Annotated in this window: 43 protein-coding genes, 1 tRNA gene and 2 pseudogenes; 28 read left to right on the plus strand and 18 right to left on the minus strand. The window is 63.9% G+C overall.

Translation table 11 applies throughout. The features are described 5' to 3' along the window. Nucleotides 1-13: 13 nt before the first annotated feature. A pseudogene (locus NN5_RS14790) lies at nt 14-383 on the plus strand (transposase); the annotation flags it as partial. Here NN5_RS14790 and NN5_RS14795 read toward each other — a convergent pair. Further along, nucleotides 371-768, minus strand: a pseudogene (locus NN5_RS14795) (transposase); the annotation flags it as partial. The pseudogenes NN5_RS14790 and NN5_RS14795 sit on opposite strands and share 13 nt — an antisense overlap. Here NN5_RS14795 and NN5_RS14800 point away from each other — a divergent pair. The 4 genes from NN5_RS14800 to NN5_RS14815 are packed head-to-tail and all read left to right on the plus strand — an operon-like array spanning nt 732 to nt 4,180. Continuing rightward, nucleotides 732-1,739: an oxidoreductase gene (locus tag NN5_RS14800; protein ID WP_084384957.1), complete on the plus strand. Its 1,008-nt coding sequence runs from the start codon at nt 732-734 to the stop codon at nt 1,737-1,739. The pseudogene NN5_RS14795 and the gene NN5_RS14800 sit on opposite strands and share 37 nt — an antisense overlap. A gap of 33 nt (nt 1,740-1,772) precedes the next feature. Further along, entirely contained in the window at nt 1,773-2,564 is a 792-nt protein-coding gene (locus NN5_RS14805; RefSeq protein WP_067734870.1) for an SDR family NAD(P)-dependent oxidoreductase, read from the plus strand. 10 nt (nt 2,565-2,574) lie between these two features. Continuing rightward, nucleotides 2,575-3,372 carry an SDR family NAD(P)-dependent oxidoreductase gene (locus NN5_RS14810; RefSeq protein WP_067734871.1) on the plus strand — a complete coding sequence of 266 codons (798 nt, stop codon included), beginning with the start codon at nt 2,575-2,577 and terminating at the stop codon, nt 3,370-3,372. Continuing rightward, nucleotides 3,350-4,180: an SDR family NAD(P)-dependent oxidoreductase gene (locus tag NN5_RS14815; protein WP_245656510.1), complete on the plus strand. Its 831-nt coding sequence runs from the start codon at nt 3,350-3,352 to the stop codon at nt 4,178-4,180. The genes NN5_RS14810 and NN5_RS14815 overlap by 23 nt, the downstream gene beginning before the upstream one ends. 25 nt (nt 4,181-4,205) lie before the next feature. Here NN5_RS14815 and NN5_RS14820 read toward each other — a convergent pair whose 3' ends face one another. Together NN5_RS14820 and NN5_RS14825 are read right to left on the minus strand one after the other, a co-directional pair. Further along, a complete protein-coding gene (locus tag NN5_RS14820) occupies nt 4,206-4,952 on the minus strand; it encodes an anti-sigma factor (RefSeq protein WP_067734873.1) in 747 nt (248 codons plus the stop codon). Continuing rightward, a complete protein-coding gene (locus NN5_RS14825; protein ID WP_067734874.1) occupies nt 4,949-5,440 on the minus strand; it encodes a sigma-70 family RNA polymerase sigma factor in 492 nt (163 codons plus the stop codon). The genes NN5_RS14820 and NN5_RS14825 overlap by 4 nt, the downstream gene beginning before the upstream one ends. 90 nt (nt 5,441-5,530) lie before the next feature. Between NN5_RS14825 and NN5_RS14830 the strand changes: the two genes are divergently transcribed. Both NN5_RS14830 and NN5_RS14835 read left to right on the plus strand, forming a co-directional pair. Beyond that, the gene (locus NN5_RS14830) at nt 5,531-6,778 is read left to right on the plus strand and encodes a S8 family serine peptidase (protein WP_067734875.1); all 1,248 of its coding nucleotides are present in this window, start codon (nt 5,531-5,533) and stop codon (nt 6,776-6,778) included. Nucleotides 6,779-6,888: 110 nt separating this feature from the next. After that, the gene (locus NN5_RS14835; protein ID WP_067734876.1) at nt 6,889-7,611 is read left to right on the plus strand and encodes a hypothetical protein; all 723 of its coding nucleotides are present in this window, start codon (nt 6,889-6,891) and stop codon (nt 7,609-7,611) included. 609 nt (nt 7,612-8,220) lie between these two features. Here NN5_RS14835 and NN5_RS14840 read toward each other — a convergent pair. The 3 genes from NN5_RS14840 to NN5_RS14850 all read right to left on the minus strand — a co-directional run bounded on the left by NN5_RS14840 (nt 8,221) and on the right by NN5_RS14850 (nt 10,504). Beyond that, a tRNA-Gln gene (locus tag NN5_RS14840) sits at nt 8,221-8,295 on the minus strand. 110 nt (nt 8,296-8,405) lie between these two features. Further along, nucleotides 8,406-9,254: a glutathione-dependent disulfide-bond oxidoreductase gene (gene yghU, locus NN5_RS14845; protein WP_067734877.1), complete on the minus strand. Its 849-nt coding sequence runs from the start codon at nt 9,252-9,254 to the stop codon at nt 8,406-8,408. A gap of 149 nt (nt 9,255-9,403) precedes the next feature. Next, on the minus strand, nt 9,404-10,504 hold the full coding sequence (locus NN5_RS14850) for a branched-chain amino acid aminotransferase (RefSeq protein WP_067734878.1): 1,101 nt from the start codon (nt 10,502-10,504) through the stop codon (nt 9,404-9,406). A 241-nt stretch (nt 10,505-10,745) separates the two neighbouring features. Here NN5_RS14850 and NN5_RS14855 point away from each other — a divergent pair, with 241 nt between their 5' ends. Continuing rightward, complete coding sequence (locus tag NN5_RS14855) at nt 10,746-10,946, plus strand: hypothetical protein (protein WP_084384960.1); 201 nt, start codon at nt 10,746-10,748, stop codon at nt 10,944-10,946. Between the two features lie 476 nt (nt 10,947-11,422). Here NN5_RS14855 and NN5_RS14860 read toward each other — a convergent pair whose 3' ends face one another. Continuing rightward, a complete protein-coding gene (locus tag NN5_RS14860; RefSeq protein WP_067734879.1) occupies nt 11,423-11,971 on the minus strand; it encodes a hypothetical protein in 549 nt (182 codons plus the stop codon). A 49-nt stretch (nt 11,972-12,020) separates the two neighbouring features. On the opposite strand from NN5_RS14860, the gene NN5_RS14865 reads away from it, so the two are divergent. The 3 genes from NN5_RS14865 to NN5_RS14875 all read left to right on the plus strand — a co-directional run bounded on the left by NN5_RS14865 (nt 12,021) and on the right by NN5_RS14875 (nt 13,746). Continuing rightward, the gene (locus NN5_RS14865; protein ID WP_067734880.1) at nt 12,021-12,803 is read left to right on the plus strand and encodes a TlyA family RNA methyltransferase; all 783 of its coding nucleotides are present in this window, start codon (nt 12,021-12,023) and stop codon (nt 12,801-12,803) included. 91 nt (nt 12,804-12,894) lie between these two features. Next, a complete protein-coding gene (locus NN5_RS14870) occupies nt 12,895-13,449 on the plus strand; it encodes a TspO/MBR family protein (protein WP_067734881.1) in 555 nt (184 codons plus the stop codon). A 42-nt stretch (nt 13,450-13,491) separates the two neighbouring features. Further along, the gene (locus NN5_RS14875) at nt 13,492-13,746 is read left to right on the plus strand and encodes an accessory factor UbiK family protein (RefSeq protein ID WP_067734882.1); all 255 of its coding nucleotides are present in this window, start codon (nt 13,492-13,494) and stop codon (nt 13,744-13,746) included. A 24-nt stretch (nt 13,747-13,770) separates the two neighbouring features. Here the strand turns inward: NN5_RS14875 and NN5_RS14880 are convergent, their stop codons facing one another. Further along, nucleotides 13,771-14,664, minus strand: coding sequence for a hypothetical protein (locus NN5_RS14880; RefSeq protein WP_067734883.1), 894 nt, complete (start codon nt 14,662-14,664; stop codon nt 13,771-13,773). 175 nt (nt 14,665-14,839) lie between these two features. On the opposite strand from NN5_RS14880, the gene recO reads away from it, so the two are divergent. The 4 genes from recO (at nt 14,840) to NN5_RS14900 (ending at nt 18,332) form a co-directional block, all read left to right on the plus strand. Then, nucleotides 14,840-15,445, plus strand: coding sequence for a DNA repair protein RecO (gene recO, locus NN5_RS14885; protein ID WP_067734884.1), 606 nt, complete (start codon nt 14,840-14,842; stop codon nt 15,443-15,445). A gap of 20 nt (nt 15,446-15,465) precedes the next feature. Next, nucleotides 15,466-16,509: a 3-isopropylmalate dehydrogenase gene (leuB, locus tag NN5_RS14890; protein ID WP_067734909.1), complete on the plus strand. Its 1,044-nt coding sequence runs from the start codon at nt 15,466-15,468 to the stop codon at nt 16,507-16,509. A 39-nt stretch (nt 16,510-16,548) separates the two neighbouring features. Continuing rightward, nucleotides 16,549-17,739, plus strand: coding sequence for a glycosyltransferase (locus NN5_RS14895; protein WP_067734885.1), 1,191 nt, complete (start codon nt 16,549-16,551; stop codon nt 17,737-17,739). Between the two features lie 107 nt (nt 17,740-17,846). Next, nucleotides 17,847-18,332 carry a hypothetical protein gene (locus tag NN5_RS14900; RefSeq protein ID WP_067734886.1) on the plus strand — a complete coding sequence of 162 codons (486 nt, stop codon included), beginning with the start codon at nt 17,847-17,849 and terminating at the stop codon, nt 18,330-18,332. A 187-nt stretch (nt 18,333-18,519) separates the two neighbouring features. Here NN5_RS14900 and NN5_RS14905 read toward each other — a convergent pair whose 3' ends face one another. Continuing rightward, nucleotides 18,520-19,803, minus strand: coding sequence for a dolichyl-phosphate-mannose--protein mannosyltransferase (locus NN5_RS14905; protein ID WP_067734887.1), 1,284 nt, complete (start codon nt 19,801-19,803; stop codon nt 18,520-18,522). 107 nt (nt 19,804-19,910) lie between these two features. Between NN5_RS14905 and NN5_RS14910 the strand changes: the two genes are divergently transcribed. The 3 genes from NN5_RS14910 (at nt 19,911) to apaG (ending at nt 22,949) form a co-directional block, all read left to right on the plus strand. Further along, nucleotides 19,911-21,119 (plus strand): trans-sulfuration enzyme family protein, encoded by a 1,209-nt coding sequence (locus tag NN5_RS14910; protein WP_067734888.1) that lies wholly within the window; start codon nt 19,911-19,913, stop codon nt 21,117-21,119. A gap of 32 nt (nt 21,120-21,151) precedes the next feature. Next, nucleotides 21,152-22,471, plus strand: a complete 1,320-nt coding sequence (locus NN5_RS14915; RefSeq protein ID WP_281190434.1) for a PAS domain-containing HWE histidine kinase family protein — start codon at nt 21,152-21,154, stop codon at nt 22,469-22,471. A gap of 79 nt (nt 22,472-22,550) precedes the next feature. Beyond that, nucleotides 22,551-22,949: a Co2+/Mg2+ efflux facilitator ApaG/CorD gene (apaG, locus tag NN5_RS14920; RefSeq protein WP_067734890.1), complete on the plus strand. Its 399-nt coding sequence runs from the start codon at nt 22,551-22,553 to the stop codon at nt 22,947-22,949. A gap of 6 nt (nt 22,950-22,955) precedes the next feature. On the opposite strand, the gene NN5_RS14925 is transcribed toward apaG, so the two are convergent. Further along, nucleotides 22,956-24,458, minus strand: coding sequence for a globin-coupled sensor protein (locus tag NN5_RS14925; RefSeq protein WP_067734891.1), 1,503 nt, complete (start codon nt 24,456-24,458; stop codon nt 22,956-22,958). Between the two features lie 188 nt (nt 24,459-24,646). Here NN5_RS14925 and NN5_RS14930 point away from each other — a divergent pair, with 188 nt between their 5' ends. Continuing rightward, nucleotides 24,647-25,462 carry a LysR family transcriptional regulator gene (locus NN5_RS14930; protein WP_067734892.1) on the plus strand — a complete coding sequence of 272 codons (816 nt, stop codon included), beginning with the start codon at nt 24,647-24,649 and terminating at the stop codon, nt 25,460-25,462. Between the two features lie 12 nt (nt 25,463-25,474). Here NN5_RS14930 and NN5_RS14935 read toward each other — a convergent pair whose 3' ends face one another. Both NN5_RS14935 and htpX read right to left on the minus strand, forming a co-directional pair. Beyond that, entirely contained in the window at nt 25,475-25,861 is a 387-nt protein-coding gene (locus NN5_RS14935; RefSeq protein ID WP_067734893.1) for a VOC family protein, read from the minus strand. A gap of 130 nt (nt 25,862-25,991) precedes the next feature. Beyond that, nucleotides 25,992-26,903: a zinc metalloprotease HtpX gene (gene htpX, locus NN5_RS14940; RefSeq protein WP_174523903.1), complete on the minus strand. Its 912-nt coding sequence runs from the start codon at nt 26,901-26,903 to the stop codon at nt 25,992-25,994. A 184-nt stretch (nt 26,904-27,087) separates the two neighbouring features. On the opposite strand from htpX, the gene NN5_RS14945 reads away from it, so the two are divergent. Next, nucleotides 27,088-28,068, plus strand: a complete 981-nt coding sequence (locus tag NN5_RS14945) for an NAD(P)H-dependent flavin oxidoreductase (RefSeq protein ID WP_067734894.1) — start codon at nt 27,088-27,090, stop codon at nt 28,066-28,068. Between the two features lie 278 nt (nt 28,069-28,346). Beyond that, nucleotides 28,347-29,129 carry an enoyl-CoA hydratase-related protein gene (locus tag NN5_RS14950; RefSeq protein ID WP_067734895.1) on the plus strand — a complete coding sequence of 261 codons (783 nt, stop codon included), beginning with the start codon at nt 28,347-28,349 and terminating at the stop codon, nt 29,127-29,129. Nucleotides 29,130-29,197: 68 nt separating this feature from the next. On the opposite strand, the gene NN5_RS14955 is transcribed toward NN5_RS14950, so the two are convergent. Then, nucleotides 29,198-29,404 (minus strand): cold-shock protein, encoded by a 207-nt coding sequence (locus NN5_RS14955; protein ID WP_067734896.1) that lies wholly within the window; start codon nt 29,402-29,404, stop codon nt 29,198-29,200. Between the two features lie 544 nt (nt 29,405-29,948). On the opposite strand from NN5_RS14955, the gene NN5_RS14960 reads away from it, so the two are divergent. Beyond that, the gene (locus tag NN5_RS14960) at nt 29,949-30,623 is read left to right on the plus strand and encodes a spermine/spermidine synthase domain-containing protein (protein WP_067734897.1); all 675 of its coding nucleotides are present in this window, start codon (nt 29,949-29,951) and stop codon (nt 30,621-30,623) included. A 13-nt stretch (nt 30,624-30,636) separates the two neighbouring features. Here the strand turns inward: NN5_RS14960 and NN5_RS14965 are convergent, their stop codons facing one another. Then, nucleotides 30,637-31,680 (minus strand): LacI family DNA-binding transcriptional regulator, encoded by a 1,044-nt coding sequence (locus tag NN5_RS14965; protein WP_245656512.1) that lies wholly within the window; start codon nt 31,678-31,680, stop codon nt 30,637-30,639. A 300-nt stretch (nt 31,681-31,980) separates the two neighbouring features. On the opposite strand from NN5_RS14965, the gene NN5_RS14970 reads away from it, so the two are divergent. Beyond that, nucleotides 31,981-33,168, plus strand: a complete 1,188-nt coding sequence (locus NN5_RS14970) for an acyltransferase family protein (protein WP_067734898.1) — start codon at nt 31,981-31,983, stop codon at nt 33,166-33,168. 68 nt (nt 33,169-33,236) lie between these two features. On the opposite strand, the gene NN5_RS14975 is transcribed toward NN5_RS14970, so the two are convergent. From NN5_RS14975 to NN5_RS14990, 4 genes are all read right to left on the minus strand, one after another. Continuing rightward, nucleotides 33,237-33,434 (minus strand): hypothetical protein, encoded by a 198-nt coding sequence (locus NN5_RS14975; RefSeq protein ID WP_157081156.1) that lies wholly within the window; start codon nt 33,432-33,434, stop codon nt 33,237-33,239. Nucleotides 33,435-33,651: 217 nt separating this feature from the next. Further along, nucleotides 33,652-34,440 (minus strand): alpha/beta fold hydrolase, encoded by a 789-nt coding sequence (locus tag NN5_RS14980; protein WP_067734900.1) that lies wholly within the window; start codon nt 34,438-34,440, stop codon nt 33,652-33,654. A gap of 39 nt (nt 34,441-34,479) precedes the next feature. Continuing rightward, nucleotides 34,480-34,971: a flavin reductase family protein gene (locus tag NN5_RS14985; protein WP_067734901.1), complete on the minus strand. Its 492-nt coding sequence runs from the start codon at nt 34,969-34,971 to the stop codon at nt 34,480-34,482. A 37-nt stretch (nt 34,972-35,008) separates the two neighbouring features. Next, nucleotides 35,009-35,908 carry a LysR family transcriptional regulator gene (locus NN5_RS14990; RefSeq protein ID WP_067734902.1) on the minus strand — a complete coding sequence of 300 codons (900 nt, stop codon included), beginning with the start codon at nt 35,906-35,908 and terminating at the stop codon, nt 35,009-35,011. Between the two features lie 121 nt (nt 35,909-36,029). Here NN5_RS14990 and NN5_RS14995 point away from each other — a divergent pair, with 121 nt between their 5' ends. From NN5_RS14995 to mmsB, 5 genes are all read left to right on the plus strand, one after another. Then, nucleotides 36,030-37,526 (plus strand): CoA-acylating methylmalonate-semialdehyde dehydrogenase, encoded by a 1,497-nt coding sequence (locus NN5_RS14995; protein ID WP_067734903.1) that lies wholly within the window; start codon nt 36,030-36,032, stop codon nt 37,524-37,526. Nucleotides 37,527-37,608: 82 nt separating this feature from the next. Further along, nucleotides 37,609-38,751: an acyl-CoA dehydrogenase family protein gene (locus NN5_RS15000; protein WP_067734904.1), complete on the plus strand. Its 1,143-nt coding sequence runs from the start codon at nt 37,609-37,611 to the stop codon at nt 38,749-38,751. After that, nucleotides 38,751-39,794: an enoyl-CoA hydratase/isomerase family protein gene (locus NN5_RS15005; protein WP_067734905.1), complete on the plus strand. Its 1,044-nt coding sequence runs from the start codon at nt 38,751-38,753 to the stop codon at nt 39,792-39,794. Before NN5_RS15000 ends, NN5_RS15005 begins: the two co-directional genes overlap by 1 nt. Further along, nucleotides 39,791-40,573 (plus strand): enoyl-CoA hydratase-related protein, encoded by a 783-nt coding sequence (locus tag NN5_RS15010; RefSeq protein WP_067734906.1) that lies wholly within the window; start codon nt 39,791-39,793, stop codon nt 40,571-40,573. Before NN5_RS15005 ends, NN5_RS15010 begins: the two co-directional genes overlap by 4 nt. A gap of 168 nt (nt 40,574-40,741) precedes the next feature. After that, nucleotides 40,742-41,611 (plus strand): 3-hydroxyisobutyrate dehydrogenase, encoded by an 870-nt coding sequence (mmsB, locus tag NN5_RS15015; protein WP_067734907.1) that lies wholly within the window; start codon nt 40,742-40,744, stop codon nt 41,609-41,611. Nucleotides 41,612-41,632: the final 21 nt, after the last annotated feature.

Raw genomic sequence — 41,632 nt, forward strand, 5'->3', positions numbered from 1 at the left:
GCCCAAACCCTCCTTGAGAAAATCATCGGCGAAGGCGCCTGCGGAGCAGGTGGTGAAGGATATCCGGCGGCAGACCCGGCGGCACTTCTCGGCCGAGGACAAAATCCGCATCGTGCTCGAAGGTCTTCGCGGCGATGACAGCATTGCCGAGCTGTGCCGCAAGGAAGGGATCGCCCAGAGCCTATACTACACCTGGTCGAAAGAGTTCATGGAAGCGGGCAAGCGCCGCCTGGCCGGGGACACTGCCCGTGCTGCGACCACCGGTGAGGTGCAGGACCTGCGCCGCGAGGCCCGCGCCCTGAAGGAATGCCTGGCCGACCTGACGCTCGAAAACCGCTTGCTGAAAAAAGCATGATCGCGGATGGGGGCGACGACGAATGAGGTAGACGCTGCCCCGACTGATCCCCAGTTCCCGTGCCTGTCGCGTCACAGGCAAGTCGTGCGAACGATCGATCATCGCTTTGCGCTCGGCAACAGACCGGCCTTCCCGAGCGCGCCGGCCAAAAAATCGTTCGCCAGCGTCAATTCCCCGATCTTGGCGTGCAGCGTCTTCACGTCCACCGCCGGTTCGGCCGCTTCCGCCGCGCTGTCGGCGCCGAAAACTCCGGCCGCCCCCTCCAGCAACTGCGTGCGCCACGTCGTGATCTGGTTGGGATGCACATCGAACAGCTGTGCCAGCTCGGCCAGCGTCTTCTCGCCCTTCACGGCAGCCAGCGCCACCTTCGCCTTGAATGCCGGGCTGTGGTTCCGGCGAGGTCGTCTGCTCATCTCTACTCCTGTCAGGCTGCCTTCATGGCCGCCGCAAGGCAGAAAATCCACTTATCCCACTGCCCAGATTCTTCAGGCCACCTCTCGGGAAGGGGTATTGGCGGACGCCTGGCATCCATAGCGAGGAACAGGTTGAAGGCTGGCGCGCGATAGCCGGTGCCGTGCACGGCCAAGGCGGCAAGATCGTAATGCAGCTCATGCATGTCGGCCGCGCCGCCGTCCAAGCCAACAAGGACGCGGACGCCGAGACGGTTGCGCCGTCGGCCATTCGCTGCCCGGATCCGATTTTCGGGCCGGACGGTGAGCCGATGCAAACAGTCATGCCGCGGGCATTGGCAACGGATGAGATTACCAGCGTGACCGACGAATATGTCCGCGCTGCCAAAAACGCGGTCCGTGCCGGGATGGATGGGGTCGAACTGCACTGTGCCAGCGGCTATCTGCCGATGCAGTTCCTGTCCTCCAACACCAACCAGCGCACCGACCGCTATGGCGGTTCGGTAGAAAACCGGGTGCGCTTCGTGGCCGAGACGCTGGAAGCTCTGGCAGCGGCCGTCGGGCCCGGCCGGGTAGGCTTTCGCATTTGCCCAGGGGTCGCGTTCAATGGCATGGCCGACGCGGATCCTGCCGGAACTTACGAGGCCTTGCTGAAGGCGGTGGATGGGCTCGGCCTTGCCTATGTCCACCTGATCCACATCCCCAATTCCGGCTTTGACGCGCTCGATCTCGTTCGTGCCAACTGGAGCGGGCCGGTCATCGAAAATAACGGGCTGACGCAGGAAAAGGCGCAGGCGCTGCTGGCCGAAGGCAAGGCCGATGCGGTCTCGTTCGGCTATCCCTTCATCGCCAACCCGGATCTGGTGGAGCGTTTTCGCAGTGGAGCTGCGCTGGCCCGCGCCCACAACGAGACTTTCTACACCGGCCAGGGCGATGATGCCCGCGGTTATACCGATTACCCGGCGCTGGGCTGAAACGACAATAACAGGATCGAGAGGAGGATATAGATGAGCAGGACACTCGAAGGGCGGGTCGCGCTTGTCACGGGCGGCGGCCAGGGGGTGGGGCAGGGCATCGCCCGGGCGCTCGCCGCAGCCGGATCGCATGTCGTGATCGCGCAGCGCAAAGCCGGGCAGGGTGAGGGCGAGGCCGCTCATCTGCGCGATACCTACGGTGTCGAAAGCTTCTTCATCCAGACCGATGTCACTCGCCGCGAGCAGGTGGATGCCATGGTTCAGGCCGTGCTCGACCGCTTCGGCAAGCTGGAAGTTCTGGTCAACAATGCCGGCGCCAGTTTTCCCAAGAAGCTGGAAAACCACACCGACGAGGACATGGAAGACGCGTTTGCGCTCAACTACTTTTCGGTGTTCTGGGCGATGCGGGCCGCCTTCCCGGCGATGAAGGCGCAGGGCTTCGGGCGGATCATCAATCTTGGTCCGCTCAATGGCGTCAACGCGCACCTCTTCACTGCGGCATACAATGCCAGCAAGGAAGCGGTGCGCACATTGACCCGGACAGCCGCTGCGGAATGGGGCGGATACGGCATTACGGCCAATACCATTTGCCCTGCAGCGCTCAGCCCGCAGGCGCGCGAATATTTCGATGCCAATCCGGAGATGACCAAGGCGCTGTTGCAGAACATCCCGGCGGGCCGTTTCGGCGATGCGCAGGCGGATATCGGGCCTCTGGCCGTGTTCCTCGCCAGCGACGGCAGTGCCTATTACACCGGCAACACGATGTTCGCCGATGGCGGCGGGCACATCAATGGCGTTCCCTGGCGTCCCCAGGTCGAGGATTGAGGAGAGGAACATGGAACGCTTGAAGGGAAAACGCGCCGTGGTCACCGGGGGCGCGCAGGGCATCGGGGCTGCCATAGCGCGGCGTCTTGCCGAGGAAGGCGCACGCGTCGCCATCCTCGATCTCAATGCCGGCGCGGCTTCGGCTGTCTTGCCCGCTCCGCATATCGGGATCGGTTGCGATGTCGCCGACAGCGCATCGGTCGATAGCGCCTTTGCGCAGGTGAAGGCGCAATTCGGCGGTGTCGATGTCTTGGTGAACAATGCCGGTATCGGCAGCACCGAAGGCGACGGCATGGACAAGTTCTATGCCGCTCAGGCCGAACGGGCGGCCGGATCACAGGTATTTGCCGACCAGACGATTTACTGCGCGGACGATGCCTGGGCGCGTGTGCTTGCGATTTCATTGAATGGCGCATTCTGGTGCAGCAGGGCTGCCGTCCGCCTTATGGCGGAAGAAGGCATCGGCGGGTCGATCGTTAACATCGGGTCCACTGCGGCGGTGAAGGGCAATGGGCCGATACCGTACTGCGTGGCCAAGGCCGGGATCATCGGGATGACACGGTCCATGGCCCGTGAACTGGCCGACCGGGGGATCCGCGTCAACGCAGTGAACCCCGGCGCGACCCGGACACCCCTCTATGCCAATATTCCCGAGGAAACCCGCCAGGCCATAGCGGATGATTGCCTGATGAAGCGCCTTGCCGATCCGGCGGAAGTTGCCGGTGCGGTCGCCTTCCTCGCCGGAGCTGACGGCAGTTACGCAACCGGCAGTGTCGTAACGGTCAATGGCCGTGCGTGGTTCGACTGACGGGCAATCGTCAATTCGCAGACCCAAATTCAAAAATGAGGAAAAGAGGCATTCGGCGATGGAATTGAACGGAAAAGTGGCAATCATCACCGGCGCGGCCCGCGGCGTGGCGAAAGGGGTCGCGGCCGCTTTCGTCAAGGCGGGGGCAAATGTCGTGATCGTTGATCGGGATCAGGAACTGGGCCAAAAAGCCGAGGCGCAATTGGGCGAACATGGCAATGTGGCGTTCGTCGCGATGGATCTGTGCCGCCATGAAGAGCTGCCAGCGATAATCGACCTGGCGATCGGCCGTTTCGGCAAGCTGGATGTGCTTGTAAATGCAGCCCAGGCCTCGCGTCAGCTTCGCCTTGACGAGACAAGCGTCGAGGATGCGAGGATTGCCTTCGATACCGGATTCTGGCCAACCTTCATTCTCATGAAGGCGGCTTATCCGTATCTGGTGAAAACCAGAGGATCCGTCATCAATTTCGGCAGCGGCGTCGGTTTTACAGGTGCCCCCACGCAGGCATCCTATGCCGCCGCGAAAGAGGCGATCCGGGCCATTTCGAAAGTCGCAACCAATGAGTGGGGGCCGGACGGAGTGCGTGTGAACGTGATCTGTCCCTTTGCCAACTCGGAAGGCGTGCAGGCGTGGGCCGAATATGATCCGCAGGGCTATGCCAGGCAGATCGATAACGTTGCCCTGCGCCGCATTGGGGACTGCGAGACGGATATCGGTGCCGCCGCCGTGTTTCTCGCAAGTGACGCGGCGTCATATATCACCGGCCAGACGTTGATGGTGGATGGCGGACAGACGAAAACCAATTAGGCCGATTTCGCATTCGCCGACTATCTTACTTTCCCCAAGCCTTTGACCGAACCGCCTTTTCCGCTGCCGCATCGAGCGGATCGCCTGCGGCCATGTCTTGCGCGGCTGCCAGAAGCGCGCTTTCGGGCGAGCCTGCCTGGCGATATTCGCCAGTCTGGCGCTGACCGCTCGCGATCACGCGTTCGAGCATCCAGTCCCCATCTTCCTTGCACGCGATGCCGGCCGCCGTGCCGTTCTCGAACACGCGGCAGTAATCGCCACCCTTGCGCTGGAAGCTGACAAGGATGCGGAGCGGGCCGTTTCCGCCCTGTGCCGATGCGAGCTGGTTTTCGAGGCCCTTGGCCAGCCTTCCCGAAGCGACCAGCGCGCCGTTCTTTTCCGCGACCGGGCCACCCGGCTGCAACTGCGTGCCCAGCATCAGGCCCAGCACCAGTGAGGCGGCAATGGCCATGCCGCTGCCCCAGCGTTGCATGAATGGACGCTTGCCGGACTCTGTGCCGCTTTCGCGCTCTGCGCGCGCTGCGGCCAGACTGACGACTTTGCGTTCGTCTTCCTGTACGGCGGCAGCGATCATGGCTGCGAGAGCATCGGGCACGGGCTCTTCGGCGACCGGATTCAGATGACCTTGCAGGGCTTCGCGCAGGCGCCGTTCGGCGGCCAGCCGTTGGGCCAGCGCGGGATCGGCCGCAATCGCCGCTGCCACGCGCGCAGCGTCTGCCGCAGGCAATTCACCGTCTGCATAGGCCATCAGCTCTTCGGGCGTTACGCTCATGCCGCTTCTCCCAATTCCTTGAGCAGCGCTTCGCGCCCGCGTCCCAGCCGGGACGTCAATGTGCCCTGTGGTACTCCGATGATCTCGGCCGCTTCCTTGTAGGCAAAGCCTTCCACCAGCACGAGCACAACCGCCTCGCGCTGCTCTTCCGGCAGGCGGGCAAGGGCACGGCCGACATTCCCCAGCTCCACCAGATTCTCGGCTTCGTGGTGCGCGGCATTACCTACGTTCATGCCTTCGTCCTCATGGACGAATGTCTGTGAACGCCGTTTTCTCGCCCTTGTCTCGTCAATCCACTGATTGCGCATGATCCTGTATACCCAAGCATCGAGCCGCGTGCCTTCCTGCCACTGCTGACGGGATTTCAGGGCGCGCTCTATGGTTTGCTGGCACAGATCGTCGGCATCCGCCGCATCGTGGGTCAGGCCGCGGGCGAAGCGCCGCAGGCGCGGCAGCAACGCAGTCAGATCCTCACAGAAGCGGTTCATATCCACCAACTTATCTTGCCTTGGGGATGAAACGGATGAAGGCGTCCGTTTCATCCCTGAGTGCTACGAATTTTGGTATGGGACAAGGCCATGGGCAAAGAGACAACAACGCACTGGGTGATTGCGGCGGCACTGCTGGCCCTTGCTGCGCCCCCCGTGCGGGCTCAGCTTGGCGGCATCCTGCCGGTCGATCCGCTGGGCACGGTCGATCAGGTTCGCGAGACAGTACGCGATCTGACTGACACCACGCTCGCGCCGGCCGAGGCTGCCGTGGGTGATGCACGCCAGCTTGCGCAGAACCGCCTGAAACGCCTGACCCGATTTGTCTCGAACAACCGGGACGCGGTCGAATGGGACGACCGGCACCAGGCCGCCGTGCGCGGCGAAGTGCTGCTGCTCGATCCCGATCCGGAAGCGATCGGAGTGGCTCGCAGGGCCGGATATGCCGTACTGGAGCAAGGCCGCGTTGAAGGGCTCGATGTGCCTTACGCGCGCTTGCGCGTGCCTGATGGCAAGCCGCTTGCCCGTGCGCTCAAGGATTTGCGCAAGGCACTGCCGGGGCGAGACATATGCGCCGACCAGATCCATTTTCAGGCGGGCAAGGCATTGGATGTCTCTCATGCAAAGGGCTCATCCGGAGCCCTGCCGCGCGGCGGTACGGTGGGGGTGATCGATGGTGGCATCGGCGAGTCCGAGCGGCTTGCTGCACAGCGCGGCTTCGCAAACGGGGCACCCAGGACCAGCGAACATGCCTCGGCCATCGCCTCACTTCTGACCGGGGCCGGTACGGCGCACATTTATGGCGCGGACGTATACGGCACCGATCCGGCGGGCGGTAATGCACTGGCCATCGCAAGAGCGCTTGGCTGGATGCAGCAACAGGGCGTGCCGGTAGTTTCGATCAGCCTCGTCGGCCCCGCTAATCCGCTGCTGGCGCGGGCGATAGACGCGGCCCGCAGGAAGGGCATGGTGGTGGTTGCTGCCGTCGGGAATGACGGCGCGGCTGCACCTCCGGCCTATCCGGCCTCCTATCCCGGGGTGATCGCAGTGACCGGGGTTGATGGCGCCGGCCGTGTACTGATCGAGGCCGGGCGCGCCGCACATCTCGATTATGCCGCACCGGGCGCGGACATGTCTGCGTTAGTGCCCGGCAAGGGCAGGATGGATTTGCGTGGAACCTCCTTTGCAGCCCCTCTGGCAGCCTCCCGCATAGCTGCCCGGCGGATGGAGCCCGGCAGCGTTACCGTGGCGTTGAAAGCCGTGGATTCGGAGGCAGTCGCAGCGTCGCGCAGGACCGGGCGCGGGATCGTCTGCAACATCTGCCGCTCGGGTCTCTGAAATTTTTTCCTCCTTTTACGGATGAAAGTGAAAGGGCCGCTCGTTCCTTCCCACAGACCGCCCGGGGGCAAGCCTCCAGGCCAGAAACAGAAGAGGAATGGAGCGAGATCATGAACAAGTTTGCTTTCACAACCGCGATCGCCACGCTCACCCTGGCAACGATGCCGGGCACAGCCAATGCCCAGTTGCTGGGTGGTGGCGGCCTGGGGGGCATGGTGGGCGGTACTCTCGGCGGAACGCTGGGCGGCGGCATCGGCAGCATGGGCGGTGTCGGCGGAACTGCCGGCAGCACCATGAGCGGTGCCAGCGACGTCGGCGTTTCACGCAAGGCCCAATCGGTCAGTTCGGCGCTTAACGGCAGCGGTGCGGCCAGTGCCAGCAAGACCGTTACTGCGCCCGATGCCTCCGCTGTGACTGGTGCCGTTGCCAATGCGGGTTCGGCCGCAAGCGGGCTTGCCGGCTCTGTCACGGGCAGCGCGATGGCGGCGGGTACTGGCACCGCGCCCAGCTCGGCCACCAGCTCTGACGCGAGCGGAACGGCTGCCGGTTCGGGGACCGGAAACCTGACCGGAGCTTCGACTCTGCCGATCAATCCGGTTGGTTCGGCATCGCAGCTTGCCGATACCGCATCCGGCGCGGCCGGCACGGCCAAGGGGGCTGCTGGTAATCTTGCCAGCAGCGCAGCAAGCGCGAATGCCGGCGGATCGGGCAACGGTTCGGGCAGTGCCAGCCTTGGCGGCAAGAACACCAGCGCGAACGGTTCTGCCTCGGGCGCGGCGTCCGGCAGCGGTGCCAGCGGCTCGGTCAGTCTTGGCGCCAGCGCCGGGACCTGAATTTAACCCCCCCCCCGCAGCCGCTGCGATCACCCCCACCGAGAATGCAGCGGTGGCGCGTCCCCGGAGGGTCCACGCTCTTCGGGGACGTTTCGTATTGGACGTCTTCTCACTGTCCGCGATTTCCTGTTCCCATTTGAGGAACGAGGCTCGCTTCTCCTCTTCGATGCCATAGAGGTCGTAGGTTCGTTCGAGCCCTTTCTTTGCGTGGTTGAGCATGGCTTCGGCCGTTTCAAAATCGACCTTTCGCCGCTTGGTGTTCAAGCGCGCGGTCCTTCTGAAATCATGGGGTGTAAAGCGAGCGATGGGATGTCCTGCCAAGGGCTCCATGCGGGCGAGCGAACCCTGTCCCGGGCCTTGTATCAGACCGAATTGTTCCGGGGGGGGGGGCACCAGCGATCCCTTCGTCAATGCGTCCCGGAGGCGGTGGTGAGTGTGTTTGCGACGTTTCTTGTCATAACCGATGCTCCGGTTGGCTCTCGTCGCAGCAAAAATCGTGACACAATTGATGTCTAACCGGGGCTAGCCGAGGCTAACCCAGTCCAACGGATTGTGCGCAGATCTGTCTCGTAAATCACTGTGAAGAGGCCGAATCTTGAGAGACTCGGTTGGCTGGGGCGGCAGGATTCGAACCTGCGAATGCCGGTACCAAAAACCGGTGCCTTACCACTTGGCGACGCCCCACCGGGAGGGCCGCCTTGCGCGGCCTCCGAGAGAGGAGCCGCGCTTAGCGGCTAAACCCGGTGCTGAAAAGGCCCTTTGCGGAGATTTTCGCCATCGGGTTTCCGGCTGGCTCAGGCGGGCAGGACCGCGTCGATATCGGCGGCGCTGTGGTGTTCCGCCACAAAGCCTTCGCCGGTGCGGTTGACCCGCACGCCGCGCTGCACTGCCTTGCGCTGGCCGATCTGGTCTGCCCAGCGGGCAAGGTTGCGGTAACGCGCCATGTCGAGGAAGGTCGCGGCATCGCCATAGGCGTCGCCCGTGGCCAGCCGCGCGAGCCAGGGCCAGGCGGCGATGTCGGCAATCGTGTAGTCCTCGCCTGCTAGATAGGGGGTTTCGGCCAGGCGCCGGTCGGCGACGTCGATGATGCGCTTGGCTTCCATCGCATAGCGGTTGATCGGATATTCGTATTTCTCGGGCGCGTAGAAATAGAAGTGTCCGAAGCCGCCGCCGATCACCGGTGCGGTCGACATCTGCCACATCAGCCACGAGAGGCATTCGGCACGCGCACCCGGCTCGGTGGGCAGGAACAGGCCGAACTTCTCGGCCAGGTGCATCAGGATCGCGCCGGATTCGAAGACACGGATGGGCGTGGGACCGGAGCAGTCGAGCAGGGCGGGGATCTTCGAGTTCGGATTGATCGACACGAAACCGGAGGAGAACTGGTCGCCATCGCCGATCGAGATCAGCCAGGCGTCGTACTCGGCACCGGTCTTGCCGGCCGCGAGCAGCTCTTCCAGCATGATCGTCACTTTCTGCCCGTTGGGCGTGCCCAGCGAATAGAGCTGGAGCGGGTGCGCGCCGCGGGGCAGGTCCTTGTCATGCGTGGCGCCAGCGACAGGGCGGTTGATCTTGGCCCATGCCCCACCGCTTTCCGCGTCCCAGGTCCAGACTTTCGGCGGGGTATAGGTGGGATCGGACATGTCGGAAGGCTCCTGTATCGGGGGATGCCTTCAGGTAGGTGCGGCGCCAGCGTACAACAACCATCCGCGCCGGATATACAGGTTTGTCCTGCATACCCGGCGCGGGGATCTTCTGTGTATTTGCGGAAGCGGCGTTGCCCGCTTCGGCCTCAGCCGATCTTGCGGATCCAGCCGTGGGTGTCCGCAGCCTCGCCGCGCTGGATGGCCACCAGCCGGTTCTTGAGCTTCTGCGTCAGCTGGCCCGGGTCGCCCGAACCGATGGTGAATTCTCCGTCGCGGCCGGTGACTTTGCCGACCGGCGTGACCACGGCGGCCGTGCCGCAAGCGAAAGCTTCGATCAGCTTGCCCGAGGCGGCATCCTCGCGCCACTGGTCGAGGCTGTAGCGGCCTTCCACCACATTCAGGCCTTCCTCGCGCGCCAGTGTCAGCAGGCTGTCGCGGGTGATGCCGGGCAGGATCGTGCCGGTCAGCGCCGGGGTCAGCAGAGTGCCGTCCTCGAACGAGAAGTAGAGGTTCATGCCGCCCAGTTCCTCGATCCACTTGTGCTCGGCGGCATCGAGGAAGACGACCTGGTCGTGCCCGCGGGCCATGGCTTCGCTCTGGGGAACGAGGCTGGCGGCATAGTTGCCGCCGCACTTGGCCGCACCGGTGCCGCCGGGCGCGGCGCGGGTGTAGTCCGAGACCCAGATCGAGACGGCCGGGGCGCCAGACTTGAAGTAGTTGCCCGCCGGGCTGGCGATGACGATGAACTTGTACTGCTTGGCCGGGCGCACGCCGAGGAAGGCCTCGGTCGCGATCATGAACGGGCGCAGGTAGAGCGAGGCGCCTTCGGCCTCGGGAATCCAGGCGCGGTCGATCTGGACCAGCCGCTCGACCGCCTCGACGAAGAGTTCTTCGGGCAGGGCGGGCATGGCAAGGCGTTCGGCCGAGGCGTTGAAGCGCGCGGCATTGGCTTCGGGGCGGAACAGGGCGATCGAGCCGTCGGCCTGCTTGTAGGCCTTGAGGCCTTCGAAGATTTCCTGCGCATAGTGCAGCACGGCGGCGGCCGGATCGAGCGCGATCGGCTGGCGCGGGCCGATGACGGCATCATGCCAGCCTTGGCTTTCGTTCCATTCGATCACTACCATGTGGTCGGTGAAGTTCGTGCCGAAGCCGGGATTGGCCAGCACGGCTTCGCGTGCTTCGTCACTGGCAGGGGCGGGGTGGGGCAGGGTGGTGAACTTCAGGCCGGCATCGGCGAGACTCGCCATGGTAATGGGGATCCTTGCAATGGAGTGACTGCGCGCCGTTGAACGAAAATTACGCCTAACGCAATAGAAAAGTAATTTTCCGTCTCGGCTGATTTGTCATAGCACGGTGGTGAAAGCGCGCAAATGGGATGCGGTCAATGCTGTTGCCCATGCAACTGCCATTGCCGCTGATTGTCCAAGCGTGGAAAACCGCAAGCCGGTGCATGGACGCCGGGAGGAGCTGCCCCTAGCGGGCGGCGCCATGAGCATTATCGCGACCATCATGAATTCGGCCACCGGCCAGCCGATCCAGAAGATGACCTTCGGGCGTATGCCCAAGCCCTGGATCAGCTTCAACCTTGCCACCGGGGAACTCGTCACGGCCGACCGGGTGCATGTCGGCAAGCCCGCTCCGGGAAAGTTCGTGGCGCCGGTGGAAGTCTGGGTGACGCCCAAGGGGTGAAATGAGAAGGGCCGCACCGGAGATCCGGTACGGCCCTTCGCATGGTCAGCGGCCGGAAGTGCCGCCAGCGAGTACCTTTATCGCGTAATCAAAAATCAGCGATAATGCCTCGCGACGGAAATTGCCGACCTCTCTGCTGAACCATGAGACATCGGATCACCTCCTTTCGCGCTGTTGAGCCAAGTACGCCGCATGATGCGGCTGGGATTTTGGAGTGTCCCGGGCGCGTTTCCCGGGTCCCGCTATCCTGTTCAAATGTGTGTCCGATTCCGCATCGCACAACAAGTCTTGCAATCATTTTTTTTGCCGTCATTATCTCGGCTTCCGGCCAGTTTTCCCCAACTGTGCGGTGATTTTCAGGCACGGTTCGGGGCGCCGGAAAGTGCGGCCTGAAGCAGCGAAAAACTCAGCGAAAATATTGCAGCATTTTGCCCGGGCAGGCGGTTCGAGTCGGCGGTCTCGGCTGCTCTGCCGTTTTAGCGGCAATCCTCGATGACTCGCGATACTTCGGTCCAGCTCGGGATGTAGAGCGGGGCGGTGCCGGCTGCTTCCACGGCAAAACGGCCCCGGCTGAAAGCCATGGCATCGAGCAGCGGATCGCGCGCGGAGAGCGTCACGCCCACGCCGCCCGCGACAGGGACGGCTGGCAGCGAACGGGCGGTTTCGCTGGTGCGGATCGTCATCGGCACTTGTCCGCTTGCCGTGCTTGCGGCGCGCAGCAGTGTGATGGTGTGCTGCGCCGGGTTGCAATGCATGATGAATTGTCCATCCGCGAAGACCGCGTCCGATCCGGTAGCCGAGCGCGACCAGCGCCAGTTGCCCGGCGTCGCGGGCCAGTCGCGCCAGTCCGGGGAAGGCGGCACCGGCGCCGGCTGCGGGGCCGGGCGCGCCGTGGTCGTGGGGGCGGGCGTTGGGGCCGGCTTGGGCGGTTGCGGGACGCAGCCGCCGAGCAGGGGCACGGCGCCCAGTGCCGTCAGGGCGAGGATACGGAGAGCGGTGGCGCGGCTGCGCGGATTTGCCTTCATGCCTCCGGTATGGAATGACACGCGCCCCACCTCAAGTATGCAAGCTCAGATGACCGACCCGTCCGCCTCTCGTCCTGTCGAAAAATCCCGCGCGCCCGCCAAAGTCCGTGTCGATCAACTGCTGGTCGACCGCGGTCTTGCTGAAAGCCGCACCCGTGCGCAGGCGCTGGTACTGGCCGGGCTGGTGTTTTCAGGCGAGACCAAGATCGCCAAGTCCGGCCAGAGCCTGAAGGCCGACGCGCCGCTGGAAGTGCGCGGACGCGATCACCCGTGGGTGTCGCGCGGCGGCATCAAGCTGGCTCATGCGATCGAGCATTTTGATCTCGATCCCGCCGGGGCCGTCGCCATGGATATCGGCAGTTCGACCGGCGGCTTTACCGACGTGTTGCTGACCAAGGGCGCGAAGCATGTCTTCGCGGTGGACTCGGGCACCAACCAGCTTGCCTGGAAACTGCGGCAGGATCCGCGCGTGACCGTGCTCGAACAGACCAGCGCCCGCATCCTGACGCCGGACCAGATCGATGCGCCGTGCAACTGGGTGGTCTGCGATGCCAGTTTCATTGGCCTTGCCAAGGTCCTGGAGGTGCCGCTGCGCCTCGCCGCGCCGTCGTGCCGCCTCGTCGCGCTGATCAAGCCGCAGTTCGAAGTCGGTCGTAACGAGGTGGGCAAGGGTGGTGTGGTGCGCGATCCCGTGCTGCACCAGCGGGTTTGCGATGAAGTGCGGGCATGGCTGGAAGGTGAGGGGTGGGATATTCAAGGCATTGTCGAAAGCCCGATAAAGGGGCCGGAAGGCAATGTTGAGTTTCTCGTTTCGGCACGGCGGGGCAATTGACTGTTAGCAGACGATTGCACCTTTGGCTTCGCGCCTGCACAAAACGCGCCATCTTCGTGGCCGCCAAGTGATTCGGGAGTCGTTAAGCGAAATGAACCTGCTCGCCTCTTCGGGCCAGTTGCGTGCGAGTTTCATCCGTTGGGCTCTCGTTTGCGTTCCGGTGATCGTCCTTCTCGGTTTCCTGTCCGGCACCGCCGCGCAGAGCGGACCGCAGAACCCCTGGTTTGCAGCGCTCGTCAAGCCTGAGGCTTATCCGCCCCCGCAAGTGTTCGGGATCGTGTGGACCTTGCTCTACGTCCTGATGGGGCTGGCGCTGGCGATGGTGCTTTCCGCGCGCGGCGCGCGGGGGCGCGGCCTGGCGGTGATCGTTTTTGCGGTGCAGTTCGCGCTCAATCTGGCGTGGTCGCCCGTGTTCTTCGGCGCACACCAGCTTACCGGCGGGCTGATCCTCATCGCGATTCTCGATGCCGCCGCGCTGGTGACGGTGTTCCTGTTTGGCAAAGTGCGGCCGGTCGCGGCCATGCTGCTGGTGCCTTATCTGCTCTGGCTGCTCTTCGCGACGTACCTCAACTTCGCGTTCCTTCAGGCCAATCCCAGGATGGACGGCGTTGAGGGGAATGGCGCCGTGGTGCGTTACGAGATCTGATCGCCTCTTGCGCTCCGGCGCGGAGCGTTCCATTTAGGTGCCATGCAAAGCGAAAACCCCTTCATCGCCGATTTCGCCAAGATGATGAACAGCGCCGCCGGCACGCTGGCCGGCATGGGGCGCGAAGCCCGCGACAATGCGCGCGAGCGGTTCAAGGAATTCATGGGCGACATGGACTTCGTCAGCCGCGAGGAATTCGAGGCCGTCAAGGAAATGGCCGCGACCGCGCGGGCCGAGGCCGATGCGCTCAAGGCGCGGGTGGACGCGCTCGAAGCGAAGCTGAACGCAGGCGGCTGAATGAATGCCCGGGATTCGGGCTGATTAGGGCGAAGCGGTTTCTTCAAATGTTGCGCGTTTAGTCGCTGTTTGACGCCATGCCGTGGCAGGATAAACGATGCCCGCGAAGTAGAGCGGCATCAAGGTGAGTGCCCAATAGAAATTCTGTTCCCGCGCGAACAGCATTTCCAATGCGGCAAATCCTGAAAACCAAAGCAAGGCAGTGCTGTCTCTGTACCAGCCTGCAAGCGGCAGCAGGGCCACAGGAACGGCGAGCCAGAATGGCAGCAGTTGAAGTGCGCTGACTTGGTTTAGGTCGCTGGCAAGTCCGGCAGGGCCGCGCATGCCGTGCCATCCTTGCGAGTGGAGGTCGCCCGGTTGCCAGGTCTGCATGACAGCGGCGGCGTGCAGCGCCATGATTGTGGCGAAGCCGGCGGCTACAATTGCGGCGGCAGTGACTGTGCGCCAGTCACGTTTCCAGGCGGCTGTTGCCGCGGTTGCGGCGACAAACAGGATCGCAAATTCCCGGAAAACAAGGGCCGCTGCAGCGCAGGCAAGGCGCTTGCGCCCCTCCAGGCCGAGGGCAAGCCCAATCAGTAACCCGCACCAGAGTTCACCGAAAAAGATTGAAGTGACACTGATCGAGGGGACCGCTGATATGCCGACGATCAACAGGAATGCGATTCTGATGCCCAGCGGTGCTGTCCTTAAGCGATGTAACCACACGGCGAGTACCGCGGCGAACAGGCTGTAGGCCAGCAGCAGCATGAATGTTTGGCCTAAGGTCGCGTAAAGCCAGGCAATCGTCGGCAGGCGTACCGTGAAAAAGGGATGGGTTGGATATCCGTTTTCCAGTTGAAGGCGTGTTGCGGCGGCATAGTAGTTTTCGCCACTGGCTGTGGATTGTGCGATTGATCTGTATAAGTCGATATCGTGCATGAGGATGACCGGCTCTTGCAGTCTTTCAGAAGCTGCATTTTGTCGTGAACGTCTTTTTGAATTTTGAATGTATATGCCAGAATGGTCGGAAATTCTTTAAAGTTCAAGGCAATGAGTACTCGTTGAGGATTAGAACATAGTTGCAGGCTGACCGGCAACCGTTCAAACACGCCCCATGCATTTTCGCGCGCCCGCTCTTGTTTGCGCCACGCACCCGCACGGCGAGACGGCCGTCATTGCGCGGCTGCTGACGGCCGGGCACGGGCTTGTCGCGGCCTATGTCGCCGGGGGCAGGGGGCGGCAGCTGCGTCCGGTGCTGATTCCCGGCAACGTGGTCGAGGTGGAAGTGCGCTCGAAAACGGAAAGTCAGCTTCCTTTCGCTCGCGTCGAATTGCTGCAGAGCCGAGGTCCTTGGCTGACCGAACCCTTGCCTGCCGCAGCCATTGCCTGGGTGACGGCGCTTACCGCGTCTGCCTTGCCCGAACGGCATCCCTATCCAGCCCTGCACGAGGCCCTGTCCGCCCTGATCGAGGCGGTGTGCGTGGCGCCCTCGGCGCGCGGCTGGGCCATGGCGCTGCTGTCCTATGAAGTGCTGCTGCTGCGCGAACTGGGGTATGGAGTTCCGGTCCGGCGTCCGGAGCAGGCGGACTGGGGGGCGATTCTCGATGCTTTCGATCGCATCGGGCGCGAATTGGCGCGCTACCCGCTTGCCGATCGCCGCAGAGACGTTATGGCGGCGCGCGACTTGCTGCGCGAGCGGCTGAAGCGGATCGAAGGCTGACACTCATGACGAAGAACTCCCTGCGCATCGCGGTTTTTGCCGGTGACGGAATCGGCCCCGAAGTGACCGAGCAGGCCGTGCGCGTGCTCGAAAAGCTCGGCCTGGAAGGTCTTGAGCTGGTCGAGGGCGATGTTGGCGGCATGGCCTATTACAAGCACGGCCACCCGCTTCCGCCGCAGACGCTGGAAATTGCCCGCTCGGCCGATGCGATCCTGTTCGGTGCGGTCGGCGATTTCTCGTGCGATCACCTTGAGCGCCATCTGCGCCCCGAACAGGCGATCTTGGGGTTGCGCAAGGCGCTGGGCCTCTTCGCCAACTTGCGCCCGGCGCGCGTGTTCCCCGGCCTTGAGGACCTCACCACGCTGCGCCCCGAAGTGGCCCGCAAGATCGACCTGCTGATCGTGCGCGAGCTCAACGGCGATGTCTATTTCGGCGAAAAGGGTATGCGCACGCTGCCCGACGGCCGCCGTCAGGGCTGGGATGTGATGTCCTACGCCGAAGACGAAGTGCGCCGCATCGCGCACACCGGCTTCACTGCCGCGATGGGGCGCTCGAAGAAGCTGTGCTCGGTGGACAAGGCCAATGTGCTCGAAACCTCGCAACTCTGGCGCGACGTGATGATCGAGGTGTCGAAGGAATACCCCGAAGTCGAACTCAGCCACATGTACGTCGACAATGCGGCGATGCAGCTGGTGAAGAACCCGGGCCAGTTCGACGTGGTCGTCACCGGCAATCTCTTCGGCGATATCCTGAGTGATCAGGCCAGCATGTGCGTCGGTTCCATCGGCCTGCTCGCTTCGGCCAGCCTCGCCGAGGGGACTTATGGCCTCTACGAGCCGATCCACGGCTCCGCGCCCGACATCGCGGGCAAGGGCCTTGCCAATCCCATGGCGGCGATCCTGTCCGCCGCAATGCTGCTGCGCCACTCGCTGGGGCTTGAGGAGCAGGCCGTGCGTATCGAGAATGCCGTTGCAGGAGCACTGGCAGCAGGCGTAAAGGGCGGCGACCTGGGTGGTTCGGCCGGAACGCTGGAAATCGGTGACGCGGTGGTCGAACGGCTCTAATAAGGCTTTTTTGATCTTTACCGCCTAAATACGGGACGCATGAACATTACCAGTTCCGAACTCGCCCAGGCGGCGAATGCTGCCGCAGACGCTGCCGACCGCCCGCTGGAGCTGGCGGTCGTGCTGCCGACGTATAATGAGCGCAAGAACATCGCGACCATGGTCGCGCGTCTCGACAAGGCGCTCAAGGGTATCGCCTGGGAAGCCATCTTCGTTGACGACAACAGCCCGGACGGGACGTCGGACGAGGCGCGCCACCTGTCGCTGACCGATCCGCGCGTGCGCTGCATCCAGCGCATCGGCCGCCGTGGGCTGGCCAGCGCGGCGATCGAAGGCATGTGTTCCACTGCGGCGCCGGTCGTGGCGGTGATGGACGCAGACCACCAGCACGATCCGGAACTGCTGCCGCAGATGCTGAAGGCCGTGACCTCGGGCGAATACGATCTGGCTTATGCCTCGCGCTTTGCCGAAGGGGCCAGTACCGAGGCCTGGGGGCGCCCGGACCGGGTGAAGGCCTCCGGACTTGCCAACAAGATCGCCAACAAAGTGACCGGGGTCGAACTCACCGATCCGATGAGCGGCTATTTCATGCTGCGCACGGAAACCTTGCGCAATGACGCGCACCGCCTGTCCGGCGTGGGTTTCAAGATCCTGCTCGACATCCTCGCCACGGTCGAGAGGCCGCTGCGCGTCAAGGAATTCCCTCTCAACTTCGCCGCCCGTGCGGAAGGCGAAAGCAAGCTGGACCAGACCGTCGTGTTCGAATTCCTCGTAGGCCTTTACGACAAGTGGCTTGGCCGCATCATCCCGACCCGCTTCGCGCTGTTCGGCACGGTCGGCGCAATGGGCGTGGCGGTGCAGTTCGCCGCGCTGTGGCTGGTGCTCAGCGTGTTTCTGGGCGAGCGTTTCGTCTATGGTCACTGGGAGACGGGCCGCACGACCTTCATCGTCGCCAATACTGTGGCCGCGGCCGTAGCGATGACGTTCAACTTCGTGCTGAACAACGAACTGACCTATTCCGACAAGCGCCTGCGCGGCTTCGGCCCGCTGATGCGCGGTTGGGCGCAGTTCGGCGTCACCTGCTCGCTGGGCTTGCTCACCAATGTCGGTGCGGCGGCGGTGCTCAAGAGCGTCGGTATCCATGATATTCTGGCGGTGGTGACGGGCATTGTTCTGGGTGCTGTGTGGAACTTCGCGCTTTCGTCCAAGTTCGTCTGGGGCAAGTACTGAGCACCATGTGCCATTTGTCGGTTCCGGTAGGCTGTCTGCCGGAATCGTTTTGAGTATTTTCAAGTAATCGTCTCTTCGCCCGCCACCACATAAGCGGGAGAAGTTTGATGATCTTTCACCTTTCCATTGATGCGCGCGATCCGCAGCGTGTCGCAACGGTTCTGGCCGAGTTGCTGGGCGGCAAGGCCACGCCGTTTCCGCCAGTCGCTCAGGGTAGCTGGGTTGCCCATGCCGGGGACGACCGCAACACGCTGGTCGAAGTCTATCCGCGCGGCACCGAACTGGTCGAGGCGCCGGGCGATGCCGACGCCGTCGGCGTACCGGGATACGACCGCCTGAGCGCAACGCACTTCGCGATGGCGACCCGGCTCGATCAGGCCGCTGTCTTCGCGATCGCCATGCGCGAGGGTTGGCCGGCCAAGTATCGCAAGCGCGGCGGCGCTTTCGGTGTCATCGAGATGTGGATCGAGAGCGATCGTATGCTCGAAGTCCTGACGGACGAGATGCAGGCGGAATATCTCTCGACGATGACTCTGGCCAACTGGGAAGACATGCTTGTCCATGGCGATGAAAGGCATCGTATCCCGGCATAGCGGCCATTCCCCTTCCTCTTTAGAGGAGGGGAGCGAGACTTGGGCCTGCGCAGCAGGTCTTAGTCGCAGCAGGTCTTAGTCGCAGCGGGGTGGTGCAGCGGCGAGGCGCGACACTTGCGTATCGTCACCACCCCCAACCCCCTTCTCTGAAGAGGAGGGGGCTTTCAACCACCGTCCAGCGGGCTCCCTAACGCCAGGTCGGCAGCCACATCCACAAGTTGTAGGCATCCTTGTACGGCAACGGCGCGCCCGAGATGATCGGGTAGAATACCGCGAACATCAGCAGCGAGAGCACCATCGATCCGGTCGCCACCATGCGCCAGCGGTCGCGGCGCTGCCACAGCGCGTCGAGCCACAGACCCATCAGTCCCATCAGGAATGCGCCGGACAGCAGGTAGTGATAGTAGAACTGCACCGGCTTGCCGTTGAGCGCCCACATGGCAAGGCACACGGCATAGAGCACGATCAGCGCCAGCGCATCATAGCGATGGCGGAACAGCATGGCCCACAGGCCCCACAGCAGTGCTGCCAGCCCGGCGAGCATCGAGAACGGATTGCCGATCATAACGATCCCGCGCTGGGCGCCGTCGATGTCCTTGAACAAGTACCAGATCACCCGCCAGTTCACGACCCACTGATACCACAGGCTCTGGTAGGGGTGCGGCTTCCTGACGCTGTCTTGCAGCTTGATCATGTATTTGTGGTGGCCGATGAAATCGAGCGGGTTCACCGGACGGTCGGCGTAGAACATCGCGGGCAGGAACGTCAGCCAGTACACCGCGAGCGGGAACAGCCCCAGCCACAGAGTGGCTTCGGCCAGCGAAATGCCCTTGATCGGCCCGGCGCCCTTGCGGCCGATGAGGAAGATTCCGCGCTCGCGGATGCGCAGGATCAGGAAGGCGAGGCCCGGCATCATCAGCGCCGGGGCACTGCTCCACTTGGCGCCGAGCGAGAGGCCAAGCGCGATGCCGCTCAGCACCAGGTGCATTCGTGCGATTCCGGTCGAACGGGCGCGCAGCGCCGCGGCGAATTGCCACAGGCCGGCCATGCACATCCCCGCTTCCATCATGTCGAGCATGGCGATGCGGCTCTGGATGAACCACATGCAGTTTGTAGCCAGCAGGGCCGTGGCCGCCACTGTCGCCGCGCGGCGACGGGAGAGGTGCCAGATCAGCCGCGAGAAGCCGAACAGGCCCAGCGTGCCGAACAGCACCGGGCCGAGGCGCCAGGCCAGCGGGCGGTCCCCCAGGAAATGGATGCAGGCCGCAATCACTTCCTTGCCGAACATCGGGTGTTCGCGGTTGGCGGGGATCAGGTCCAGCAGCTTGAGCGCAGCCGGGACGTAATGCACTTCATCGAAATAGTAGGCAGACGGGATTTCCACCCGCCACAGCGCCAGCATGAGGAAGAGCGCGGTGATGCCCAGGCACCAGCCGATCGGGTCTCGGGCTTTTCGGGGGGATAGCGGCATTGGTCGTGCGGGATAGCACGAACGCGGCTCTCCGCAAGAGCGCTTGAAGAGCGTCTGGCGCGGCTACCGCTTGCCTTGCATCCCGCGCGCTCCTAGAGGCCGGAACCATGAAACGCACGACCGGACAGGACCGCACCCAGACCCGCAACTGGCGCCCCGCCACCCGCGCAATCCGCGGGGGGACCTGGCGTTCGGAAATGGGCGAGACGAGCGAAGCGCTCTTCCTCACCTCGGGCTATTGCTACGACGATGCCGCCACGGTCGCGGCACGTTTCTCTGGCGAGCAGGACGGCATGACCTACTCGCGCCTGCAGAACCCGACCGTGGCGATGCTGGAAGAGCGGATCGCGCTGCTCGAAGGCGCCGAGGCGTGCCGCACGCAGGCTTCGGGCATGGCGGCGATGACGGCGGCGCTGCTGTGTCAGCTTTCGGCGGGCGATCACATGGTTTCGGCCCGCGCCGCGTTCGGATCGTGCCGCTGGCTGGGCGACAGCCTGCTGCCGCGCTTCGGCATCGATGTGACGGTGGTCGATGCGCGCGACACCGCTGCGTGGGAAGCGGCGATCCGCCCCAACACTAAGGTCTTCTTCTTCGAGACCCCGGCCAACCCGACGATGGACGTGGCCGATCTCGAAGCCATTGCGCAAATCGCGAAAGCCCACGGCATCACCACCGTGGTCGACAATGCCTTCTGCTCGCCCGCGCTGCAGCGGCCGATGGAATTCGGCATCGATGTCGTCGCCTATTCGGCTACCAAGCTGATGGACGGGCAGGGCCGCGTGCTGGCCGGCGCCGTGTGCGGCAGCGAGGAATTCATCAACGACAAGCTGCTGCCGTTCCAGCGCAACACGGGTCCGAACCTCTCGCCGTTCAACGCCTGGGTCGTGCTCAAGGGGCTGGAGACGCTCGACCTGCGCGCCAAGAAGCAGAGCGAGAATGCTCTCAAGGTCGGTCAGTTCCTCGAAGGCCGCGTGCCGGTGATCCTGCATCCCTGGCTCGCCAGCCACCCGCAGCAGACGCTGGCGCAAAAGCAGATGGATGCCTGCGGTCCGATTTTCAGCTTCGTGCTCGACGGTGGTCGCGCGCAGGCCCATGCCTTGCTCGATGCGCTTCAACTCATCGATATTTCGAACAACATCGGCGACTCGCGTTCGCTGATGTGCCATCCTGCCTCCACGACGCACCACAACATGGGGCCGGAGGGCCGCGAAGCGATGGGAATCGGGGAAGGCATGCTGCGCATCAACGTCGGTCTCGAAGATGCCGATGATCTGATCGAGGATCTTGATCAGGCCCTGACCAAGGCGGGCCTCTGAACGCGGCCGATCCCGGCGCAGATCCCGCGGCGCTGCTCGCCGCAATCGTCGAATCGAGCGACGATGCGATTGTCGGCAAGACGCTCGACGGCCGCATCCTGAGCTGGAACGCAGCGGCCGAACGTATCTTCGGCTGGCCTGCCGGCGAAATCATCGGCCGCAATGTGCGCACGCTGATCCCGGCGGACCGCCAGGACGAGGAAGATGCTATCATCGCCAGCATCAGCCGCGGCGAGCGCATGCCCTCGTTCGAGACGGTCCGCCAGCGCAAGGACGGCAGTCTGGTCAATGTCGCGGTCACCGTCTCGCCGGTGCGCGATGCCGAGGGCAGGGTGGTCGCCGCAAGCAAGATCGCGCGCGACATGTCCGAGAGCATCAGCATCCAGAACCGGCTTGCGCTCAGCGAGGAGCGTTTCCGCCTGCTGGCCGACAACATGAGCCAGCTTGCCTGGATTGCCGACAAGGACGGCTGGATCTTCTGGTACAACCAGCGCTGGTTCGACTACACCGGCACGACGCTGGATCAGATGGAAGGCTGGGGCTGGCGGGCGGTCCACCATCCCGACCATGCCGACCGGGTGGTCGAAAAGATCAGCCAGCATTTTGCGTCGGGTGAAGACTGGGAAGATACTTTCCCGCTACGCAGTGCCGAGGGAGAATGGCGCTGGTTTCTCTCGCGCGCGAAGCCGATCCGCGACGATAAGGGGGGCGTGATCTGCTGGTTCGGCACCAATACCGACGTGACCGAAATGCGCGAGGCGGAGGCGCAGATCGAGCTGCTGCTGCAGGAAGTGAACCATCGCAGCAAGAACATGCTGGCAGTGGTGCAATCGCTGGCGCGCCGTTCCGACGTGGACCGGCCCGATTTCATCGAACGGCTCGAACAGCGCATACGCGGGCTCGCCGCGAATCAGGACGTGCTGGTCCGCCGCGCGTGGTCGCGCATTCCCGTGCGGGAGATGGTGGAGGCGCAGTTGCGCTCGCTGGGCGAGGCGCAGGCGCAGATCACGTGCGAGGGCCCCGAGGTGAAGCTTTCCCCCAGTGCGGCGGAAGCTCTGGCCATGGCGTTCCACGAGATGGGGACCAATGCCGTCAAGTACGGTGCGCTTTCGGTGCCAGAAGGGCTGGTCGCGATACGCTGGCGGCTGGAAGGAGAGGGCAAGGAGACCCGCTTCCGCATCGAATGGGTGGAAAGCGGCGGTCCGCCGGTCCGCGAGCCGGAGCGCAAGGGCTTCGGTTCGCGCATCATCGTCGATGTGCCGCGGGTCAAGCTCGATGCCGAAATCGTGATCGAATACGCACCCGAAGGATTTCGCTGGGTGCTGGAATGTGCCGGGCCTTCGGTCCTGTGAGGCTGCCGTGGCGACGCCTGCGATACAAGGGCGCAAAGCGGTTGTAGGTGCGCGGATTCGCCGTTAGTCTGGCCTCACCATGAAGGAACTGTTCCAGCATACCGCACTCACAGACGGCGTTACGGTCCGTGTCGCTGTCAATTTCCTGCCCGAGCAATCGCGTATCGAGGCGGGCAAGTGGTTCTGGGTCTATCACATCCGTATCGAGAACGACACGCCGCACACGATGCAGCTAATTTCCCGCCACTGGCGCATTACCGATGGGCATGGCGAAGTCAGCGTGGTCGATGGCGAAGGCGTGGTGGGCGAACAGCCGGTGCTGCGCCCCGGTGCCAGCCACGACTATGTCTCGGGTTGCCCCCTCTCGACGCCGCAGGGATCGATGGAAGGGTATTATACTTTCCGCCGCACGGATGGCGTCGAGTTCAAGGCGCTGATCCCGTTCTTCCCGCTCGCGGCCCCTGCCACTGCGGGCTGAGGGCGTTCAGGTCCCCCATTTCCGCATCGGTTCGTTGCCATAGGCCTCATCGCCGCTGGCCGCGTTCTCGATCGTCTCGCGATCATTGCGCTGGCGCATCCGGTTGCGCCGCTCCAGTTTGAACTGGCCGACAACCTCGCGCATGCTGGAGGCCTGTTCCGAAAGGCCGCGGGCGGCGGCGTTCGACTCTTCGACCATCGCGGCATTTTGCTGGGTGTTGAAATCGATCTGCTGCAGTTCGCCGCTGAGCGATTCCATGTTGCCGGATTGCTGCTGCGAATAGGTCGCGATTTCCGCCGCCTTGGTGGTCGTGTTTTGAAGTCCGTCGATGATCTGGTCCAGCGCGCCCCGCATCTGCTGGACGAGGCTGGCGCCTTCCTCGACGTCTGCATTCGAGCCGGTGATCAGGTTCTTGATGTTCTGGGCAGACTCGGCCGTGCGCTGGGCCAGCGCACGGACTTCGCCGGCGACGACGGCGAAGCCCTTGCCGGCGTCGCCCGCCCTTGCCGCTTCCACACCGGCGTTGAGGGCCAGGAGATTGGTCTGGAAGGCGATGCCGTCGATGACTTCGACGATCTGTGCGATCTCGGTCGCCGAACGCTGGATCTTCGACATGGCCGTCACCGTGGCATCCATGATCTTTCCGCCGTTGACCGTGTGGTCCGATACTTCGTGGACCGAACGGTCGACTTCCCTGGCGCTGGAAGCCGTCGTCGCGATGGCTGACGTCACGTCGCGCATGACCTCGGTGATGCGGGCAACCGTTGCAGCCTGTGTTTCGGTGCGCAGGGCAAGGTCGTTTGCGGCCTCGCTGATTTCCTGCGCGCCGACATTCACGTTGTCGGCGACATTGGTCATCTTGCTGACGAGGTGGCTGATCTGGTGCCGCATGTTGTGGAAGTCCACGGCCAGTTGCTGGTATGCAGGCGGGACGTCCTTGATCCCGGCGCGCAAATCGCCGTTGGCCACTTCATTGAGCGCCTTGCCCATCGATTCCAGAAGAACGCTGCGCTGCTCGCTTTCGGCCTCGAAATAACACGCGAGGGCGGCGTCCATGTCGAGCAGGGCTGCTTTCACCAGCGTTGATACGCTTTTCGCCCGCGAACGCGCACCCCATGGTGTGAAGGTCGGCGTCTTGAGCATCGACTCTATTAGGTTTTCCAGAACCAAGGCATAGCCGCTGATGTACAGGTCGGGCCCCAGGCCGACGCGTGCGTGGACTGCACCGATATTGCGTGACCTTTCGACCGCCTGGCTGTCGAAAGGTCCTGAGAACAAGGCCTGCCAGTGCTTCAACTGCGCATTGGCGGCGCCGGAGCGCTGCTCTTCCGTCGGCAGCAGTTTTGAAGTTTCAGGATTGGCGGCAATCTGCGTGTAGAGCTTGGCCAATGCGCGCGGCGCTAGCTTGGCGATGGCTCGCTTTATTCTGGGAAAGCTTTCATAATTTTCCGCGTCGAGAGGTGCCAGCGTATTCCTTTTTGAAGATTTGATTTGAATCAAATTTCGCATAAATTCCTCGCGACGTTTCCTGTACTATGCAGGACCGCAGGATATTTAGGCGAACACGGATAACTCTTGGTTAAACACGGGTAAGGGCGTGCCCTGTAAAAAGTGGCTGTCGTCCGACACGACCCGCGTTTCCCCCCTGCAACAGGAACTTCGTTGCCCTGCGCGTCCGTGCGGCATAGGGAAGCGGCATGAAGCGCACGCATTTGCCTCTCAACGCCCTGCGCGTGTTCGACGCGGCCGCGCGGCATCTTTCGTTCACGCGTGCGGCGGACGAACTGGCGGTGACGCCGGCCGCCGTCGGCCAGCAGATTCGCGCGCTGGAGGACCTGCTCGGCGTCGTCCTGTTCCGCCGCACCAGCAAGGGGCTGGAACTCACCGACGAGGCGGGCTCCGGCCTTGCCGCGCTGCGCACCGGATTCCTTCATTTCGAGGATGCGGTGCAGGCCATGCAGGCGGGTCAGTCCAGCCATGTCTATACCATCGCGGCCCCGCGCGAATTCTTCGCCGCTTGGCTGGCGCCGCGCCTTGCCGCGTTCCGCGCGGACAATCCGCAAGTCCGCTTCGTGCTGCTCGACGGCGAGATGACCGATTTCACCGAAGCCAATCTCGACATCGCGGTGCGCTGGACCGATGGTCCGGGCGATCTGGAAGGCGTGCCGCTGGGCGATCCGGACTGGGTCATGGTGGGCGAGGGCGGCTGGATCGGCTGGCCGGGTGACCCGGCGCCGGAAAGCGGCGAGGGCGCGCCTTCCGAAGACAGTGACGGGGAAGACGGCAAGCCGCCGGTCATGGTCGCCGATGCCGGGCAGGCGATTGCGGCGGCGCTGGCGGGGCTCGGGCAGGCACGCGTGCCGGCCCTCCTGACCACCGGGATGGCAGGTACGGAGGCCGTGAAGGCGATCGATGCGCCCTGCCGCCGGGGGTACTGGCTGGTCGCTCCGCTGCCGCAGTGGCGGCAGAAAAAGGTCAAGGCACTCGTCGCCGCGCTCACGGCCGGGACGTAACGCGGCCGGGCATCACTCCGGCTTGTGGCACACCGCTTCGATGTTGAGGCCATCCGGATCGAACACGAAGGCACCATAGTACGAGGGGTGATAGTGCGGGCGCAGGCCGGGGCCTCCGTTATCGCGCCCGCCCGCGTGCATGGCCGCTGCGTAGAAGGCATCGACTTCGGCCCGGCTTCCGGCGGTAAAGGCGATATGCACACCGGGGCCGCGCGGACCGTCGTTGCCGAGCCAGAAGAAGGGTTTGCCGTCCTTGCCGTATCCGATCCCGGCATAGCCGCCGGTCTCTTGCGCCGTGAGTTCCATGATGCGCGTCACGCCGAGCGGGGCCAGGGCCGCGTCGTAGAACCGGCAGGAAGCTGCGAAATCACTCGCGCCGATACCGATGTGATCCAACATGGGCGAATCTCCTTGCTGTCTATGGCCTCTACTATGCGCCCGATTTGACAGCTTGAGGCCCTCGGAAAGGACAGTCTCGCAAGGCGTGTTTTCGGGACCTTTTCCTGCGGCAAGCCGCAAGGCGGCGCCGTCAGGGCAAGCGGTTGGGATCGAGCGCAGAGCGTCTCGGCGCGGCCGCCGTGCGGGGCACGGAAACCACAGAAGGGGCTGTCGCCGCCGCGCCGCCGTCCATCGCCATCAGCGCGGCAATCCGCTTTTCCGTGGCGGGGTGGGTGGAGAACAGGTCCGAGACGTGAGAGGGCACGATGTAGAGCTGCGCCGTTGCCGGATTGCGCTCGACCGCCGGGTTGCGCAAGTGTGCTGCCGGGCCAGCGATCTTGGCCAGGGCCGAGGCCAGCGCGCGGGGATTGCCGCTGATTTCCGCCCCGGCCTTGTCCGCGCCGAATTCGCGGGTGCGGCTGATCGCCATCTGCACGATCATCGCTGCGAAGGGTGCCATGAACACGGCCGCGATGGCCGCCAGCGGGTTGGGGCGGTTGTCGCCATGGCCGCCGAAGAACAGGCCGAAGTTGGCGATCATCGAGATGGCGCCCGCGATCGTGGCCACCATTGTCATGATCAGCGTGTCGCGGTTGCGCACATGGCCCAGTTCATGCGCCATGACTCCGGCCACTTCCTCGCGGCTGAGCATGGAAAGCAGGCCTGTCGTGGCGGCAACCGCAGCATTTTCGGGATTGCGTCCGGTGGCGAAGGCATTGGGGGCCTGCGTGTCGATCAGATAGACGCGCGGCATCGACAGCCCGGCCTTGCGGGCAAGGCCTTCGACGATGCCATAGAATTCGGGGGCGCTGCGAGCATCGACTTCGCGCGCATTGTGCATACGCAGGACGATGCTGTCGGCGTTCCAGTAGGTGAACAGGTTCATGCCTGCCGCCACGATCAGCGCAATGCCCGCGCCGCCGGTGCCGCCGAACATATAGCCGAGCCCCATGAACAGCGCTGTCAGCGCCGCCAGCAGCATGGCTGTCTTGATACCGTTCACTTGCTTCTGTGCTCCATCTGTCCGTTTCGGAATAGTCTTGGGAATCTAGGATGGCGCGGCCGCGTTTCAACGGCCGTGCAGGGAGCATTGGCGTGCTTGGCAGGGGCGCGCGCAGCCGATAGACGCAGGCGGGCGCAATTCCGGCCCAGGGCCGTTTGCACGAGAATTCAGGGAGTAAAGAGGAATGGCATTCAAGACTCGCGTTACCGAGATGCTCGGCATCGAGCATCCGATCGTGCAGGGCGGTATGCAGGGCGTGGGCGTGGCCGAGTTGGCCAGTGCAGTTTCCAACGCGGGCGGCCTCGGCACGCTCACGGCGCTGACCCAGCCGAGCCCCGAGGCACTTCGCGAGGAAATCGAGCGCTGCCGGTCGATGACGGACAAGCCCTTTGCCGTGAACATTACGATTCTGCCCACGATCCAGCCGCCCGACTACAAGGGCTATGCCCAGGCCGCGATCGACGGCGGGGTCAGGATCATCGAGACCGCCGGCAGCCAGCAGGTGCGCGAGATCTGGGAAATGGTGAAGCCGCACGGAATCAAGATCCTGCACAAGTGCACGGCCGTGCGCCACGCGCTTTCGGCCGAGCGTCATGGTTGCGACATCATTTCGATCGACGGTTTCGAATGCGCCGGCCACCCGGGCGAGGACGATATTCCGGGCCTGATCCTGATCCCCTCTGCCGCAGACAAGGTGAAGATCCCGATGCTGGCCTCCGGCGGTATCGGCGATGCGCGTGGCTTCGTCGCGGCGCTGGCGCTGGGCGCCGAAGGCATCAACATGGGCACTCGCTTCTGCGCCACCCGGGAAGCGCCGATCCACGACAATATCAAGCAGCTCTACGTGAACAACGACGAGCGCGGGACCAACCTGATCTTCCGCAAGTTCAGGAACACCGCGCGCGTGGGCAAGAACTCGGTTTCGGACAAGGTGGTCGAGATCTCGGCCCGCCCGGAAACGGAGTTCGAGGATATCCGTCCCTATGTTTCAGGCGCTCTGGGGCGTGAGATGCTCAAGAGCGGCGATGTCGATCAGGGCATTTTCTGGGCAGGCATGGTGCAGGGCCTGATCCACGATATCCCGACCTGCCGGGACCTGATCGAAGGGATAGTTGGCGGGGCAGAGGCCATCGTCAAGGAACGCCTCGGCCAGATGCTGGGCTGAGGACGGCGGTCCCGGAATTCGTCATTGCGGGCGGCAAACCGCCCGGTGCGGCTTGCGCCCGCTTCACGAAGCCCGCAATGACGGCGAATATCATGCGGCTCCTAGGGCCTGTGAGGATTTAGGCCATACGGCGCCGAGAATGGTGGATTTCGAGAACCGGTGCGCAGCGTACTTTATGGTACGTGAGCACCGGAAGCGCAGAAAGCCGCCGTTCGCAGGCTCGTATGACCTCAATCCCCACAGGCCCTGGAGCGGCAGGCCTGAACGGAGAGAATTGAATGGCTTACGAGCATATCCTCTACAGCGTCGAGGACGGTGTCGCGCGCATTTCGCTCAACGATCCCAAGACCATGAACGGCATCACCGAGCCGATGGGCCATGAAATGACCGATGCCCTGGACCGCGCCGCCCGCGAAGCGCGCGCCGTACTGCTGACGGGGGAAGGCAACGGGTTCTGTTCGGGGGCGAACCTGTCCGCCGCGCAGGACATGCTTGCCGATCCCATGCGCGATGTCGGCGGCCAGCTCGACCGCGCGTTCAATCCGGTGATCTTGGCGATCAAGCGCATGGAGCAACCCGTCATTACGGTGATCCGCGGCCCGGCCGCCGGTTACGGCGCGGGGCTCGCGGCAGCGGGCGACGTGGTGTTGATGGCCGACAACGCCTTTTTCTTCTGCGCCTTCTGCCATGTCGGCCTCGTGCCGGACGGCGGCGCGACGTATCTGCTGGCACAGGCCGTCGGCCGCGTGCGCGCAATGCAGATGATGCTGCTGGGCGAAAAGATCGACGCCAGGACTGCTCTCGACTGGGGCCTTGCAACGAAAGTGGTGCCCGAGGCGGAGCTCGATGCCGAAGCGATGAAGCTTGCCAGATCGCTTGCCGCCGGCCCCCGCGCGCTGGGCATGATCAAGCGCCTGGCCTGGGACGCGCTGGATTCGAGCCTCGAAACGGCGCTGCAGGCCGAAAGGAGCAGCCAGCGCATTGCCGGGCGGACCGAGGATTTCCTCGAAGGCGTGACCGCGTTCGTGGAGAAGCGCAAGCCGGCGTTCAAGGGGCGGTAACGGAAGCGAGGTCGTATTGGCGAAGGGGGGCGAAGCGCAGCCGGAGCGCGCTTCGGCCCATCTTGTGGTCAGGCAGACTGCAGGTTCACTGCCGAAGCCTTGCCGTTGCGGCCGACTTCGATCTCGTAGGAGAGGCGCTGGTCCTTTTCGAGCGTGAACATGCCGGCGTTCTGCACCGCCGAAATATGAACGAAGCTGTCTGGGCCACCGTCCTCGGGGGCGATGAAGCCGTAACCCTTGTCGGTGTTGAAGAATTTTACGGTGCCGATGGGCATGGGTGTTTCCTTTCCAGAAACAAGTGTGGCGGCCGCGAGATTGCGGACACCGGCCGTGCGTCAAATCATTAATTGAAAGGAAATCGCCGCAAGCGGGAAAGGCAGTGCAATTGCGCTGCCAGAGCCAAGATTGTCGAGACCAGTCGTATATCCGACGTCAACGGGATCGTTGGTAGCACGAAACCCGTCAGTGCGACAGCGTGAATAGGTGCAGTGGCGGTCTTTCCCGGCGGGGCAATCCACAGCCAATCGGCCGGCCATGCGAACAGTGCTTGAACCCCGGCGGGAAGGCGTCCATGGCGAAGGCATCGGGGCCTATCATTCCGTAGGCATGCCCCGGCTGAGAGACGCACCGTGCTCCCGCTTACAGCCCGGGGTGCGGATAATACGGGCAGAATCCTCCTCCAACTCTTCGAATTTGCGTGGTCTTCCAAAGCCTTGCCGGCTGCGGACGTCCTTCTGAAATCAAGCGCTTGCGCCTTTTTTGCCCAAGCTTGTCCGCCGGACGTCTGCCGGCACATGGCGCCTTGCGCCGGGAGTATTCATGATCGAGCGAGATGTGCTGGTGGGGGTTGGCCATGTGCCCGACGGCGTGGAACTGCGCCTGGTGCAGCACGGCGATGGTTTTACCATCCTGCTGGAAGACAACGAGCTGATGAGCACCGAGGCCAGTGCATCCGAAGAAGCGCTGGCGACCATGACTTGCGAGCGTCTGGGCAATCGCGAAGCGATCCAGATGCTGATCGGTGGCTATGGCATGGGCTTCACGCTGCGCGCCGCACTGGCGGCCTTGCGGGACGATGCCAGCGTCTGCGTCGCCGAGATCGTGCCGGAGATCATCGAATGGGCGCTCGGGCCGATGCGGCAGATTACTGCGGGATGCCTTGACGATCCGCGCGTCATGCTGGTCGATGAGGATGTCGCCACGCTGATCCGGGCGGCGCGCGATGGTTACGATGCCATCCTGCTCGATGTCGACAATGGCCCCGAAGGGCTGACACGCAGGCAGAACGACGGTCTCTATTCCGAGCGCGGCCTGCGCGAGGCGATGTGGGCGCTTCGGCCCGGGGGAATTCTGGCGGTCTGGTCCGCCTGGCCCGACCCGGCCTTTACGCAGCGGCTGGAAGAGGCCGGCTTCACGGTTTCCACTTCGGCACTCACGTCCCTGCCCAACGGCGAAGGATACGATCACGTGATCTGGTTCGCCCGCAAGCCCTGAAAGGGCTGGGCGGCTAGGACGGATTTGGCTGGGATAGGTTCGGCTGGGATGGATTCGGCTGAGGCGCGGTTCCGGCTGTCGCGGCAGGCATCACCGAATCCCGGATGATCAGTTCGGCTTCGAAACCGGCTGCTGCATCCGGCTGGGACAGGCCTTTCGCAATGCGGGCGACGGCTTCATGCGCCATGGCGATCCACGGCACGCTCATCGACGTCAGCGGCGGTAATGTCCGGGCGGCGAGGGGGGTATCGTCGAAACCGACAACCGAGAGGTCTGCCGGAACCGTTATCCCGGCCTGCGTCGCGGCGTGGAGCACGCCGTTCGCCATCTCGTCGTTGCAGGCGACCACCACTGTGGGGCGGGGGCTGACTTCCAGCAGCAGGCGTCCGGCGGAAATGCCGGATTCGAACGTGTTGTCTCCGGCGACGATTAGCGAGGGGCCGCGGTCCAGCCCGTGGTCGGCCATGGCGTCGAGATAGCCCAGTTCGCGCTGCTGGGCAGTCAGCGAGCTTTCCGGGCCACCGATGAAGCCGATGCGGTTGTGCCCGAGCCGGACCAGCCACGTGACCAGAGTGGCCATGGCGCTGCGATCGTCGCAGGCGAGCCCGTGATCGCCGCGCACCCGCCCGAGGCGGACGCACCGCACTTGCGCATTGGCGCAGATCTCGGCCAGATCCTCACGTTCGGACAGCGGCGGCAGCAGGACGACGCCGGTTGGGCGCAGCCGGTCGATGAAGGCGCGCAGGCGGACGGCAGCGTCGCGCGCGGCCATCGGCTGCAGCACGAGAGCGAGTTCGCTGCCTTCCAGCGCTTCGGTCATGCCCGCTTCGACCAGTTCGAACACGCCGCGGTCCGAATTGTCGTGGATCAGCGCAACGAGGAAATTGCGCTGAAGGGCCAGCGCCCGCGCCTGGGCATTGGGCACGAAGCCGGTATCGGCAATCACCGCTTCGATTTTCGCGCGGGTCTCTCCGCTCAGCAGGTCGGCATGGTTGAAGTAGCGGCTGACCGTTTTCTTCGAGACGCCGGCCATTTCGGCGATCTCGGTAATGGTCATACGCGAGGAGGGGACCTTCATCGGCAATCCTTCAAGGTCCGCACGTCGCGGGACCATGGGTGAAATCGAATGGGTCCTAAGGAAATGGGACCGGCCCGTAAGTCAAGGTTTCACACCCTACCGGGGTGCCAAAACCGCAAGCTTCGCAGGAAAGAGCGTGCAAAAGGGTTTCCCGCTCTGCCTTTTTGCGGGATTGCACCGTATCGGTGCTGATACAACCGCGTGATTGCAGAGCGGAGGCAACCCGCCTAAGGCGGCCTTCACTTCGGCCTCCAAAGCCGCCTTCGTACTTGGAAAGAGATGAAGCCCGCTCCGTCGCAACGTCATTACGGCATGGATTGGCTGCGCATCGGCGCGTTCGTGCTGCTGATCTTCTATCATGTCGGCTACAGTTTCACGCCCTGGGGCTATCAGACGCCGACACGCGGCGTCGTTAGCTGGGCCGAAATTCCGTTGCTGGGACTGAGCCCCTGGCGGCTGTCGCTGCTTTTTGCGATTTCCGGTTATGCCAGTGCCGCGCTGCTGGCCAAGGACAAGGGGAGCACTGGCGCGTTCTTCCGTAGCCGCCTTGCGCGGCTGGGCATCCCGCTGATCTTCGGCCTGATCGTGGTTGTGCCGCCGCAGCCCTACATGGGGCTGGTCAATTCCGGTTATGACCACGGCTATCTCTACTACCTGGTCCACGATGCTTTCAGCTTCCGCACGGTGAACCGGGAATACCTGCCGCGCACCATGCACTTGTGGTTCGTGATCTATCTGCTCGCTTATACCATGCTGCTGTGCGCGGTTCGCGCAGTGTTGCCGCAAGGAGCGCGGGATACGATCCGCCATGCGGCGGAAAAGCTGCTGTCCGGGCCGCTGCTGCTGCCGCTGGGGATCGCGCTGATCTACGGCGTGCGCGAGTACGTGCCCTACGGCTGGACCGACATTCACAGCCTGCTCGATGACCGGGCGGCGCATCTGCACTACTGCGGGATGTTCCTGTTCGGCTTTCTCCTGCGGCAGTCCGAGGTCCTGCGGCTGGCGATTGCCAGGCAGTGGAAGGTGGCCGCCGTTCTGGCCGTGGCGGGCTTTGTGTGGACAGCCGCGGATACCGCGATATTCCCCGGCAATGTGCCGACGCCGCCCGAATGGCGCGCGCCGCTATGCTTTTCGAAGTCGGTACAGAGCTGGAGCACGGTGATCGCGCTGTTCGGGATTGCGGACCGGTACTGGAACTATGACGCCAGTTGGCGCACGACGCTCGCTGAAGCCGTATTCCCCGTCTATATCGCGCATCAGACGGTCATGGTGCTGGTCATGTACCAGATCCGCGACTGGGGCATGACGGCCTTGCCGGAATTCCTGGTGCTGATCACGTCGGTGGCTGTCGGCTCCTGGCTGTTCTACCTGATCGGGCGCGAGATCGGGCCGCTGCGGCCGCTGATCGGCCTCAAGCGCCAGAGGCCGCAAAAGCGCGGCGTGCCGAAGGAACCGGCGCTGGCCTGACGCGCGAGGGCTGCCGGGAATGCTGCCGGAAGAGAGATCGCGCGGCGGTTGCAGCGGTCAGGGTGCTGTCACACCCCGGGCGCGGCGACTGTCTGCCGGAAAGGCTGCGTTGATGTGCTTGGCTGCTGGCTCTCGAGGAGGTCCAGCGCGGACTGGAGATGGACCGCGGGAAGACTGGCATGGGCTTCGTCGAGCAGGATGAGCGCCTGGAGCATGAGGGCTTCGGCTTTCAGCACGAGCGCCTGATTTCCGGGGGACATATCCATCTGCCATTCCATCTGCGAGAGTCGATGAATGCAGTATGACCGCCTTTCCTCTCGGGATAATTTCCTGTTTATGCTGACAATGTTTCGCCGTTCCCAGCCGCGAAGAACGGCGGCTTTCGGCGAACTGGAGGCATGATCGCTTCGCCCGCCCCCTAGGCCGGAGCGGCCGCCAGCCTTTTGCACGGCGGGCGTCACGCTTGAGCGTTGGGGCTCTTCGTCAACGGTCGAGGAAGTGCGTGATTTCCTGTGCGATGACCGCCGGGATTTCCAGATTGAGCAAGTGGCCCGCACCGGCATGGTCGATACGGGTCACATTCTGTCCGGCACTTTCGATCTGGTCGGCGATCAGGTGGAAATCGCGCATGTCGAGGGAACCGGACAGCAGCAGCGTGGGGGCGCCAAGGGCGGTCAGCCGGTCAGCGTCGGGCGCTTCGCGCCGCTGATCGTCCTGGATCCACTGCTGGCCGCGGAAGGCATCGATCGACGCGCGCAGCAGATTGGCGGCGTGGCTGTTGCGGACGGGTTCGAAGAAGGGGTGCTGCCACCACAGGTCGCGGGCTTTGTCCATGTCGCCCGCGCGGGCGGTGCGGCTCACCTGCTTCCACCGCTCGATCCATTCGTCCGACCACGGCCAGCCGGTCATGCCGGGGCTGATGAGCACCAGCCGGCGGACCCGGCCCGGATGATCGAGCGCGAGATGGAGCGCTATGGCGCCGCCCTGCGACAGGCCGCAGAGGTCCGCCTGCTCGATGCCAAGCCGGTCCAGAAGCGCAAGCAGATCGTCGCTATGGGAAAAGGCAATGCCCGGCGTTCCCGTGGAATCGCCGAAACCGCGCTGGTCGTAGGTGATGAGCGGCAGGCTTTGGGGCAGGGCTGCGACAAGCGGTTGCCAGTCATGCCTTGAACCGCCGAAGCCGTGGATCAGGACAAGCGGGATGCCTTGCCCGTCTCGCCGCTCGCCAACGAGGGCCGCGTTCTCCAGTTCCATGGGAAAAGGGATGGACATCACCGCCTCTCGGTAACGCCCGCCGCGAAGGCGGAGAGGTTACATGCGTTCGGCAAAACCGCCGTAGCGGCCGCGATGGAACAGCATCGGGTCGTCCTCGCGAACGGTTTCCATGCGCAGGACCTGGCCGAGGACGAACCAGTGGTCGCCCGCTTCGGTCACGGAATAGAGCTTGCATTCGATGCAGGCGATCGCATCGCGGATAATCGGCAGGTTATGGTCGGACACGACATATTCCACGCCGACGAACTTTTCGTCCCCCTTGGCGGAGACCGAGCGGCACACGTCCTGCTGGTCGCTGCCCATCACGTTCACGCAGAAGTGCCCGGCCTTTTCGATCAGCGGCCAGGATGAGGAAGACTTGTCCGGGAAGAACCCCACCAGCGGCGGGTCGAGCGAAACGGACGTGAACGAACCCACCACCATGCCGGCGGGCTTCTCCCCGTCGAGCGCGGTGATCACGCAGACCCCCGTGGGGTAGCTGCCGAGCACTTTGCGGAAAGCGGCCGGATCGATGGTTGTCTCACTCACGGGCTTCGCCTTCCTGTCCAATTGATTCTGTACCGTTTCAGGGCTTGAGCACTCCCTCCATTTTCGCGACGGTTTCGTCAAGCCACTGCCGGAATTGCTTGATCCGTGGAAGCTGGCGAATGTCCTGGTGAGTCACGAACCAGAAGGTCCGGCGGATGCGGTATTCCGGCAGGACGGGCACCAGCCGCGGGTCGGCATCGGCCATGAAGCAGGGCAGCACGCCCAGTCCGGCGCCGCTGGCCACCAGGCTGTGCTGTGCGGTGATGCTGGACGAGCGGATGTTGGGCTTGAGGCCGGCGTGCACCTCGTCGAGATACCCCAGTTCCGGGGCATAGAGCAGGTCCGGGACATAGCCGACCAGCACGTGCCCTTCGACAAGGCCCGCCCGGCTTCTGGGCAGGCCCTTCGCTTCAAGGTATTCACGGCTGCCGTAGAGCGCGAGCCCGTAGTCGGAGAGTTTGTGCGCCACCAGCGGGCCGGTGCGCGGACGCGACAGCATGATCGCGACATCAGCCTCGCGGCGGCTCGGGCTGAGGAAGCCGCTGCTCGCGATGAGGTCTATGGTCAGGTGCGGGTGCGCGGTGTGGAAGCGTGGAAGGTGCCGGGCCAGGAACCAGCAGCCGAAGCCTTCCGAGGTGCTTACCCGCAAAGTGCCGCTCAGGCCTTCGGTCGCGCGCGTGCGCTCGGATATCTGTCCCGCCGCGCTGGCCATCGCTTCGACCGAGGAGAGCAATGTCTCGCCCGCTTCGGTGAGTTCCTGGCCGGTTCGGGTCTGTTCGAAAAGCGTGGTCCCCAGCGCGGCTTCAAGGCGGCGCAGGCGGCGTCCGACAGTGGTGGGGTCGACATCGAGCAAGCGTCCTGCGCCTGCCAGTTGCCGTGCGCGGGCGATGGCCAGAAAGGCCTGGTAGTCGCTCCAGTCAATGGAAGGGATCGTCATGGCGGAATGGGCTTCTCTAACCTGCAATTATGCAGTTGATGATGGCAAATTTTCAGCTTGCCTGCAAATCCAGCCCGGACCAACTGTCCTTCCGGAAATAATTGACGAAAGGACGAGAGGAATGCGGTTGATTGACCATTTCGTGGTCGGTGGAAGCGGCAGTGCGCCGGCCCGGCTTGGCGATATCTTCGATCCCAATCGTGGTGAAGTGCAGGCCCGGGTCGCGCTGGGCGATCAGGCCGTGCTCGATCGTGCCGTCGCCGCCGCGCAGGCCGCGCAGCCCGGATGGGCCGCCATGAACCCGCAGCGCCGCGCCCGCGTACTGTTCCGTTTCAAGGAACTTGTCGAACAGAACATGGATGCGCTCGCGCATCTGCTGTCCAGCGAGCACGGCAAGGTGGTCGCCGACGCCAGGGGCGACATCCAGAGAGGCCTCGACGTCGTGGAATTCGCCTGTGGCATTCCGCATGTCCTGAAGGGGGAGTACACGCAGGGCGCCGGGCCGGGCATCGATATCTACTCGATGCGTCAGCCGCTCGGCATCGGCGCGGGCATCACGCCGTTCAATTTCCCGGCGATGATCCCGATGTGGATGTTCGCCGTGGCGGTTGCTGTCGGCAATGCCTTCATCATCAAGCCGTCCGAGCGCGATCCTTCCGTCCCCGTGCGCCTTGCCGAGCTGTTCCTTGAGGCTGGTGCGCCCGAAGGCGTGTTGCAGGTCGTCCATGGCGACAAGGAAATGGTCGATGCGATCCTCGATCACCCGGCGATCGGGGCGGTCAGTTTCGTCGGTTCGTCCGACATCGCCCACTATGTCTACAGCCGCGGGGTCGCCGCCGGAAAGCGCGTGCAGGCCATGGGCGGCGCCAAGAACCACGGCATCGTCATGCCCGATGCCGATCTGGATCAGGTGGTGAACGACTTGTGCGGTGCAGCCTTCGGGTCCGCCGGTGAACGCTGCATGGCGCTCCCGGTTGTCGTGCCCGTGGGGGAGGAGACGGCCGAGCGCCTGCGCGAAAAGCTGATCCCCGCAATCGAAGCGCTGCGCGTGGGCATCTCCACGGATGCCGAGGCCCATTACGGCCCGGTGGTCACGGCGCAGCACAAGGCCAAAGTCGAAGGCTGGATCGCCAAGTGTGCCGAGGAAGGCGGCGAACTGGTCGTCGATGGCCGGGGTTTCACGCTGCAGGGACATGAGAACGGTTATTTCGTGGGCCCCACGCTGATCGACCATGTGACGCCGCAGATGGAAAGCTATCACAACGAAATCTTCGGTCCGGTGTTGCAGATCGTGCGCGCGAAGGATTTCGAGGAGGCCGTGTCGCTGCCCTCGAAGCATCAGTATGGCAACGGCGTTGCCATTTTTACCCGCAACGGCCATGCCGCGCGCGAGTTCGCGCAGCGCGTGAACGTGGGGATGGTGGGCATCAATGTGCCGATTCCGGTGCCGGTGGCCTATCACACGTTCGGCGGTTGGAAGCGCTCGGCTTTCGGTGATACCAACCAGCACGGCATGGAAGGAGTGCGCTTCTGGACGAAGATCAAGACCGTGACCCAGCGCTGGCCGGACGGCGGTGGCGACGGATCGAACGCTTTCGTCATTCCGACGATGGCGTGAGACCGGTGCGGGAAGCAGGGCCGGTGCCGTTTGCCCGGCACTGGCCGGCCCTGGAGGGCCGGATGCAGGAACAGGGACCAGAATGACCGAGCAGTTTGGACTGACCGAAGATCAGATCGCGATCCAGGAGACCGCGCGCAAGTTCACCGCCGACAGGATCACGCCTTTCGCGGCCGAGTGGGACGAGCAGCACCACTATCCCGTCGATGTGTGGAAGGCGGCAGGCGAACTGGGGTTCGGGGCGATCTACGTTTCCGAGGAAAACGGCGGCATCGGTCTCGGCCGCCTCGATGCAGCGCTGATCATGGAGGCCATGAGCTACGGCTGCCCTTCGACCAGCGCCTATATCTCGATCCACAACATGGTCGCCTGGATGATCGACACGTTTGCCGATCAGCAGCTCAAGGACCGCTATCTTCCCGACCTCTGCACGATGGAGAAGATCGGCTCCTATTGCCTGACCGAGCCCGGTTCGGGCTCGGACGCGGCGGCGCTCAAGACTACGGCCCGGCTGGACGGCGATCACTACGTGCTGAACGGCACCAAGCAGTTCATCTCGGGCGGCGGCTATAATGATGTCTATGTCGTCATGGCCCGCACCGGTGAGCACAAGTCGCGCGGCGTTTCGGCTTTCGTGGTCGAAAAGGGCACGCCGGGCCTCAGCTTCGGGGCGCCGGAAAGGAAGCTGGGCTGGAACAGCTCGCCCACCGCGCAAGTGATCTTCGAGGATTGCCGCGTGCCGGTCGAGAACCGCGTCGGCGCCGAGGGCGATGGCTTCAAGTTCGCGATGGCGGGCCTTGATGGCGGCCGTCTCAACATCGGGGCCTGTTCGCTGGGCGGCGCGCAACGCTGCCTCGACGAGGCGATCCAGTACGTGAAGGACCGCAGGCAGTTCGATCAGCCGATCGCCGAGTTCCAGAACACCCAGTTCCGTCTCGCCGACATGGCCGCCGAACTGGAGGCGGCCCGGGCGCTGCTGTATCTCGCCGCCGCCAAGGTCACGGCAGGCGCGCCGGACAAGACCCGCTTCGCGGCCATGGCCAAGATGCTGGCGAGCGATACCGGCTCTTCGGTGGTCGATCGTGCATTGCAGATGTTCGGCGGCTACGGCTATCTCAAGGACTATCCGATCGAGCGCTTCTGGCGCGATCTGCGCGTCCATCGTATCCTCGAAGGCACCAACGAGGTGATGCGCATGATTATTGGCCGGGATCTGCTGAAATAATGACTGACGAATTGCTGATCCGGCGTGAGGGCATCGCGGGCATCATTTCGCTGAACCGCCCCAAGGCGATTCATGCCCTGACGCTGGGCATGTGCCGGGGCATGACGGAGATCCTCACCGCATGGGCCACCGATCCCGACGTGAAAGTCGTGATCCTTGACCATTCCGAGGGGCGCGGTTTCTGTTCGGGCGGGGATATCAACCTGCTGCGCCGGTCCGCGCTGGAGGATGGCGGCGTTTCGGGCCGGCAGTTCTTCTTCGACGAGTACCGTCTCAACCACCAGCTGTTCACGTATGAAAAGCCGGTGGTGGCTTTCATGGACGGCATCACCATGGGCGGCGGCGTCGGCATCTCGCAGCCGGCGAAGTACCGCGTGGCGACCGAGCATACCCGTTTCGCCATGCCGGAGACGGGCATTGGCCTGTTCCCGGACGTCGGCGGCGGCTGGTATCTCTCGCGGCTCGATGGCCGTGTGGGCCAGTTCCTCGCGCTTACCGGCGCGCGGCTGAAGGGCGAGGAATGCCTCTGGGCGGACCTTGCCACCCATTACCTGCCGAGCGAGGTGCTGGAAGAAGCCAAGAGGCGTATTGCCGCCGGGCATGAAATTGCGGGCGTGCTGGGCGCGTTGGCCGTGACCCCGCCCGAGCCGGAAATGGCCGGACATGCCGGGCAGATCCACAAGCATTTCGCTTTCGACACGCTCGAAGAGGTGCTGGCCTCGCTCGATGTGGACGACAGCGAATGGGCGGCCAGGGAACTGGCCTTGCTCAGCACCAAGAGCCCGCAGGCCTGCAAGGTCTCGCTGCGGCAACTCGCCGAATCTGCAAAGCTGGAAACTTTTGCCCAGAATATGGCGATGGAATACCGCATCGGCAGCCGCGTGCTGACGCTCCCCGATTTCGCCGAAGGCGTGCGCGCGGTCATCGTCGACAAGGACAATGCGCCGAAATGGAACCCCGCCACGCCCGAAGGCGTGACTGACGAGATGCTGGATGCGATCTTCGCGCCGCTACCCCCTGAGGAGGAATGGACACCCTTATGAGCTACGAAACGATTCTGGTCGAACAGAAGGGTGCCGTCACCCTGATTACGCTCAACCGCCCGCAGGCGCTCAATGCGCTGAATTCGCGGGTGCTGGCGGACCTGATCGATGCGTTCGGCAAGTTCGAGGCGGACTCGTCGCAGCTCTGCGCGGTGCTGACCGGCTCGGGGGACAAGGCCTTTGCCGCCGGCGCGGACATCAAGGAAATGTCCGACAAGCCGAGTGCGGAGTTCTATGCCGAAGACTTCTTTTCGGGTTACGCCAGCCAGATCGTCAAGGCCGTGCGCAAGCCATGGATCGCGGCCGTCAACGGCTTTGCCCTGGGTGGCGGCTGCGAACTGGCGATGATGGCGGACTTCATCATCGCTTCGGAAAACGCGAAGTTCGGCCAGCCCGAGATCAAGCTGGGCGTCGCGCCGGGCATGGGCGGCTCGCAGCGCCTGACCCGCGCGGTGGGCAAGTCCAAGGCCATGGACATGTGCCTTACCGGCCGCATGATGGATGCCGCCGAAGCCGAACGCTCCGGCCTCGTCAGCCGCGTTGTCCCGGCGGACAAGCTGATGGAAGAGGTGATGAAGGCCGCCGAAACGATCGCTGCGATGCCGCCGCTCGCCGCGATGATGAACAAGGAAATGGTCAACATCGCGTTCGAAACCACGCTTGATGCCGGGCTTCTCGTGGAACGCCGGATGTTCCAGGTGCTCACTGCCACCGAGGACAAGGCGGAAGGCATGAAGGCCTTCGTCGAGAAGCGTCCGGGCGTGTGGAAGGGCCGGTAAGCCGGAATAGAAAAACGTCGTCATCCCCGCGAAGGCGGCGATTCATTTTCAACGCTATCATATTGATGTGACGGCGGAAGATGGGTTCCCGCCTTCGCGGGAATGACGAGAATTTTGAAAAGATGATTTTCGAGCGCCGCTCAACGGGAGAGGCAAGGGAGAGAACACATGAAAATCGCCTTCATCGGCTTGGGCAACATGGGCGGCGGCATGGCCGCAAATCTCATCAAGGCTGGCCACGAGGTCCACGCTTTCGATCTTTCCGAAGATGCGCGCGCCCGGGCGAAGGAAAGTGGTTGCAAGACCTATTCCGCCATTTCCGATGCCGTGGCGGAGGTGGAGGCGGTCGTTACCATGCTGCCCAACGGTTCGATCGTGAAGGCGGTCTATACCGGCGACGTCATCGGCAAGGCCCCCAAGGGTGCGCTGTTCCTCGATTGCTCGACGATTGATGTCGCCACCGCGCGCGAAGTTGCCGGACTGGCTGAGGATGCGGGCTATACCATGGTCGATGCGCCTGTGTCGGGCGGGATCGCGGCGGCCAATGGCGGCACGCTGACGTTCATGGTCGGTGGCAGCGATGAGGCGTTCGAGAAGGCCAAACCCGTGCTCGAACCGATGGCCAAGGCGGTGATCCATGCCGGGGCGATCGGTGCGGGGCAAGTGGCCAAGATGTGTAACAACATGCTGCTGGCGATCCACATGATCGGCACTTGCGAGGCATTGGCGCTGGCGGAAAAGGCCGGGCTCGACCCGCAGACGTTTTACGACATCTCCTCCAGGTCGACCGGCTACTGCTGGTCGCTCAACGACTATACCCCGGCACCGGGGATCGGCGCGGCCAGCCCGGCGGACAACGATTATCAGGGCGGCTTTGCCTCTGCGCTGATGCTCAAGGACTTGCGGCTGGCCATGGCCGGGGCCAGTGATGCGGGCGCCACGGTCCCGCTTGGCGAACACGCGACGAAGATCTACGAGGCCTTCGTGGAAGCTGGCGGCGGTGGCAAGGACTTCGGCGCGATCTACACGACATTGTGAGGGCGGCCACGCTAGGGCCAA

Origin of the sequence: Novosphingobium naphthalenivorans NBRC 102051 (assembly GCF_001590985.1) — a bacterium.
Taxonomy (GTDB): Bacteria; Pseudomonadota; Alphaproteobacteria; order Sphingomonadales; family Sphingomonadaceae; genus Novosphingobium; species Novosphingobium naphthalenivorans.

Coding starts and splice junctions, on each gene's coding strand:
- NN5_RS14965 (WP_245656512.1), bottom strand. CDS start 31,680: ATGACCATTACCGAGATCGCCGAAATGGCCGGCGTCTCGAAGAAAACG.
- NN5_RS15005 (WP_067734905.1), top strand. CDS start 38,751: ATGACTGACGAATTGCTGATCCGGCGTGAGGGCATCGCGGGCATCATT.
- NN5_RS14905 (WP_067734887.1), bottom strand. CDS start 19,803: ATGCCGCTATCCCCCCGAAAAGCCCGAGACCCGATCGGCTGGTGCCTG.
- NN5_RS14950 (WP_067734895.1), top strand. CDS start 28,347: ATGGCTTACGAGCATATCCTCTACAGCGTCGAGGACGGTGTCGCGCGC.
- NN5_RS14895 (WP_067734885.1), top strand. CDS start 16,549: ATGAACATTACCAGTTCCGAACTCGCCCAGGCGGCGAATGCTGCCGCA.
- NN5_RS14875 (WP_067734882.1), top strand. CDS start 13,492: ATGCAAAGCGAAAACCCCTTCATCGCCGATTTCGCCAAGATGATGAAC.
- NN5_RS14900 (WP_067734886.1), top strand. CDS start 17,847: ATGATCTTTCACCTTTCCATTGATGCGCGCGATCCGCAGCGTGTCGCA.
- NN5_RS14955 (WP_067734896.1), bottom strand. CDS start 29,404: ATGCCCATCGGCACCGTAAAATTCTTCAACACCGACAAGGGTTACGGC.
- NN5_RS14925 (WP_067734891.1), bottom strand. CDS start 24,458: ATGCGAAATTTGATTCAAATCAAATCTTCAAAAAGGAATACGCTGGCA.
- NN5_RS14850 (WP_067734878.1), bottom strand. CDS start 10,504: ATGGCGAGTCTCGCCGATGCCGGCCTGAAGTTCACCACCCTGCCCCAC.
- NN5_RS14945 (WP_067734894.1), top strand. CDS start 27,088: ATGGCATTCAAGACTCGCGTTACCGAGATGCTCGGCATCGAGCATCCG.
- NN5_RS14995 (WP_067734903.1), top strand. CDS start 36,030: ATGCGGTTGATTGACCATTTCGTGGTCGGTGGAAGCGGCAGTGCGCCG.
- NN5_RS14990 (WP_067734902.1), bottom strand. CDS start 35,908: ATGACGATCCCTTCCATTGACTGGAGCGACTACCAGGCCTTTCTGGCC.
- NN5_RS14970 (WP_067734898.1), top strand. CDS start 31,981: ATGAAGCCCGCTCCGTCGCAACGTCATTACGGCATGGATTGGCTGCGC.
- NN5_RS14935 (WP_067734893.1), bottom strand. CDS start 25,861: ATGTTGGATCACATCGGTATCGGCGCGAGTGATTTCGCAGCTTCCTGC.
- recO (WP_067734884.1), top strand. CDS start 14,840: ATGCATTTTCGCGCGCCCGCTCTTGTTTGCGCCACGCACCCGCACGGC.
- NN5_RS14825 (WP_067734874.1), bottom strand. CDS start 5,440: ATGAACCGCTTCTGTGAGGATCTGACTGCGTTGCTGCCGCGCCTGCGG.
- NN5_RS14815 (WP_245656510.1), top strand. CDS start 3,350: ATGGCCGTGCGTGGTTCGACTGACGGGCAATCGTCAATTCGCAGACCC.
- NN5_RS15010 (WP_067734906.1), top strand. CDS start 39,791: ATGAGCTACGAAACGATTCTGGTCGAACAGAAGGGTGCCGTCACCCTG.
- NN5_RS14870 (WP_067734881.1), top strand. CDS start 12,895: ATGAACCTGCTCGCCTCTTCGGGCCAGTTGCGTGCGAGTTTCATCCGT.
- apaG (WP_067734890.1), top strand. CDS start 22,551: ATGAAGGAACTGTTCCAGCATACCGCACTCACAGACGGCGTTACGGTC.
- NN5_RS14930 (WP_067734892.1), top strand. CDS start 24,647: ATGAAGCGCACGCATTTGCCTCTCAACGCCCTGCGCGTGTTCGACGCG.
- NN5_RS14980 (WP_067734900.1), bottom strand. CDS start 34,440: ATGTCCATCCCTTTTCCCATGGAACTGGAGAACGCGGCCCTCGTTGGC.
- NN5_RS14880 (WP_067734883.1), bottom strand. CDS start 14,664: ATGCACGATATCGACTTATACAGATCAATCGCACAATCCACAGCCAGT.
- NN5_RS14830 (WP_067734875.1), top strand. CDS start 5,531: ATGGGCAAAGAGACAACAACGCACTGGGTGATTGCGGCGGCACTGCTG.
- NN5_RS14855 (WP_084384960.1), top strand. CDS start 10,746: ATGAGCATTATCGCGACCATCATGAATTCGGCCACCGGCCAGCCGATC.
- NN5_RS14910 (WP_067734888.1), top strand. CDS start 19,911: ATGAAACGCACGACCGGACAGGACCGCACCCAGACCCGCAACTGGCGC.
- yghU (WP_067734877.1), bottom strand. CDS start 9,254: ATGTCCGATCCCACCTATACCCCGCCGAAAGTCTGGACCTGGGACGCG.
- mmsB (WP_067734907.1), top strand. CDS start 40,742: ATGAAAATCGCCTTCATCGGCTTGGGCAACATGGGCGGCGGCATGGCC.
- NN5_RS14975 (WP_157081156.1), bottom strand. CDS start 33,434: ATGGATATGTCCCCCGGAAATCAGGCGCTCGTGCTGAAAGCCGAAGCC.
- NN5_RS14810 (WP_067734871.1), top strand. CDS start 2,575: ATGGAACGCTTGAAGGGAAAACGCGCCGTGGTCACCGGGGGCGCGCAG.
- NN5_RS14835 (WP_067734876.1), top strand. CDS start 6,889: ATGAACAAGTTTGCTTTCACAACCGCGATCGCCACGCTCACCCTGGCA.
- NN5_RS14960 (WP_067734897.1), top strand. CDS start 29,949: ATGATCGAGCGAGATGTGCTGGTGGGGGTTGGCCATGTGCCCGACGGC.
- NN5_RS15000 (WP_067734904.1), top strand. CDS start 37,609: ATGACCGAGCAGTTTGGACTGACCGAAGATCAGATCGCGATCCAGGAG.
- NN5_RS14805 (WP_067734870.1), top strand. CDS start 1,773: ATGAGCAGGACACTCGAAGGGCGGGTCGCGCTTGTCACGGGCGGCGGC.
- NN5_RS14820 (WP_067734873.1), bottom strand. CDS start 4,952: ATGAGCGTAACGCCCGAAGAGCTGATGGCCTATGCAGACGGTGAATTG.
- NN5_RS14865 (WP_067734880.1), top strand. CDS start 12,021: ATGACCGACCCGTCCGCCTCTCGTCCTGTCGAAAAATCCCGCGCGCCC.
- NN5_RS14860 (WP_067734879.1), bottom strand. CDS start 11,971: ATGAAGGCAAATCCGCGCAGCCGCGCCACCGCTCTCCGTATCCTCGCC.
- NN5_RS14800 (WP_084384957.1), top strand. CDS start 732: ATGCCGGGCTGTGGTTCCGGCGAGGTCGTCTGCTCATCTCTACTCCTG.